Source organism: Pseudomonas sp. NPDC079367, assembly GCF_044542195.1.
Classification (GTDB): Bacteria; Pseudomonadota; Gammaproteobacteria; order Pseudomonadales; family Pseudomonadaceae; genus Aquipseudomonas.
Map to the genome: position 1 here is coordinate 1 of NZ_JBITTW010000030.1, position 56,647 is coordinate 56,647.

Genomic DNA, 56,647 nt, shown 5'->3' on the forward strand with positions numbered 1-56,647 from the left:
CGCCAGCTTGGTCATGCGCACTTCGGTGTATCGCATGGCCGCGGCGTTGTCGCCGTCGACCGAACCGAAGTTGCCCTGGCCGTCGACCAGCAGGTAGCGCAGGGAGAAAGGCTGGGCCATACGAACGATGGTGTCGTACACGGCAGTGTCACCGTGCGGGTGATACTTACCGATCACGTCGCCGACGACACGGGCAGATTTCTTGTACGGCTTGTTGTAGTCGTTGCCCAGCTCGCTCATCGCGAACAGTACGCGACGGTGCACGGGCTTGAGGCCATCGCGCGCATCCGGCAGTGCACGGCCGACGATCACGCTCATCGCGTAGTCGAGGTAGGACTGTTTCAGCTCGTCTTCGATATTGACCGGGAGGATTTCTTTGGCCAGTTCGCCCATGAGAAGCCTGATTCCTTTTTCTGGTGAAACTTCGTCATTTCCATGTGGGAGCAACGAAGCTCGTCGGGGCCGGCCGAGTGCCATGCGCCGACTTACGACAAATCAACATTGGATCGCGGATTTGCGCAGTGAAGACAGCTCCGTGGAGCCGCCTCGGAAAACGCCGGATGTTATCACAAAGGCCGCCACGCACCTATCCCCCAGATGCGCATGGAGCATAGTTAGTTGACTGATGACAGGCTTGAGGGGGACGAGAGAGGCTCAGAGCTTCGTTGAATGCAGATTTGTGGCTTGGATTAGCGATGTTTATTGACTTTTAGGGGGACGCACACCTGTAGGAGCTGCCGAAGGCTGCGATCTTTTGATCCTGACCTCTAAAAAGCAAGATCAAAAGATCGCAGCCTTCGGCAGCGCCTACATGAAATATGCCGGAGTCAATGCAGACGCTTGCGGCACATCAGCTGGGCCATTTTCGCGGTGTCCGGGCGTTCGACGATGCCTTTCTCGGTGACGATCGCATCGATGAGGTCAGCAGGCGTTACATCAAACACCGGGTTGAACGCCTCAACGTCCGCACCGACGCGCTTGCCGCCGACTTCCAGCAACTCGGCGCCATCACGCTCTTCGATCGGAATGTCATCGCCGCTGGCCAGGTTCATGTCGATGGTCGAGCTCGGTGCCACCACCATGAAGCGCACGCCGTGGTGCATGGCGTTCACTGCCAGTTGATAGGTGCCGATCTTGTTGGCGACGTCGCCATTGGCAGTAATGCGGTCAGCGCCGACGATCACCCAGGTCACGCCTTTGGTTTTCATGATGTGCGCGGCGGCGGAGTCGGCGTTCAGGGTCACCGGGATGCCTTCGTTGGCCAGCTCCCATGCGGTCAGGCGCGAGCCCTGCAGCCACGGCCGGGTTTCGTCGGCGTAAACGCGCTCGACCATGCCTTCTATATAAGCCGCGCGGATCACGCCCAGCGCGGTGCCGAAACCGCCGGTGGCCAGCGCGCCCGTGTTGCAGTGAGTGAGAATCGCCTGAGCGTTGCCCTGATGCTTGCGAATCAGGTCGACGCCGAGTTGCGCCATGGTCAGGTTGGCTTCGCGATCGCTTTCGTGAATGGCGACGGCTTCGGCTTCCAGCGCCGCCAGCGGATCGGCGTTGCTTTTCAGCCGATCCAGGCGGTCGTGCATGCGCCCCAGCGCCCAGAACAGATTCACCGCGGTCGGACGGGAATCGGCCAGCAAGGCGAAATCCTCTTCCAGCGCCGCGTACCAGTCGCCGCCCTCGGCAATCCGCGCTCGCGCCGCGAGGACGATGCCGTACGCTGCGCTGATGCCGATGGCCGGCGCGCCACGCACGACCATCGAGCGAATCGCCTCGGCCACGCCGGCGGCGCTGGTGTAGGCGATCCAGGTTTCCTCGAACGGCAAAATACGCTGATCCAGCAGGTGCAGCGCGCCATCACGCCAATCGATGGCCTTTACTTTCTCCGCAGCCAACAGTCGATCGCGCATCCCACACCCCGCACTCATGAACAAAAGCCGCCGATTATAGCGATCCCCCCGCGAAGACGCTCGGGTATACTTCGCCATCCTTTACAAAAGCACTGGAACCGACCCTCGATGCCGAAACCTGCCATTGCGCTCGACCTGTTATTGCTGCCGACCTGGCTGGTCCCCGTCGAACCTGCAGGCGTGGTACTCAAGGACCACGGTCTGGGCATCCGTGATGGTTGCATCGTGTTTATCGGCCCGCGCGCCGAAGCGCTGAAGTGTAACGCGACTGAAATCCGTGAATTGCCGGATGTGCTGCTCGCCCCCGGCCTGATCAACGCCCATGGCCACGCGGCGATGACGCTGTTCCGTGGCCTGGCCGATGACCTGCCGTTGATGACCTGGCTGGAAAATCATATCTGGCCGGCCGAGGGCAAATGGGTCGATGAAGCGTTCGTCCGTGACGGCACCGATCTGGCCATCGCCGAGCAGATCAAGGGCGGGATCACCTGTTTCTCGGACATGTACTTCTTCCCGAAAGTCGCCAGCGAGCGCGTGCACAACAGCGGCATCCGCGCGCAAATCGCCATTCCGATTCTCGATTTCCCGATCCCCGGCGCCAGCAGCGCCGACGAAGCCATTCGTCAGGGCGTCGAGCTGTTCGGCGATCTCAAGCACCACGAGCGCATCAAGATCACTTTCGGTCCTCATGCACCCTACACCGTCGGTGATGAGAACCTTGAGAAAATCAGGGTGATCGCCGAGGAGCTGGACGCCGCGATCCACATGCACGTGCACGAGACCGCTTTCGAAGTGCAGCAGGCCGTGGAGCAAACCGGCGAGCGGCCACTGGCGCGCCTCGCTCGTCTTGGCCTGCTCGGCCCGCGCTTCCAGGCCGTGCACATGACCCAGATCAGCGATGACGACCTGGCGCTGCTGGTAGAAAGCAACAGCAGCGTGATCCACTGCCCGGAATCCAATCTCAAACTGGCCAGCGGCTTCTGCCCGGTCGAGCGTTTGTGGCAGGCTGGGGTCAATGTGGCCGTCGGTACCGATGGCGCGGCGAGTAACAATGATCTTGATCTGCTCGGCGAAACCCGCACCGCCGCCCTGCTGGCCAAAGCTGTCGCCGGTTCCGCCACCGCGCTGGACGCCCATCGCGCCTTGCGCATGGCCACCCTCAATGGCGCGCGTGCGCTGGGGATCGAGGCGCAGGTCGGCTCGCTGGAGATCGGCAAAGCCGCGGACATCGTCGCCTTCGACCTGTCCGGCCTGGCGCAGCAACCGGTGTATGACCCGGTGTCGCAGCTGATCTACGCCACCGGTCGCGATTGCGTGAAACATTTGTGGGTCGCCGGCAAGCAACTGCTCGACGACCGACGCCTGACCCGCATGGACGAACAACAGCTGGGCGAGACCGCCCGCCACTGGGGCCAGCGCATCAGCGGCCACACCGAATCGTAAACACCGCGGCGCAATATTCGCGGCTACAGCCCTTTTCAGGTTTTTCGAGGAATTGAACATGAGCAACGTCGACCACGCCGAAATCGCCAAATTCGAGGCCCTGGCCCATCGCTGGTGGGACCGCGAAAGCGAATTCAAGCCGCTGCACGACATCAACCCGCTGCGCGTCAACTGGATTGACGAACGGGTCAATCTGGCCGGCAAGAAAGTCCTCGACGTCGGCTGCGGCGGCGGCATCCTCAGCGAGGCCATGGCTCAGCGCGGCGCCACGGTGATGGGTATCGACATGGGCGAAGCGCCGCTGGCGGTTGCACAACTGCATCAGCTGGAATCCGGGGTCAGCGTCGAATATCGCCAGATCACCGCCGAAGCCCTCGCCGAAGAAATGCCCGAGCAGTTCGACGTCGTAACCTGCCTGGAAATGCTCGAGCACGTGCCGGATCCATCCTCGGTGATCCGCGCCTGCTTCCGCATGGTCAAGCCGGGCGGCCAGGTGTTCTTCTCGACCATCAACCGCAACCCGAAGGCGTACCTGTTCGCAATCATCGGCGCCGAATACATCATGAAGCTGCTGCCGCGCGGCACTCACGATTTCAAGAAGTTCATCCGCCCGTCCGAGCTCGGCGCCTGGAGCCGCATGGCCGGCCTGACCGTCAAGGACATCATCGGCCTGACCTACAACCCGCTGACCAAACACTACAAGCTGGCCAACGATGTTGACGTCAACTACATGATCCAGACCCTGCGCGAGGAATAAGCCGATGGCCATCAGAGCGGTACTTTTCGACATGGACGGCACGCTGCTCGACACCGCGCCGGACTTCATCGCCATCTGCCAGGCGATGCGCGCCGATCGTGGTTTGCCGCCGATCAACGACAAGCATATCCGCGACGAGATTTCCGGCGGCGCCAAGGCGATGGTTGCAGTGACGTTCTCGATGGACCCGGAATCGCCAGGCTTCGAAGAGCTGCGCCTGGAGTTTCTAGAGCGTTATCTGGTCGGTTGCGCGGTGCACAGCAAATTGTTCGACGGCATGGGCGAACTGCTCGCCGATATCGAGAAAGCCAACCTGATCTGGGGCGTGGTCACCAACAAACCGGTGCGTTTCGCCGAGCCGATCATGCAACGCCTGGGGCTGGCCGAGCGTTCGGCGCTGCTGATCTGCCCCGATCACGTGAAGAACAGCAAGCCGGATCCGGAGCCATTGATCCTCGCGTGCAAGATGCTTGATCTGGATCCGTCGACGGTACTGTTTATCGGCGATGATCTGCGCGATATCGAGTCGGGTCGCGACGCCGGCACCAAGACCGCTGCGGTGACCTACGGCTACATTCACCCCGACGACAACCCACGGCATTGGGGCGCGGACGTGGTGGTGGATCATCCGCTGGAGTTGCGCAAGGTGCTCGACAGCGCGCTGTGCAGCTGCTGATCAAAATCAAAAGGACTATGAGGGTTTTATGTTTGATTACACCGCTCGCCCTGAACTGCTGAAGGATCGGGTCATTCTGGTTACCGGTGCCGGGCGCGGCATCGGCGCGGCTGCGGCGAAAACCTATGCTGCTCACGGCGCGACCGTGTTGCTGCTGGGCAAGACCGAAGCCAACCTGACCGAGGTCTACGACGAAATCGAGGCCGCCGGCCATCCACAACCGGCGGTGATACCGTTCAACCTCGAGACCGCCCTGCCCCATCAGTACGATGAGCTGGCAGCGATGATCGAAACCGAGTTCGGCCACCTCGATGGCCTGTTGCACAACGCTTCGATCATCGGTCCGCGCACGCCAATCGAACAGCTCTCCGGCGAAAACTTCATGCGCGTGATGCAGGTCAACGTCAACGCAATGTTCATGCTGACCAGCACCCTGCTGCCACTGCTCAAGCTCTCGCAGGACGCCTCGGTGGTATTCACTTCCAGCAGCGTCGGGCGCAAGGGTCGTGCGTACTGGGGCGCGTATGGTGTGTCGAAGTTTGCCACCGAAGGCCTGATGCAAACCCTTGCCGACGAAGTCGAAGGCGTGGCGCCGGTGCGTTCCAACAGCATCAACCCCGGCGGCACCCGCACCAGCATGCGCGCTCAGGCGTATCCGGGGGAAAACCCGCTGAACAACCCGACGCCGCAGGAGATCATGCCGGTCTATCTGTACCTGATGGGCCCCGACAGTGCGGGCGTTAACGGCCAGGCTTTCAACGCCCAATAACGCCATACGTCGCATTTGTTGCCGCGGCAGAATGCTGTCGCGGCAAGTCATTGTTGATCATTAGCTTCGCGCCGCCGCCAATTATCCAGCGCGGCAGTTCCGCAGCCGCCAGCAAGTCATTGATTCGAAAAGCTTTAAATAAAATCGAACCGAATGGCACGTGTTTCGCTCTAAATTCCCTCAAAACATGCCGTGTGATGGCCATGGGGCAACGCCGATTTCGATAGCTGACTGATCGTCTTGCGGCAGACTAAACTTACGCCAAACGTCCTACGGGACTGATGGATCAGTACGACGCGCAGCCCATAGCCGCTCTCACCCAGCCTGTAAGACAGACTTACTGCTTAGGGGCTCACGCCATATGAAATCGCCTTCCCAGACCCATGCAATTGACTTTGACAGTGCCAAATTGCAGCGCCTGGGCTTCGGTCAACTGCCGGCGCGGATCGAGCGCCCGACCAGCCTGGCGCAACTTCGTCAGCAAATGAGCCTGCAGCTGCAAACCAGCCTTGAGCCACAACGCATCCTTGGCCTGTTCTTTCGTGAAATCCAACGCCTGGTGCCGCTGGATGCCCTCAGCTATGTGCATCAGGCCAGTGACCTGCGTCTGGAGTTCGGCACGCGCGGCCATCATCCGGTCAGCTACACCCTGAGCCACGAAGGTGAGCACATGGGCGAGCTGGTGTTTCGCCGCAATCAGCGTTTTAACGACAAGGAACAGGGCGAACTCGAGTCACTGCTGTCCTGCTTGCTGTACCCGATGCGCAACGCCCTGCTCTATCGCGCCGCAACCCAAAGCGCTTTGCGCGATCCTCTGACCGGCGCCGGCAACCGCGTGGCCATGGAGCAGACCTTGCAGCGCGAGATCGACATGTCGCGCCGGCATGCGCAGCCGCTGTCAGTGCTGATGCTCGACATCGACCACTTCAAACGGGTCAATGACGAACACGGTCATGGCGCTGGTGATGATGTGCTCAAAGCTATTGCAGCATCGATCAAGGCGCAGCTGCGCAACGTCGACATGGTGTTTCGTTATGGTGGCGAGGAGTTTCTGATCCTGCTCTCCAACACCGGACGAGAAGCGGCGGCGATGGTCGGTGAGCGTTTGCGCCAGGCGACGCAGTCAGAGGAATATTTTGCCGATGGCCGATTGATCGAGATCACCGTAAGCCTGGGATGCTCGACGCTGTTGCCGGGCGAGTCGGCGGACAGTTTGCTGCGCCGGGCCGACAGTGCGCTCTATGTTGCAAAGCGCGAGGGGCGTAATCGGCTGGCAATGGCTGGCTGAAAATAATCGTGGGAGCGGGCTTGCTCGCGAATGCGGTCTGCCAGACAACGAATCCGTTGAATGACCTTACGCATCCGCGAGCAAGCCCGCTCCCACATTTGCTACATGTTTTTCCTGAGATCAGCTTTCGACGACGGTCCTGCGCTCGCGGTTGACCACCAGCCGCTCCGAGGCCTCAAGCTGCATGCACCGCTCCAGAAACAGGTACATATAGTCATAGCTCTTGCAGATCGCCTGCCGCAGCTCGGCCTGCAAAGCCTTGCTCGGATTCATGCCGGCCAGGGTGCAGATGATTTCCAGCGCTTCCCACGGATGGGCATCGTCGTACTGGGCATGCATCTTCAGCCATTTCATTGCGCGCTTGCGATCCTCTTCCGGGAACGCCGCCGCGTAGACGCCGGTCGAGCAGACCACCGCAGACCACTCCCCGGTCGCGCCCTCGATCGCATAGTTGGTCGCGGCAATCGCCACGATTAACGGATCCGCCGAGCTGGTGTGCCAGCACCAGTGACTCAGCGCGTGCAACTCGGGCGGCACTTGCTGGGCCTGGAGATCTTCGAGGCTGACGCCATGGGCGCGGCTCCAGTGCATCCAGTAATCGGCATGGTTGAGTTCGACGCGGATGTTGCGCATCAGCCAGCGCCGCGCCATGTCTTCGCCGGGATGGCGGGCGAAGCGGGTCTTGGTGAGGTTCTGCGCCATGTACAAGGCAAACTGCTCGACGACCGGCCAGCCCCCGATCAGGTACTGGCGCATGGTTTTCGCGCTGAGTTTGTTGTCCCGCATGCGCTGATAAAGTTCATGTTCGACAACCCGGCGCTTGCTCTCGCTGCAGTCCTGAATGAGCTGTTGTGCCCAGACAGGATAACTTGCAGCTTCCATGAGGGGTCCGGTTCGGTTGAATGTGTCGATCACTGTTCGGCTCCTTTTGATTTGTGATGGCAAGGATCGGCGAGAGACTTCAACGGAACGTGCCAGGCGCTTTGAACAACAACGGCTGCGGTCTGGCAGGGCGACTTTGCAAACTGTCACAGGTAAACAACTGCGGACGCTCGATAACATAACCCTGAGCGTAATCCACACCTATTTCAAGCAATGCCTGTTCGATCTGGTTAGTTTCAACAAACTCGGCAATTGTCTGCTTACCCATGACGTGGCCGATGTGATTGATCACCTCGACCATTGCCCGATTAATCGGGTCGTCCAGCATATCCTTTACGAAACTCCCGTCGATCTTCAGGAAGTCTACAGGCAAATGTTTCAAGTAAGCGAATGAAGACATTCCGGCACAAAAGTCATCTAAGGAAAAGTGACAACCTAAACCTTTGAGTTCATTGATAAAACGGATTGCGCTGCCTAGATTCGCGATTGCACTGGTTTCGGTAATTTCAAAACAAATCATTTCAGGCGGTATAGCGTAGTTAACGAACTGGTCCCTGAGGAAGTGCAAAAAGTCGTCATCTCCGATAGTAATGCCTGACAGATTAATCGCACACATGGCTAAAGGAAGTTCATGTTCCTGCTCAATACACTGAGCAATAACCTTGAAAACGTTCTGCACTACCCAGCGATCTAACTGAGTCATCAAACCGTACCGTTCCGCCGCCGGGATAAAGCTGTCAGGCAAAATCATCCGCCCGGACTCATCATGCAAACGCAGGAGGATCTCGATGTGTCCGGCCTCGCCGGGTTGCGGTTTTAGCGGCGCGATCTGCTGGGCATACAGGCAGAAGCGGTTTTCCTCCAGCGCCATGTGCAGGCGCTGCACCCAGGCCATTTCACCGAAGCGCATGGAAAGTTCGGAATCGTCGGCGTGGTAGACCTGGACGCGGTTGCGTCCCTTTTCCTTGGCCATGTAGCAAGCCATGTCCGCCGCACGCAACGAGGCCTCGAGGGTGGTTGGATTCTGCGCCACATGCACCAGACCGATACTGACCGTGGTCAGGAACGGCCGCCCTTTCCAGACAAAATGCAGGTTCTGCACCGTCTGACGCAGGCTCTCGGCAATCTTCTCCGCGACCTCCGGCGGGCAGTTCTCCAGCAGGATACCGAACTCATCGCCACCCAGCCGCGCCAAGGTGTCGCCCTCGCGCAGGCCCGATTGCAACAGCGTGCAGATATGCCGCAACAGCTCGTCGCCTGCCGCATGGCCGCAGGTGTCGTTGACCAGTTTGAACTGGTCGAGATCGAGGAACATCAGCGCATGCCGCCCGGGCTGGCGAGTGAGGTTGTGCAACGCCTGTTCGAGGCGGTATTCGAATTCGCGACGGTTGGCCAGCCCGGTCAGCGCATCGTGGGTCGCCTGCCAGGACAGATTGGCGATGTATTGCCGCTCCTGCGTCATGTCATGCAGCACCAGCACCGTGCCGCTGACATTGCCGGCGTTGCGGATCGGTGCACCGACCAGAGTCACCGACAGGGTGCTGCCATCCAGACGCTGGATCAGCTTGGAATGTTCGCTACCACCGCTGAGCTGGCCGCTGAGAATGTGCTCGATCAGCGTCAGCCCTTCGGTCTGGGCGTTTTCGTCAAGCAGGTTGAACAGCGCCGACAACGGCAGGCCCGCCGCCTGCTCGGCCTTCCAGTGAGTCATGGCTTCGGCGGCCGGGTTCATGTAGTCGATCGCGCCGTTGACGTCGGTAGTGATTACGCCATCACCGATCGACTGCAGGGTGATGTGTGCGCGATCCTTCTCAAGTTGCAGTGCCTGGGCAAATTCATGACGCTGCCTGAGCAGTTTGTGCGTGCGCCACAGCGCCAGCACGATCAGGCCCAGCGCAGTGGCCAGGTTGGTAAACAGCAACAGGCGCATGATCACCCGCGAGCCTTCGCCCAAGGCATCGCTGAAGGCTTTCGCCGCTGGGGTCACGGCATCGTTGATGGCAAATATCTGCACTTTCCAGCGCTGCACATCGCCGGGGCTGGCCTGGTTGCGGGCAATGTCTTGATGCATCTCCTGCGCGACTTCGTGCAGTCGGTCGAGGTAGGCATCGCCGATTGTCCAGCGATCAATCGCGGTTTCGAGATAACTGAAGTGGCGAAAATTCAGGTACAGCCAGATCAGGCTGGAGACGTCGTCGGGGTGATTGCCACCCTGCAGAATGCCTTCGCGCGCCGCTTGCAGATCCGGCGGCTGACGATCGAGCGCCAGACGCAATTGGTGACCGCCCTGAGGCACGGCAATTGCCGTCAGGTATTTGCGGTAGATCGCCTCGTCACGGCTGTCGGCGTAGAGATTGAGGTAATAGATGGCATCCTTCTGGCCCTTGGACCACAGGCTTTCGCCGGCCACGTAGCCACGCACGGCCGAGAGCACGTAAAGGCTCACGCCCCCCAGTAATGCCTGGAACACCACGACAGCAATAAAGGGCCAGACGATACCCAACAACCGTGGTGTTCCCAGAGTCTGCTTTTGCTTCATGAGATTCCTTGCATGAGCACTGCCCGCTCGCCTTCCGGGCGAATTCGCTATGACGAGACTAGGTGGGGTTCTCGTTCAAGGCAAGGCGCGGCGTTACACCGCACGCAGAACCTCTGACAGGTCGGCGAGGGTTTCGATCAGTGCTGTTGCAAGTTGCCGTAAAGCTTGGCGTAGAGACCGCCGTCGGCGATCAGTTGGCGATGATCGCCGTCCTCGGCGATCTGCCCGCCGTCGAACACCAGCACCCGGTCCGCCTGTTTCACCGCCGACAGGCGATGGGCGATGATCAGTGTGGTGCGGCCGTTGAGAAACTTCGCCATCGCTTGATGCAGGTTGTACTCGGTAGCGGCATCGAGGGCCGAAGTGGCTTCGTCGAGAATCACCACTTTCGGCTCGGCGAGAATCATCCGTGCGATCGCCAGACGTTGGCGCTGGCCGCCGGACAAACGCACGCCGGAACGCCCGACGATGCTGTCGAGGCCGTCGGGCAGCGCGCGGATGGTCGCGGCCATTTGCGCGATTTCCAACGCCTGCCAGCAGGCTTCGTCGCTGCGCATCCTGCCCATGGTCAGGTTGGCACGCACGCTGTCGTTGAACAGCGCCGGATGCTGCAAGACCACGGCGACATTCTCGCGCACCGTCTCCAGACCGATCTCCTGCTGGGTCGATCCGCCGAAGCGAATGCTCCCGGCCGCTGGCGTGTACAGCCCCAAGAGCAACTGCACCAAAGTACTTTTGCCACCGCCGCTGGCGCCGACGATCGCGACTTTTTCACCCGGCAGGATCGACAGGTTCATTTGATCCAGCACCAGTTCATCGCCATAACCGAAGCTCAGGCCTTGCACCTCGATGCCGACGGTGTCGCGCCCCTTGAATGGATCAACGCCACCGGGATACTGCGGCTCGTCGGCGCGCGCCAGCAGTTCGTTGATCCGCGTCAGCGCACCGCCCGCCGCGTAATAGGCGTATTGCAGATTGAGCAGCTGTTCGACCGGGCCGATCATGAACCACAGGTAACTGAACACCGCGAGCATCTGCCCGATCGACAGGTCGGAAAACAATACGGTGAGCATCGCTGCGGCACGAAAGATGTCGATGCCGAACTGGAACAACAAACCACTGGCGCGGTTCGAGGCGTCGGTTTTCCACTGCGAGTTGACGGCGTAATTGCGCACTTCCTGCGCGCGCAAACCGAGGCGCCCGAGGAAATAGCCCTGGCGATTGCCGGCGCGCACTTCCTGAATCGCATCGAGCGTTTCGCTCAGCGCCTGAGTAAAGCGTGAGGTGCTGTCGTTCTCGAGTTTCTTCAGGTGTTTGACCCGTTTGCCCAACTGCACCGTGGCGTAGATCACCAACGGGTTGAACAGCAGAATCAGCAGCGCCAGCTTCCAGTGCATCCACATCAAAATGCTCGCGGTGCCGACCAGCGTGAGCATGGCCACGAGGAAACGGCTGAGGGTTTCTCCGACGAATTTGTCGAGGGTATCCAGATCGGTGACCAGATGCGTGGTCACCGTGCCGCTGCCCAGGCTTTCGTATTCGCCAAGGGAAATGCGCTTGAGCCGTTCGATCAGACTCACGCGGATGCGGTAGACGATATCCTTGGCCAGCCGCGCAAACAGCCGCGACTGCAACACACCAAAACACAGAGCGCTGCAGCGCAAGGTGAGGGTCACCACCAGCATCAAGCCGATATAACCCGCCGCCTGCTGCCACATGCTCGGCAGGAAGTGGTTCATGACTTTCAGTGCGGCATCGCCGTGGCCAAGCAGGACTTCGTCCACCAGCAACGGCAGTAGCAATGGAATCGGCACACTGCACAGCGTCGCCAGCACGGCCACGCCATTGGCGATCCACAGGGATTTTTTGTGATGCAGTGCCAGACGCCGGACTTCAGCCCAGCTCAGCCGGTCGACACGCTCTACGGCTGGCGTGTCATCGGCAAGGTCAGACACAGGCCGCACGCTCCAGCCAGCGGCCGAGCAACGGCGACAGCTCGCTGAGCGGTTGATAGCCATTGGTCAGCAGCGCCAGTTGCCCGTTGCGCTCGGCCAGCAGGGTCGGGAAACCGGCGATGCCCAGATCCTGCACCCACGTGAAGTCGGCCTGGGTCGCCTTGTGCTGATCGGCATGATCGAACAACGCGGCGAACTCGATACGCGGCACCCCGGCCTGCTCCGCCAGTTCGACCAGCACGCTGGCCTGGGTGACATCGCGACCCTCTGCGTAAAACGCCTGCTGGATCAGCCCGACCAATGTCCAGGCGCAATCCGGCGCCAGACTGCGCGCGGTAACGATGGCGCGACAGGCAGGCTCGGTGTCGTAGACAAAACCGTCGGGCAGCGCACCGTCAAGTTTGAACGGCTGGCCGGTGGCCTCGGTGACGGCTTGCCAGTGCTCAAGAATGTAACGCCGGGTGGTCGGCTCCAGCGCCGAGCCGCTGCCGGTGCGCAGACCGCCAACCACCAGATGCAGCTCGACCCCGGCTGCCTGCGCCTGCTCGACCAGTGCCTTGGCCACCGGAGCAAAACCCCAGCACCATGAACACATCGGATCCATCACATAGAGCAGGCGCGCAGACATGGTTAAGCCTCGGTGGATGCTTGCTTATAGTTGTAGCCGATCGGGTGCGGCTGGTTGCGCGCCTTGGCCAGTTCGATCTGCTTTTGCCGATCAATGGCGCTGCGCCGGGTTTTCTCGCTGAGCTTGTCCCAGCAGTGCGGGCAACTGATGCCGGCGACGTAGTGCTCGGAGGCGCGATCTTCAACGCTGACCGGGGTGCGGCAGGCATGACATTGATCGTAGTCGCCTTCCGTCAGGTCGTGACGCACGGTCACGCGGTTGTCGAAGACGAAGCAGTCGCCGCGCCACTTGGTTTCTTCCTGCGGCACCTCTTCGAGGTACTTCAGGATGCCGCCCTTGAGGTGGTAAACCTCTTCGAAACCTTCGCCGAGCATGTAGCTCGAGGCTTTCTCGCAGCGGATGCCGCCGGTGCAGAACATCGCGACCTTCTTGTGCACGGCCGGGTCGAAGTGTTCTTTGATGTAGTCGGGAAACTCGCGAAAACTGGTGGTTTTCGGATCGATGGCGCCTTCGAAGGTGCCGATCGACACTTCGTAATCGTTGCGCGTGTCGATCAGCAGCACTTCCGGGTCGCTGATCAGCGCGTTCCAGTCCTGCGGCTCAACGTAGGTGCCGACCTTCTTGTTCGGGTCAACGCCTTCGACGCCAAGGGTGACGATCTCTTTCTTCAGCTTGACCTTGGTGCGGTAGAACGGCTGCTCATCGCAGTACGATTCCTTGTGATCGATGTCGATCATGCGCGGATCGTTTTTCAGCCAGGCGAGCAGGCCGTCGATGCCTTCGCGGGTGCCGGAAACGGTGCCGTTGATGCCTTCTTCAGCAATCAGCAGGGTGCCTTTGATGCCGTTGTCGACCATCGCTTGCAGCAGGGGCTCGCGCAGGTCAACGTAATCTTCGAGGGTGACGAACTTGTACAGTGCCGCCACGACAATCGGTTGTGTCATGGGTATTTCTCCAGGTGGCTACCCTCGCAAAGGGTGAACCGGATTCAAAAAAAACGCGCCGGCTAAGCGGCGCGTTGCGGATTCTAGCAAAAAACCGAAGCTTAATGCTTGCTGCCGCCAGCACAGGTCGGCGACGCCGGAGCGCCATCGATCTCTGCCCATTCCTGCGGGGTGTAGGTGTGCAGCGCCAACGCATGGAACTCGCCCATCAACTCGCCGAGCGTACCGTAGACCTTCTGGTGGCGCTTGACCCGGTTCAGGCCTTCGAACTGCGCGCTGACCACCACCGCCTTGTAGTGGGTCTGTAACCCGCGACTGTGCATGTGGCTTTCGTCCAGCACTTGCAGGTGCTCAGGCTGTAACAGGGCCAGCGTCGATTCGATGCGTTGTTGCATGGTCATCACGAACTCCGCTTACTTCTTCTTGGCCGGCGCAGCGGCGCCTTTCGGGTCCAGCTCTTTGGTCATGTCGTCGAGCAGCTTGTTGACCACCGGCACTGCGCTTTCCAGCTTGCCCTGGGTCATCTGCGCCGACTGCTGGGTCAGCTGCGGCATTTTTTCGAGGACTTTCTTGCCCAGTGGCGATTTGTAGAAAGCAACCAGATCTTTCAGCTCGGATTCGCTGAAGTTGCTGGTGTAGAGCTTGACCATGTCGGGCTTGAGCTTGTTCCAGCCGATGGCCTGGTCCAGCGCGGCGTTGGCCTTGGCCTGGTAGGTTTCGAGCACGGCTTTCTTCGACTCCGGGGCTTTGGTCTGTTCAAAGCGCTGGGCGAACATTTGCTGCACTTGCATGTACACCGGGGTGCCCAGCTTGTCAGCGTGAGCCAGCGTCAGGAAAGCTTCGGCACTGGCGTTGTGGCTGGCGGTATCGGCAAGCACCTGGCCGCTGGCGCAAACCAGTGCAACCGCGGTACAGATGGCGCGAAGACGAGTCATCGAGTTTCCTTTAAGCAAAGCGAGGTCGAACCCCAAGGGCGACCATTCTGCGCCTAACAATCGCTGTGGCTCAACCCCCGACCCTTGCCACGCTTGATTGGCGGGGTTTTGCGGTCAACAATCGAGCCGATGGAACCACCCGGGCCGACACCGGCCTAAATTGCGCCAACAGACCAACAGGAGTGTGCACGATGAGCCGTATCGAAACCGACAGCCTGGGCCAGATCGAAGTCCCGGACGACGCTTACTGGGGTGCTCAGACGCAACGCTCGCTGATCAACTTCGCCATTGGTCAGGAACGCATGCCGCTGCCGGTGCTGCATGCCCTGGCGCTGATCAAGAAAGCCGCCGCGCGGGTCAACGACCGCAACGGCGATCTGCCGGCCGACATTGCCCGCCTGATCGAACAGGCCGCCGATGAAGTCCTCGCCGGCGAACATGACGAGCAGTTCCCGCTGGTGGTCTGGCAGACCGGCAGCGGCACCCAGAGCAACATGAACGTCAACGAAGTGATCGCCGGTCGTGCCAACGAACTGGCCGGCAACCCGCGCGGCGGCAAATCCCCGGTGCACCCGAACGATCACGTCAACCGCTCGCAAAGCTCCAATGACTGCTTCCCCACCGCCATGAGCATTGCCACCGCCAAAGCGGTGCAGGAACAACTGCTGCCGGCGATTGCCGAGTTGTCCGGCGGCCTCGCTGAACTGGCGGCGCGGCACATGAAACTGGTCAAGACCGGACGCACGCACATGATGGACGCGACGCCGATCACCTTCGGTCAGGAGCTGTCCGGCTTCATCGCGCAACTGGATTACGCCGAGCGTGCGATTCGCGCCGCGCTGCCGGCGGTCTGCGAGCTGGCTCAGGGCGGCACCGCAGTCGGTACCGGGCTGAACTCGCCACACGGTTTCGGTGAGGCGATTGCCGCCGAGCTCGCTGCGCTGTCTGGCTTGCCGTTCGTCACCGCGCCGAACAAGTTCGCCGCGCTGGCCGGCCATGAGCCGCTGGTGACCCTGTCCGGTGCGCTGAAAACCCTCGCCGTGGCCTTGATGAAGATTGCCAACGACCTGCGTCTGTTGGGCTCAGGTCCCCGTGCCGGTTTCGCCGAAGTGAAGCTGCCGGCGAACGAGCCGGGCAGCTCGATCATGCCCGGCAAGGTCAACCCGACTCAGTGCGAAGCGTTGTCGATGCTCGCCTGTCAGGTGCTCGGCAACGACGTGGCGATCGGTTTTGCTGCCAGCCAGGGGCATTTGCAGTTGAACGTGTTCAAACCGGTGATCATTCATAATCTGCTGCAATCGATCCGTTTGCTGGGCGATGGCTGCAGCAACTTCCAGCAGCACTGCATTGCCGGGCTCGAGCCGGATGCCGAAGCGATGGCCCAACATTTGGAACGTGGGCTGATGCTGGTGACTGCGCTCAACCCGCACATCGGTTACGACAAGTCGGCAGAGATCGCCAAGAAGGCCTACAGCGAAGGGCTGACCTTGCGTGAGGCGGCGTTGCAGCTGGGTTATCTGACTGATGAAGAGTTCGATGCGTGGGTGCGGCCGGAGAACATGATCGAGGCGGGTGCCAAGGGCTGAAGCAAAAGATCGCAGCCTTCGGCAGCTCCTACAGGGAAACGCATTCCAATTGTAGGAGCTGCCGCAGGCTGCGATCTTTTGATCTTCAGGCCATACGCATCCGCCGCGCCCTGAGCCCGGCAATCAACGATGGCCCCAACGCGACCAGTGCCGAACCCAGCACCACCAGCACCGCCCCGCCATATCCCAGCGCATTGATCTGCTCGGCATGCACAAACTCGGGCCAGACCCGCGCCGCGATTGCCACAGCCACAAACGTCACCAGCGGCGTGATCGCCAGTGTTGCGCTGACCCGCGATGCTTCCCAATGTGCCAGTGCTTCGGCGAATGCGCCGTAGGCGATCAAGGTATTCATGCAGCACGCCAACAGCAGCCAACCCTGCAACGGGCTGAGGTTCAGCGCTTCGAGCGGATGCACCCACGGCGTCAGCAACAGCGCGCAGAACAGGTAGATCACCATCATTACCTGCAATGAATTCCACACCGTGAGCAATTGCTTCTGCCCCAGCGCATAAAAGGTCCAGACCGTCGATGCCAGCAAGACCAACAACACGCCGGCAGTGTAATCGGACAGCGAGGTCAACAGCTCGGCCAGGCGCTGGTTGAAGAACAGGCCAAAGCCGATCAGCAACACCAGCAAGCCGATGCCCTGGCCGATGCTGAAGCGTTCCTTGAACACGAACAGACTGGCGATCAACAACATGATCGGGCCCATCTGCACCACCAGTTGCGCGGTGCCGGGGCTGAGCAGGTTGAGGCCCATCAGGTACAGCACGTAATTGCCGACCAGCCCGAGCACCGCCATCAGCACCAGCCAGCCGCCCTTGGGGCCCAGCACTTTGCGACTCGGCAGGCGTTTGACCGAAGCCAGATAGATGAACAGGCAGCCACCGGACACCGTCAGGCGAAACCAGGTCACCGTCACCGGGTCCATCACCTGCAGCACCTGTTTGAGCTTGATCGGCAGGATGCCCCACAGAAACGCGGTCAGCAGCGCCAGGAACAGTCCGTATACCCAGCGCCCCGATGAAATGTGCATGCGAACCCCAAAAGCCTGCTGACAAGAACACTCATTCTAGGCGCCCGACCGCGTGCAACACAGGGACAGTTGCCGGCAGGCCGCGAATGAAACTGTGCAGGTCGCAGCCGTAAACCGACGCTTCGCCGTTGATCGGCCGGGCAGGCGCACCAAGTGCTTCAGGCATAAGCTGGTTGCAGACTTTCGAACGCATTGATCAGGGAGACCGACATGTACGCCATGCGCGCCGAGGACAGCGCCCCCGCCACTCGTTTTCGCAGCGACCGCGTGTGTAGGGTCAATGGCGAGCTGTATTTCAGCACCCGGGAAAATACTCTTGAGGGGCCGTTTGACAGTCAGGTTATAGAGAAGGAAATTCAGGCTTATATAGCGCGGATGCAGCGGCAGGACTCCAGGCGCTGAACCGAGGTGATTCCTTCGCGAGCAAGCCCGCTCCCACCGGGGAATGCGATCACCTGTGGGAGCGGGCTTGCTCGCGAAGAGGTCTGTTCAGGCAACCGATCCTTTATCGAACCGCCTCAAACAACCCACTCGCCCCCATCCCGCCGCCCACACACATGGTGACGATGCCGTAGCGCAAATGGCGTCGCTGCAATTCCCGGATCAAATGCCCGACCTGGCGCGAGCCGGTCATGCCGAACGGGTGGCCGATGGAAATCGAACCGCCGTTGACGTTGTACTTTTCGTTATCGATCTCCAGTCGATCGCGGCTGTACAGGCACTGCGAAGCGAACGCCTCGTTCAACTCCCACAGATCGATATCCGCCACCTGCAAACCTTTGGCCTTGAGCAGTTTCGGCACCGAGAACACCGGGCCGATACCCATTTCGTCCGGCTCGCAACCGGCCACAGTGAAGCCCCGGAAAAATGCTTTCGGCTTGAGCCCCAATTCCAGGGCTTTATCCAGGCTCATCACCAGTGTCATCGAGGCGCCGTCGGACAGCTGCGATGAATTGCCTGCCGTCACCGAGCCATCTTCGGCGAAGACCGGTTTCAATCCGGCCAGGCTTTCGTAGGTGGTGTCCGGACGGTTGCAGTCGTCGCGCTCGACCACGTCATCGAGAATCTGCACTTCGCCGCTGTTCTTGTCCTCGACGCGGTATTTCACCGCCATCGGCACGATTTCATCATCGAACAGACCGGCCGCCTGAGCGTGAGCCGTGCGAATCTGGCTTTGCAGTGCATAGCGATCCTGCGCCTCGCGGCTGACCCCGTAACGTCGTGCCACCACTTCGGCGGTCTGGCCCATGGTGAAGTAGATGCCGGGGGTCTGTTGCTGGAGCAATGGGTTGATCAGGTGATCGGTGTTGACGCTTTTCAGGGTCAGGCTGATCGACTCGACGCCGCCGGCGACGATGATGTCGCTGCAACCGGAGGCGATCTGATTAGCGGCAATCGCAATCGCCTGCAAACCCGACGAGCAGAAACGGTTGAGGGTCATGCCGGCGGTGCCGGTGCCCAGACGCGAGAGCACCGCGACGTTGCGGCCGATGTTGTAACCCTGCGCGCCTTCGTTGGAGCCGGCGCCGACGATGCAGTCCTCGACGCTCGCCGGGTCGATATCGTTGCGTGTCAGCAGCGCATTGACGCAGTGGGCCGCCATGTCATCGGGGCGGGTCTGGTTGAACTTGCCGCGAAAGGATTTGGCCAGGCCGGTCCGCACGCTGTCGACGATCACCACTTCACGCATGGCATACCTCATTGTTGTTGTCGGTTGAAAGTGGGCCTGAGCATAAGTCCACCTTCTTGCCGACCGCGAGGATCATTCACCCGGCGTATGCGCGGCCATCGCTTCAGTCCTTGTGCTTCCTGGCCTTTTTGTCGGATTTCTCGAATGCGTCTTCCAGCGCACGGTTGATCGTGCGCAGCACTTTTACCCGTGCCCAGCGCTTGTCGTTGGCCTCGACCAGCGTCCACGGCGCGATTTCGGTGCTGGTGCGGTCGACCATGTCGCCCACCGCTCTACGATAGTCGTCCCACTTTTCCCGATTGCGCCAGTCGTCCTCGGTGATCTTGAAGCGCTTGAAGGAGATCTCTTCGCGCTCCTGAAAGCGCTCCATCTGGGTGTCTTTATCGATGGCCAGCCAGAACTTCACGACAATCACGCCGGCGTCGGCCAGTTGCTCTTCAAAGTCATTGATCTCGCCGTAAGCGCGCAGCCAGTCCGCCGGTTTGCAAAAACCCTCGATCCGCTCGACCAGTACGCGGCCGTACCAAGAGCGATCGAACACGGTGAACTTGCCGCGCGCCGGCAGGTGCCGCCAGAACCGCCACAGATACGGGTGCGCGCGTTCTTCTTCGGTCGGCGCAGCGATCGGGACGATGCTGTATTGACGCGGGTCGAGCGCCGCTGCAACGCGCCGGATCGCGCCGCCCTTGCCCGCCGCGTCATTGCCTTCGAACACCGCGATCAGCGCATGGCGGCGCATGCGTTTATCGCGCATCAATCCGGACAGGCGCGCTTGCTCGGTGATCAGTTGTTCTTCGTAATCCTTCTTGTCCAGACGCTGGCTGAGGTCGAGGCTGTCGAGCAGGTTCAACTGATCGACCGGCGTACCCAGCGGCGCGGCACTGACCTGGCGCGGATTGACCTCGGCCCGTTCGAGCGCACTTTGCAGCCCTTCAAGGAGAATCTTGCCCACCGCCAGGCTGCGGTAGTTGGCGTCGGCGCCTTCGATGATGTGCCACGGCGCGTAATCGCGGCTGGTGCGGCGCAATACGCGTTCGCCGTATTTGACGAACTTGTCGTAGGTCTGCGATTGCTGCCAGTCCAGCGGACTGATGCGCCAGCTGTGCAGCGGGTCGTCAGCCAACGACTTGAGCCGTGCTTTCATCTGCTTCTTGGACAGGTGAAACCAGAACTTGAAAATCAGCGCGCCTTCATCGCAGAGCATTTTTTCCAGACGCTCGGCACCGGCGATGGCCTGATCCAGACGCGGATCCTTGAACAGCCCATGGACCCTGCCCTGCAACATCTGGCTGTACCAGTTGCCGAAGAAAATCCCCATGCGCCCCTTGGCCGGCAGCATGCGCCAGTAGCGCCACGCCGGTGGCCGCGCGAGTTCTTCATCGGTTTGCTGGTCGAAGGTGCGTACTTCGATCAGGCGCGGATCCATCCATTCATTGAGCAGTTTGACCGTCTCGCCCTTGCCCGCACCTTCGATGCCGTTGATCAGGATGATCACCGGAAAGCGCTTCTGCTGCTGCAACTCGAACTGCGCTTCCAGCAAGGCTTCACGCAGCGCAGGAACCGCCGCCTCATAGGTGTCTTTGTCGATGGCGTGACCGATTTCAGCGGATTCAAACATGGGACGGCTCCTTCCAGGGTTCAGCAAGACTAGCGGATTGGGCACGGACGCGGCGCATAAATTCCCTGCGTGCAACTATTGTTCCCGAGCGGTCGACGCTGGACCTTGCGCTGGATCAGGCAGCCCCCGCGCGATCGGCTAGAATGGCCGCCTTGTGTTCGCCGAGCCTGCCATGAAAGCCGAAATCCCCCACGCCCAACTTGACTGGGATGACCACGGACGCCCACGTTCGCGGGTGTTCGATGACGTGTATTTTTCCGACCAGTCGGGGCTGGAGGAAACTCGCTATGTGTTCCTCGAACAGAACCGTCTGGCCGAGCGTTTCGCTGCGCTGCCGGCGGATGGGCGTCTGGTCATTGGCGAAACCGGTTTTGGCACCGGGTTGAATTTTCTTTGCGCCTGGCAGTTGTTCGAGCAACACGCGGTGGCGGGCGCACGTCTGCATTTTGTCAGCGTCGAGAAATACCCGCTGGCGCCTGCGGACCTGCACCGGGCCTTGGCCCTGTGGCCGCAACTCAAATCCCTGGCCGATCAACTACTCAAGCACTATGTGGCGATTCATCAAGGCTTTCAGCGCATCACGCTGGCCGGCGGTCGCGTGACGCTGACCCTGCTGATTGGCGATGCACTGGCGCAACTGCCACAACTCGACGCGCAGATCGACGCGTGGTTTCTCGACGGTTTCGCCCCGGCGAAAAACCCCGACATGTGGACCGCTGAGCTGTTCGTCGAGCTGGCGCGTCTGGCCGCACCGGGGTCGACTATCAGCACGTTCACCAGCACCGGTTGGGTCCGGCGTTTGCTCAACGCGGCCGGATTCAAGATGAAGCGCACGCCGGGCATCGGCCATAAATGGGAAATCCTGCGTGGCGAATTTCTCGGCTGGCCCGCCGAGGTGGCTGCGCCAGAGCCGGCCAAACCCTGGTTCGCCCGCCCTGCGCCGCTAAGCGGTGAACGCCGGGCGCTGGTGATCGGCGCCGGCCTGGCCGGTTGCGCAACGGCGTCGAGTCTGGCGGCGCGCGGCTGGCAGGTGAGCCTGCTGGAACGTCACGCGGCCGTCGCGCAAGAAGCTTCAGGCAATCCGCAAGGCGTGCTTTATCTCAAGCTTTCCGCCCATGGCACCGCGTTGTCGCAGTTGATCGTCAGCGGTTTCGGTTACACCCGGCGCCTGCTGGAAACCCTGCAACGCGGCAGCGACTGGGACGACTGTGGCGTGCTGCAACTGGCGTTCAATGCCAAGGAAGCCGAACGTCACGCGCAACTGGCGGCAGCGTTCCCCGAAGATCTTTTGCAGTGGCTGGAACAGCCAGAAGCGCAGGCCCGCGCCGGTGTTGGCGTGGCCCATGGCGGTTTGTTCTATCCCGAGGGCGGCTGGGTGCATCCGCCGGCGCTGTGTCAGGCCCAGGCGATGCACACCCATATCGAACTGCTCAGCCATCACGACGCCCTGCAGCTGCGCAAAGTCGCAGACCAGTGGCAAGCCTTCGACGGCGAACGTTTACTCGCCAGCGCACCGGTTGTAGTGCTGGCCGGGGCTGCCGAAATCAAACGTTTTGCCCAGAGCGCCGAATTGCCGCTCAAGCGCATTCGCGGGCAAATCACGCGTCTGGTTGAAACCGCAGAAAGCCAAGCCTTGGCCACGGTGGTGTGCGCCGAAGGCTACGTCGCTCCGGCGCGCTTGGGCGAGCACACGCTGGGCGCGAGTTTCGACTTCAACAGCGACGATCTGACGCCCACGACTGCCGAGCATCAAGGCAACCTGGCCATGCTGGAAGAGATCTCCGGCGATCTCGCCGCCCGTTTGCACATTGATCAACAGTCGGTCGACGGCCTTGAGGGGCGCGCCGCGTTTCGCTGTACCAGCCCTGATTACCTGCCGATTGTCGGCCCGCTCGCTGATCTGCAAAGCTTCAATCAAACCTACGCGGCATTAAGCAAGGATGCCCGGCAGGTGCCGGACAGCCCTTGCCCATGGCTTGACGGCTTGTATGTCAACAGCGGCCACGGCTCGCGCGGACTGATCACCGCGCCGCTGTCCGGTGAACTGCTCGCCGCGTGGCTGGACAACGAGCCGCTGCCGCTGCCGCGCAGCGTGGCCGAAGCCTGCCACCCCAACCGATTTGCCTTGCGCAAACTGATTCGCGGCAAGTGAATATCAGATGTCCGGCATCACACAGAAGCCGAGATCCATCAGGCGGATCGACTCTTCGGTCAGGCGCTTGATCACTGCCTCTTGCGCCTGCTCCTTTTCCAGCTGGAGGGCATTCGCCTGACTCACATAGTCGGCACTGAGCAGCGTGTCCGCCTGCTCATCGAGGGCACTCATGCGCGGCGCGAACGATTCGTCGATCATCGAAAATTTGCGCGTAAACGTACGCTTCAGATAATCACGCCAGAACGTTCGCTCCTGCATGAACTTCAGCCACTGGGGCGAGAGTTCGGCCTTGGTGATCCGGTGTCTCGCCGTGTCCAGGTCAGCTGCGGTGACGCCACTCTGCTTGTTGAACAGCATGCCTTGCGGCTGACCCGGCAGTTCCAGCACTTTGGCCAGCCCGACGCGATAAGCAAGGTTCACCTCCAGCGGGTCAGACTTCGCAGCCTTGACCGCATGTTCTTGGGCAATCGCGTTCAACTGATCCAGCCGGAACAGACCACGTCCCAGATTAAGCAGCGGCTTGGCAGTGACTCGTCCGCCAGCCCCTTGGGTCACCCGATCAACTTCAACAGCGACTTCCAGATGACTGAAATTGACCGCCGCGCTGTCAGTGCAATTGTTCGGATTGGCGGCTATGTCCAGCAGTTGGTCGCAGAGGGTCTCGTCGGTTTCCGCCGCTTTGAGTACTGCCCAGACGCGCCGCTGCATGTCCGCGCTGCCCTTCGTCGCGTCGGCGGTATCGCCCAGTTGCGCGAGCAAATGAAACAAGCCCTCGGCGCGCGTATCGTCGCGAAATGCCGCCCAGGTTCGCGACTGCTCGGCCCAGTCTTCACCGTCGACTTTGGTAAACCATAACGATCGCGCGGTCTGCTCGTTGAGGCGGGGAATGTCATCGGCGGTATAACCCATTCCGATACCGAAATTCTTGCGGTAGTTATCCAGATACGTCTTGGTGGTTTCGTTGAATGGATTGAGTCCGAGATTGAGCGCCTCCGTGAATCGTCGCGTTTTCTGAAATAACCAGTCAGGCAATTCCTTGATCTCGTTCTCGCGCAGGTCTATCCATTCAATATGCGCACAATTGTTCAGGCCTTCTGGCAGTTCGGTGAGTCCCGTATCGCGTAGCAACAACCGACGCAGATTGCTCATCAGACTGACATCAGGCGTTGCACCCAAAGGGTTGTTGCTCAGATTCAGGTACCACAGCGTGCGCAGCCGATTGAGCTTTGCCAGTGTCTGCTCGGTCAGTTTCAATTGATTGCCCGCCAGACTCAAACGCTTGAGCCTGGGCATGTTCGACAGTACTTCGGGCAGACGCGTGACTGTGTTGCTGTCGAGTTCGAGCGATTCGAGCTGTTTGAAGGATTTGAGGAAGTGCGCGACATCGTCATCCTGCGCCATGTTCTTCATCGACAATTGCTGAACATGGTCAAAGTTCAAGCCAGGCGGCAACGCCGGCAACTTGCCGATGCGCATGCCGTCAAGATTGAGCGCGCATACCGATTTGCCTTGGTCATCAGTCAGCCAGTGAAATCGCCGAAAACCTTCTTCGATCAGTTCGGCCGCCATTTTCCGACTGTGCCGCGCTTCTGCCAGGTCGCCGCCCATTGCTTTCAAGGCAGCGCCATCCTCAGCCCAGGTAAACAAGACATCGCGCAGGGTTTTCAGCTCCTCGCGCAAGGCTTTGACCCGGGTCGCCCGGCTCAGAGCATCGTCGCCCAGCTCATCAAGCAATTGGCTGGCCTGTGCCTCATCCAGGCGCGGAAACAGTTTGCGCACCTTGCGCAGCAACTGGCGCGGATGAGAGGTCACGGGCGCCTGATCGCCTTGCACACAGGGCGGCTCGACGATCACCGGTTCAGCATTGCCGTCGAGCAATGTCCGCGCAGTAACTTCGCGGTCGTCAAGTGCGACGTCCAGCAATTTATTGCGTAACTGTTGCGCGCTGGCCTGCTCGGCATCAGCAAACCCGGCCGCCGTCCGTTGACGTGACGGTAGCGCCTTGAGGATGGCCAGATATAACGCGTTGGGGCCCGATTCCACTTTGCCCAGCGATTTGCGGTCGCCGCCAAATGCCTCATAACCGTCACGGGCCTTCACCAGATAACCCGTATTTTCCGTGGTCGTCGAGGCAGCACCGAGCGCCTCGAGCAACGGTCCGGTCAACGTCTTGTCGCGTACCTCCAGGCGTAATTTTGCATCCCAGCCAGGGAGGCGCGGCAGCGACGCGATAGCCAGCTTGTCGGTGTCGGCAGTGGCCAGTCGCGGCCAGTGCAAGCCTGCCAGCGCGCGGTCAATGCGTACTTTTGCGGTGCTGGCCCGGACACGTTGCCCGAGTCTCAAGGGCACGCGTGCGGTGGAGCGCAGGTGCAAGCGCTCGACACTCGGAGCGCGGTCAATCAGCCTTTGACCATGGCGCGCCGGAATGTCGGCGAAGACCTGGCGCAATTTGCCGAGGTCCTGCGCGTCACTCTGGTCAAAGCGCTTGTACATCCGCGCGAACGCGGTGCGGTAATCCGCCGTGAGCGCGGCAGCCAGTTTTTTTGCCAATGCCGCTGCTTGCGCAGGTTTTGCGACTTTGCCGCCGAGCAAGGCATCGACTTCATGCTCGTAAAGACCGTCAATGACGGTCTGCAGCAAGCGTCCGAGTGCCAGCTGGCCCTGCGTGACCGGCACACCCAGGGTGTCGTCGATAGCAGTGTCCGGCGGATAGGTGGTTTCGAGGTCGCCCTCATGCCCGGTGACCTCAATGTATCTGTCAGTCGGCCAGCCCGGCAGTGTCGTCAAGGCATGCATTTGTTCCTCGACAGGTTGTCCGGAGTGGATCTCGCCGCCCGCCAGCTCTGTGGTCAGCTCCCGCAACTGGCGCCCGATGCGTGCGCGCTCGACGGTATCGCGCAGGCGCACAGGCAGTTTCAGATTGTCATTGAACGTGTCGAGCAGGGTCTGCTGGGAGGTGCCGCTCAGCCGGCGGATCATGTCCAGATCGCTGTCGGCGAATTCGCTCAACTGCGGGTCGATGCGCTTGAGCGCGTACGCAGAACTGCCCCACTCTTCAGGCTCTTCAGCAGGGATCCGCCAGCCACCTTCGACGTGGCGGATCAGTTCAGGGGCATAGGCCTGTGCACGTTCGGCGTGCTCCAGACGCCAATGCTGGGTGACGGGATCAAAGTCGCCGGCCAACAGGCGGTGGTCAACGCGAGCGATGGTCTTGCGGCCAATCTGATAGAACTCCCTGGAGCCGGCATCGATAGTGAAACCGGCGGGCAGAGAATGCTCGTAATGGCTGAGATCAGCCTTCCACAGGCGCGACTTGCCGGCCCGATTGACAATGGCGGTAAATGGCGCGAAGAACTCCGGGTGCGTGCGCAGCAATTTGCTGCCCAGTGTCCCCAGCACTTTCTGGCCACCGGCAAAGGCCCCCATCAACGCTATGTTTTCGACCACACTGAGCAGATGTGACAGCGCCTGTTGATGATCACCGCGCCGCCAGTCCTCGACACCTTCATACACTTCACCGAGCAATTGCCCGACTGCGACACCCATCATCAATTGCCCGAGAACCGGCACGAAAAGCCCGGCCACCGACGCCACCGTGACGCCCCGCTGAAGAAAATCCAACAGGCGTTTGTTTCGTGCGTCTTCATCGATATCAGCGGTGGGCACTGCCAGTTTGCGTGCGTCGATCTGCAACTTGCCGACATGGCTCTGCACCATGAAATCGAAGAGCGGGACATCGATGGCCCATTGCTTGACGTCCCCCAGATCGCTTTTCTCGGCGAAACTCTCGAAGAAATCGGCCTTGTCGTCTTCATCGAGGCTGTGGGCGAACCAGTCCTGATACTCGGGAGTTTTCAGTTGTTGCGCGAGGTAGCGCTTGAACGCATTGAAACTCGGGTATTCGTACACTGCCCGGGCAGGCTCACCGGGCATGTACACCATGCATCCGTCCTCAGGATGCTGTTGCACGGAGCGTTTGGAGAATACGACAACGCCCCACACGCAGCAGTCGAGGATCTTGACACCCTGCATGATCAGCGAATCCTTGCCGTAGCGCAGGGTCTGCGCCGACACCACGCCCCCGGCCACCATCAGATCCTGCAACATGCGCAATCCTGCCGCGGTGATGTCCCCCTTGAGCGCGGCCAGATGCGCGTCGAGTTCCAAAAGCGACTGTTTCAATGTGGCGATATCGCGGGTCATCGCGCTGGTCGCCACGACTTTTGCGCTGTCATCACGCAGACCGAACACTTGCTGCAGATGCTCCTGGTATTTTTTGCCCAGATCCAGCTGTCGACAAAACGCGGCGAATGCCGCCGGGGTCAGGCCGCTCACACCCTGCGGCGCGCTCGTGATGCGTACCTGGCTGCCTTCGGGAAATGCGTCAGCCTGCTCTTCGTCTTCGGTGAAGTTCTGCATGGCTGCCTGCAAGAGGGTTTGCGAAGCATGTTTGACCTTGTCGATCCCGGCCTGATCGGTCGCGGTGGCTTCGCAGCCACAATCAACACCCGGCAGACTGACCTGATCAGTGCATACGTCATAAAGCGCTGGCCATTGCTTGCTCAGCGCCGCCTCGAGCTCGCTGATGCAAAAGCTCTGCAACGGTTTGAGCCGGCCCAGATTCTTATCGACCTTCTGCTGCACGGCGTGCAGCTCACGGTTGATTTCATCCAGCCTGGCCAGGTTGGTGGTCGAAGCCTTGAGCAAATGCGTCGGCAGGTTTTTTTCCAGGGCTTGAGCGGTGTCGAGGTCGCCGGTCGCGTCGAACAAGGTGCTCAGGGTCGAGGGCTTGATCGCGGTTTTTTTCTTGTCGAGGGTGAGCATGGCAATAGTCCTTTATTGCGGTTTGTACCCTCGAGACTATCGGTACCAGGCAGCCGTTAACAGTTCAAATTCCTGGGCAAAACCGAGGCAGATCAAGCACTTTTTGTCATGAATAAAATAGCCCTGCACCACCCGCGTCAAACGTCTGCGCCGGAGCGGGCTTATTCAAAAAAAGCGTAACGGCATAGCGTGCAAATCCAGCCCGACTTCGGCGCTGATAGCGTTAGGGCACAACGCCGCTTAGCCGCCTTATAACTTATCGATCTAAAACTCCCCCTACCGAGACAGGTCAGTTTCTGAGTACCCGCACTTTTCGCGCGGTACGGCTTGACCTTCCCCAACGGAAAAACCGGTAAGGACTTTATGTGCGGATTAGCTGGCGAGTTACGTTTTGATCAACAACCTGCAGACCTTGCAGCGATCGAAAGAATCACCCATCACCTGGCCCCTCGCGGCCCTGACGCGTGGGGCTTCCATGCCCAAGGGCCGATTGCCCTGGGCCATCGACGCCTGAAAATCATGGACCTGTCGGACGGCTCGGCGCAGCCGATGATCGACAGCCAGCTGGGCCTGTCCCTGGCGTTCAACGGCGCGATCTACAACTTCCCCGAACTGCGCGAAGAGCTCGAAGCCCTGGGTTATGCCTTCTATTCCGGTGGCGACACCGAAGTGCTGCTTAAGGGTTATCACGCCTGGGGCGAGGCGCTGCTGCCGAAACTCAATGGCATGTTCGCTTTTGCCATCTGGGAGCGCGATGCCAAGCGCCTGTTCATCGCCCGTGACCGTCTCGGCGTCAAGCCGTTGTACCTGTCGCGCACCGGTCAGCGCTTGCGTTTTGCTTCGGCACTGCCTGCGTTGCTCAAGGGCGGCGATATCAACCCGATCCTCGATCCGGTGGCGCTCAATCACTATTTGAATTTCCATGCGGTCGTACCTGCGCCGCGAACCTTGCTGGCTGGCATCGAGAAACTGCCGCCGGCCACTTGGATGCGCGTTGAAGCCGATGGCCGCACCGAGCAGAAAACCTGGTGGACCCTGCCCTACGGCCCACGTGAGGACGAAAAAAACCTCAATCTTGAAGACTGGGTCGATCGCGTCCTCGACAGCACCCGCGAAGCGGTGGCGATTCGTCAGCGTGCGGCGGTTGATGTGGGTGTGTTGCTCTCGGGTGGCGTCGATTCGAGCATGCTCGTCGGCCTGTTGCGCGAAGTCGGCGTAGAGAACCTGTCGACCTTCTCCATCGGTTTCCAGGATGCCGGCGGCGAGCGCGGCGACGAGTTCCAGTATTCGGACCTGATCGCCAAACATTACGGCACCCGACATCACCAGTTGCGCATCGACGAGAAGGAAATCATCGAGCAACTGCCCGCCGCGTTCCGGGCGATGAGCGAGCCGATGGTCAGCCATGACTGCATCGCGTTCTATCTGTTGTCCCGCGAAGTGGCCAAGCACTGCAAAGTCGTGCAGAGCGGCCAAGGCGCGGACGAACTGTTTGCCGGTTACCACTGGTATCCGCAGGTCGACGGCGCGGCGGATCCGTACGCCGCTTACCGCGATGCGTTCTTCGATCGCAGCTACGACGACTACGCGGCGACCGTTCAGCCGAAATGGCTGGTCGACCACGATGCGGCGGGCGACTTCGTCAAACAGCACTTTGCCCAGCCCGGCGCCGAGGCTGCCGTGGACAAGGCGCTGCGCCTGGACAGCACGGTGATGCTGGTCGATGACCCGGTCAAACGCGTCGACAACATGACCATGGCCTGGGGCCTGGAAGCGCGCACGCCGTTTCTCGACTATCGACTGGTCGAGCTGTCGGCCCGTGTGCCGGGCAAATTCAAGCTGCCCGATGGCGGCAAGCAAGTGCTGAAAGAAGCTGCGCGCCGGGTCATTCCAAGCGAAGTGATCGACCGCAAGAAAGGCTACTTCCCGGTGCCGGGTCTCAAGCACTTGCAGGGCGACACACTCAATTGGGTGCGCGAGCTGCTGCTGGATCCGAGCCAGGATCGCGGCCTGTTCAACCCGAGCATGCTCGACAAGCTTTTGACTGATCCGCAAGGCCAGCTGACCCCGTTGCGCGGCTCGAAACTGTGGCAACTGGCAGCCCTGAACCTGTGGCTCAGTGAACAAGGAATCTGATTGATGAAACCCCATGCCACGTCCATCAACCAACGCCTGTTGCGTGGTCAGGCCCCCTCGTATGAACGTTTGCAGGCGCGCCTGGCCGAAGACGGCAGCGAGCCTGCCAGCGCCCCGATTGCCGTGCATTGCGGTTGGGGCCGGCTGCTGATCGGTCACACCTTTCCCGACCCGGCGTCACTGGCGCAGGAGCTGCTCAACGAGCAACCCGGCGAGCGCGATATCGCCCTGTATGTTGCCGCACCGCAGCAGATTCTCGGCCTCGAGCCGACGCAGCTGTTTCTCGATCCATCCGACACCCTGCGTTTGTGGTTCAGCGATTACCGGCAGGCAACGCGGGTGTTTCGCGGCTTCCGCATTCGTCGTGCGCAGAGCGAAACCGACTGGCAGGGCATCAACCGTTTGTACCAGGCGCGCGGCATGTTGCCGATCGATCCGGAGCTGCTCACGCCACATCATCAGGGCGGCCCGGTGTACTGGCTGGCGGAAGACGAAGACAGCGGCGCGGTGATCGGCAGTGTCATGGGCCTCAATCATGAAAAAGCCTTCAACGATCCGGAACATGGCAGCAGCCTCTGGTGCCTGGCGGTCGACCCGCATTGCTCGCGCCCCGGCGTCGGCGAAGTGCTGGTGCGACATCTGGTCGAGCACTTCATGAGTCGCGGCCTGGCTTATCTGGATCTGTCGGTGCTGCACGACAATCGTCAGGCGAAAAACCTTTACGCCAAACTGGGTTTCCGCAACCTGCCGACCTTCGCCATCAAGCGCAAGAACGGCATCAACCAGCCGCTGTTTCTCGGCCCGGGCCCGGAGGCGAATTTCAATCCTTACGCGCGGATCATCGTCGAAGAAGCGCATCGACGCGGTATCGACGTGCAAGTCGATGACGCCGACGCCGGGCTGTTCACCCTCAGCCATGGCGGCCGTCGCGTGCGTTGCCGCGAGTCGCTGAGCGATCTGACCAGTGCGATCAGCATGACCCTGTGCCAGGACAAAAGCCTGACCCACAAGGTGCTCAAGGCCGCAGGCCTGAAACTGCCGGCGCAGCAACTGGCGGGCAATGCCGACGATAATCTGGCCTTCCTCGATGAGCACCAACGGGTGGTGGTCAAGCCTCTCGATGGCGAACAGGGCCACGGCGTCGCGGTGGATCTGCGCACCATCGAAGAGGTGCAGAAGGCCATCGAATACGCCAAGCAGTTCGACAGTCGCGTGCTGCTGGAAAGTTTCCACGAAGGCCTTGATCTGCGCATCGTGGTGATCGGCTTTGAAGTGGTGGCGGCGGCGATTCGCCGTCCGGCGGAAGTGATTGGCGATGGTCAGCATTCGATCGGTGCGCTGATCGAAGCGCAAAGCCGCCGCCGGCAAGCCGCCACCAGTGGCGAAAGCAAGATTCCGCTGGACCACGAAACCCAACGCACGCTGCATGCGGCCGGTTACGACTACAGCAGCATCCTGCCGGCCGGCGAGCATCTGTTCGTGCGGCGCACGGCCAACCTGCACACCGGCGGGACGCTGGAAGACGTGACCGACATTCTTCATCCAACGCTGGTCGACGCGGCCGTGCGCGCCGCGCGGGCGCTGGATATTCCGATGGTCGGGCTCGATCTGATGGTGCCGGCAGCGGATCAGCCCGAGTACGTGTTCATCGAAGCCAATGAGCGCGCCGGCCTCGCCAACCATGAACCGCAGCCGACGGCGGAGCGCTTTGTCGATCTGCTGTTTCCGCATAGTCAGCCGGCTGTCTGAACCCTTCCTGATCGTTCCCACGCTCTGCGTGGGAACGCCTCATCGCACGCTCCACGTCCATTTGAGGGACGCAAAGCGTCCCGGGCTGCATTCCCACGCAGAACGTGGGAACGATCAGTGCTCAACCCTTCAGGAGTTTCCATGACCATGACCACACAAATCCCTGAACCGGATCTGGCTTACCTGCAAAAAGTCCTGCTGGAAATGCTCGCCATTCCCAGCCCTACCGGTTTCACCGATACCATCGTGCGCTACGTCGCCGAGCGTCTCGAAGAGCTGGGCATTCCGTTCGAAATGACCCGGCGCGGCACCATTCGCGCGACGTTGAAGGGCAAAAAGAGCAGCCCTGACCGCGCCGTGTCTGCCCATTTGGACACCATCGGTGCCGCCGTGCGTGCGGTGAAAGACAACGGGCGCCTGACCCTCGCCCCGGTCGGCTGCTGGTCGAGCCGCTTTGCCGAGGGCAGCCGGGTCAGCCTGTTTACCGACACCGGCGTTATTCGCGGCAGCGTATTGCCGCTGATGGCCTCCGGGCATGCGTTCAACACGCAGGTCGATGAAATGCCGATCAGTTGGGATCACATCGAGTTGCGTCTGGATGCTTACTGCACAACCAAGGCCGATTGTGAGTCGCTGGGCATCAGCGTAGGTGACGTGGTGGCGTTCGATCCACTGCCGGAGTTCACCGAAAGCGGCCATATCAGCGCACGCCACCTTGATGACAAGGCAGGCGTCGCAGCGCTGCTCGCCGCACTGAAGGCGATTGTCGACAGTGGCCAGGAACTGAACATCGATTGTCATCCGCTGTTCACCATCACCGAGGAAACCGGCAGCGGCGCGGCGGCGGCATTGCCGTGGGACGTCAGCGAGTTTGTCGGCATCGACATCGCACCGGTCGCACCGGGCCAGCACTCCAGCGAACATGCAGTGAGCGTGGCGATGCAGGATTCCGGCGGGCCTTATGACTATCACCTGTCGCGGCATCTGTTGCGTCTGGCCGGCGAACACGAATTGCCGGTCCGCCGCGACATGTTCCGCTACTACTTCAGCGATGCGCACTCGGCGGTCACCGCCGGCCACGACATCCGCACTGCCCTGCTCGCTTTTGGCTGCGATGCCACGCATGGCTACGAACGCACGCACATCGACAGCCTGGCAGCGCTCAGCCGCTTGCTCGGCGCATACATCCTGAGCCCGCCGGTATTCGCCAGCGACGCAGCGCCAGCCAATGCTTCACTGGATCGCTTCAGCCATCAGATCGAGCATGACACGCAGATGGAAAGCGAAACCCGCGTACCGCCGGTGGACAGTCTGGTGGGGCAGCGTTCCGACAGTTGAGCCTTCGGTGAACAGATAACCGCCTTCGCGAGCAGGCTCGCTCCCACCTTTGAAATGCGATTCCTGTGGGAGCGAGCCTGCTCGCGAATGGGCCGGCACTATCGATACATAACTGGCAGACGAAACCCAATCCCCGTAGCATCCCGACATTGATTTGACCGAGGTGCCCATGCTCATTCCCCACGACGCGCTTGAAGTCGACACCCTCACCCGCCTGATCGAGGACTTCGTCACCCGCGACGGTACCGATAACGGCGATGACACCCCACTGGAAACCCGCGTGCTGCGCGTGCGCCAGGCATTGACCAAAGGCCAGGCCTTGATCGTGTTCGATCCGGAAAGCGAACAGTGCCAGTTGATGCTCAAGCACGACGTACCCAAGCACCTGTTCGACTGAAAACTTCAGCCAGCCTTCGCAGCGGCCTCCTTGCGCTTGATCCGGTCGTAGACCTCGGCGCGGTGCACATGGACTTGCTTCGGCGCCTCGACGCCGAAGCGAACGCTGGAACCATTGACCGACAGAACACGCAACGTGATGTCGTCACCGATTGAAATCAACTCACCGACCACACGGCTGAGTACGAGCATGGGATTCATCCTTCAGGACTGGCAAACCCTGAAGATGCGCGGCTTACAGCGGCTTAACAATGCGTGACGGGCAAATCAGTCTTGCCCTACAGTCACCCACGCCTCTAGCTGTCAGACGCTTCGCACAAAGACATCAACCGGTGGAAAAGCGCGGCCCGAACAGAATCACACTGGCACCGACCACGCACAGCGCCATGCCGATCCAGTCCGAGCCCAGTGGGCGCACCCGTTCAATCAGCGCCAGCCAGCCAATCGAAGCAACGATGTAGATTCCGCCGTACGCCGCGTAGGCGCGCCCGGCGTAGGCCGCTTCGACACGGGTCAGCAGCAGCGCGAACACGGTCAGGCTGAGCAACGCGGGAATCACCCACAACGCACTCTTGCCCTGGCGCAGCCACAGGTAGAAAGCAAAACAGCCGGCGATTTCAAACAGCGCCGCCAGAAAGAACCACAGGTAATTGAGCATGAACGCGTCTCGACAGGGTGACCATGGCGGCCACCCTAACGACGCGGCAGGCAGCGAACAAGATCAAGCGTTGTTTTGTTTGGCCTTGGCGCGCATTTTCTCGGCCATTGAAGTCATCTCGTTATAGAGCAATTGCGGATTCTTCTGTTTGAGCGCCCAGGCCATACGCCCTTGTTCGTGCGGCAGAATCATGAACTCGCCAGCAGCGACCTGCTGATAGATGTAGTCAGCGATGTCGGCTGCACTGATCGGCGAACTTTCCAGCAACTTGCCGACCTGGGCTTTCATTGCCGGCGTCGGGCCACGAAAAGAATCGAGCAAGTTGGTCTGGAAGAACGATGGGCAAACCACATGCACCGCCACTTCCTGCTGCGCCAGTTCAATCAGCAGACTTTCCGACAACGCCACCACGCCGGCCTTGGCCACGTTGTAGTTGCTCATCGCCGGGCCTTGCATCAGCGCGGCCATGGAAGCGATGTTGATGATCTTGCCTTTGCTCTGTTCCAGCAGCGGCAGGAACGCCTTGCAACCTTTGACCACGCCCATCAGGTTGATCGCGATCTGCCAGTCCCAGTCTTCCAGGGAGAGTTCGCTGAAGAACCCGCCCGAGGCGACGCCGGCATTGTTGACGATGATGTCGATGCCGCCGAGCTTCTCTTCGCAGGCTTGGGCGAAGGCGGTGAGCTGGCTGTAATCGCGCACGTCGCAGCGCTGGATGAAACCGTCACCGCCCGCCTCGCGCACCAGTTTCAGGGTTTCCTGCAGGCCAGGCTCACTGACATCGGACAAGGCCAGCCGCCAGCCTTCACGAGCCCAGCGCAGCGCGATTTCGCGACCCAGGCCGGAGCCTGCACCAGTGATCATCATGCGATTTTGCATAGCGGACAGCCTTGTTGTTCCGGGAAAGATGCGCCGAGTGTAGCGAAGGTTCCACCGCCACCCACGCTCCATCCAGTTGCTGAATGGAGGATCAAAAGATTGCTGCCCCCGGAAACTTCGCAACCCGATCCTGTAGGAGCTGACGAGTGCAACGAGGCTGCGATCTGTTGCTTTAAAGGAAATAACAGAGCAATCCAAATACATTAAAAAAACATTGAATTTTTTTTCATCGGCACAAGTCGGAACATGTAAGCCGGCTGGAATTTAGTTGCTCTCCAGCTGCCCACTGAGCATCAAGACTCTTCCAGACTCTGAACAAGGAAATCACCCATGGGCACAATTCTAATCATCATCCTGATCCTGTTGCTGATCGGTGGTCTGCCGGTCTTCCCGCACTCCAGAAGTTGGGGTTATGGCCCGTCGGGCATTATCGGCGTGGTGTTGGTCGTGCTGCTGGTGCTGTTGTTACTCGGCAAGATATGACGATTTGAAGCTGTAAAAAAAGAGGCCCTTTTTCAAGGGCCTCTTTTTTATTGCACGGACTTTAACCAGTCATCAGTCCGGTTTGCCGTGAACGACACCGGCGGTGTTATCCAGCAGGCTCTTGGTCGCGGTTTGCAAAAACGCCTCGAGCTTGAGTTTAAGTTCGGCAGTACGCGGCGCGTTTGGCACCACTTCGGCGTGCGGATTGGCACCCAGTTGGTATTGCCAGATTTTCGGGCCCATGTCCTTGTCACGTGGCAGTACCAGAATCTGGTCGGCGGTGACGATGGCAGTGGTCTGCTCGCTGCCCGATGGCTTGATCACACCGAAACCGGTATCGCCCTGCGGCAGGTTGAGCAGGTCGCGGCCCCAGCACTGATGACGCACTTCCCCACCGAGACGGCCCATGATGGTCGGCACGATGTCGATCTGCGTACCCACGGTGTGGTCGCGGGTACCGAACTTCTGCTGAATGCCCGGGGCGATCATCAGCATCGGCACGTTGAAGCGACCCAGGTCCATTTCGGTGATCTGGCGCTCGTTACCGAAGCCATGGTCGCCAACGATGACGAACAGGGTTTCGTTGAAGTACTTCTCTTTGCGCGCCTTCTCGAAGAACTGGCCCAGCGCCCAGTCGGAGTAGCGCATCGCGGTCAGGTGTTCATTGAGGCTGCCACGATCAGTCACTCGCTCGACCGGCAACGGCGTCGGCAAGGCGTACGGCGTGTGGTTGGACAGGGTCTGCAGCAGCGCGTAGAACGGCTTGCCGTTTTCTCGTGCCTTGAGCTCCTGCAAGCCACGATCGAACATGTCCTGGTCGGAAACGCCCCAGGTCGGATCGGAGAACACCGGATTGACGAAATCGTTGCGGCCAACGAAGTTGGTCATGCCCTGGTTGCTGAAGAAGCCGGACTGGTTGTCCCAGGCAAAATCGCCGTTATAGACGTAGACGTCGTCATAGTCGCGGGCGCTGAGCAACTGCGGCAGGCCGGACAGTTTGTGGCTGCCTTCCGGGGTCTGCATCAGGTATTCAAAACCTGGCAGATTGGGGAAACAGGCCATGGTCGCGAACATGCCCTGATGCGTGTGGGTGCCGTTGGAGAAGAAGCGGTCGAACAGCAGACCTTCCTTCGACAGCTTGTCCAGGTACGGGGTGATGTTGCCCGGCGCACCCAGCGCACCGACCGAGTGCCCGGCCATGCTTTCCATCAGGATCACGACGACGTTCTTGATAGGCAGTGTCTTGTCGGCAGGCGGCATGTAATCACGGCGTACGGCAGCGATGTCGGCATCGACCAGTTTGTCGTCCGGCATCAGCAGCATGTCGCGCACCATCTGCTGGGCCTGCTCTTGCGGCAAAGTGGCTTTCCAGATGTTGTCGCGGTCCTCCCCCATGCGCGCCTTGGCGGCAGCGATCAGCGACAGCGTGCCGTTGAGGCCGAGCTGGTTGGCGAAGTTGGAATCGGTGGTGTAGACGTCGCCCCAACGCATCGGCGGACCCTGGCGCAAGGTGCCACGAGCGGCGACCACGCAGATCAGCAGGCAGACCACGAATACCGCCAGACGCGTGTACCACGGCGCAACCTGGCGGGAGCTGACGCTGCCGCCGCTGAACGGCCCACGCGGGCGGGTCGCGCGGTCGGCGCCTTTGAACGCCAGGGTCAGAATGACTGTGCCGATGACCCACGCCAGCAGGTAGCGAACCACCGGAAAACCGTACCAGAGCATGCTCATCACGGTTTTCGGGTCTTCCTTCACGTACTGGAACACCAGACCATTGAGGCGCTGGTGAAACTCGCGGTAGAAGTCCATTTCCATCAGGCCGAGGAACAGCGCGATGCTCGACGCGACGGTCAGCCACAGGCGGAAGAAGCCGCGCGCAGCCATGGCCCGGGCGCTGAACAGTGCCAGCACCAGCGGAATGCACAGGTACACCACCAGGCGCAGGTCGAAACGCAGACCGTTAATGAACGCCTCAAGAAAGGTCGCGGCCGGGGTATCGAGGATCATCTCGCGGTTGTAGACCAGCAGCGCGAGGCGCAGCGCGGAAAACATGACCATCATGACCAGTGCGCACAGCAGCGTGTAGGCCAGATGCGATTTGACGGTTGGTTGCAGCAGGCGAGCAGATGATCGCTGCTGATTCAGGGCGTCCGGGTTTGCCATGTCGTTTTAGGACCCATTGGAAGTTGAAGTTGCAAAAATACAGCGGCGCCAGGCCCTCTATTGGTCATTCCAGACCCCGGGGCGTGCGCGGTGCGCAAATGTTGCACGATCGTTCACACCATTGCCATTGATTACTCACCTGCTCTTCGAGACTTTCGTTAACAGGCTGGCAGCGCTGTGGCAGGCAACAAGTGCGGGCGAATTGTCTTGGAGACTTTGTGAAAATTTCGTGCAACGCATATCTGGAAATACAATTTAGAGACAAAACAAAACGCCCCGAACCGGTCGGGGCGTTTTGCTTACAGCGCGGAGATTATTTCTCGGCGCGCTCTTTGAGTGCTTTCAGGGTATTGAATGGCGCATCGACCACGAACTTGTTGGCAACCATGGCTGGCACGCTGCCGCCAGGCTCGGTGTGCACTTGGTACGTCACTTCAACCTGATCGCCTTTAGGCACGAACTTCCAGAAGCCTTTGACCTGCTGAACCCGTACGAAGCCTTTCTCTTCCGGCAGATAGGTCGGCACGCCTTCAAGGTTACGGGTCAGGCTGCCATCGGCGCCTTCAACGGTGGTGATCTTCAACACCGAATCACGCGGGGTCACCGGCCATGGCGTGTTGAATTGCGAATAGGTCCAGCTCAGATCGCCTTCGTGCTTGAGCAGTTTCTGGCTCTTGCACTCGTGGATCCACGCGCAGGCGCCGGAGACGTCTTCCTGCAAGGCGCGCAATTTGGCGATGGTGGTCTTCATCAGCGCGACGCCCTGGTAGGACTTGTAGTCCGAACCCGGCACTTCGGCCAGCGAGACCTTGATGCCATCCTGTTCCTTGGCGACTTTCCAGCCCTCAGCGTGAGCGATGGACGTGGCCAGCACAGCGGTCAAACCACACAACACAGCGATACGGTGCAGCGAACCCATAGTTTTATTCCTTATTGTTGAAGTTCCGTTCGTGAACACATCACGCCGCCGTCATCTGCTCCCACCAGCCGATCAATCTGATCGCTTCTTGCGAACTGCTGCCGCAAACCTCGACATCCGCAGCGAACCCCGAGCAAACAGGCGGACGCTCCGGGCGGCCGAAAATGCTGCACAGGTTATCGACTGACAGCTGCACGCAACGTTCGCCGGCGGGTTTGCCATCGGGCATGCCAGGGATCGGCGAACTGATGGAGGGGGCAATGCAGCAAGCGCCACAGCCTTCACGGCATTTCATGACGTACAGATCCTCGCAACGGGCGATGTGTAAAGAGACGGGAACAGAGTAACCGCTAAAACGACTGTTTCAAATTGCTGCAAGCGGGTTTTCAACGATAAGTAAAAATGACCGGGCAGTCTCCGACGAAGCGTCTGGTCTGCACATTGCAGATGGCCGGAGCCTACTGTTTGAATTCAAAATCCAGTGCCGCGCCTTCCACATCGCGTCGCGCTTCATTGCGCAGTTGCAACTGCATTTCGTTGCTGAGCAAACGGCCGTTGAGCTGGAAACCGCTGTCTTTCTCGCCAAACATCTGCGGCAGGATTGCCTCGCGTTTGGGCAGCTCCACGGTACCCTTGGGCTTCAACTCTTCAACCATGTCCTTGGGCAGGCTGAGATCGAGTTTTGCAGGCGGCAATTTGGTCCTCGCCACTTCGCTGGCTGATTTCGATTTCGAGGCAACCGGGCGGCGCTTCTTCACCGTGGCGTTTTTTTTGGCCTGAGTTTTTTTTGCTGGAGCCGCAGTTTTCACTGTTTGCTTCGTTGTACTCGTCGCTGCCGGTTTTTCCTGGGCCGCGGCCGCCATGACACCCGGCGCCTGACCGGTCATCAGCAAACCCAGCAATACCCACGCGGCAGGAACAATCGCTTTCATGGACCCAACGAACTGACGGCAGAGGGCCACATGCTCGCCTGTTGTGCGCCACATGACAAGCCTCACCTGCCCACTCGTTCAGAATCCGCCAGCGGTTTCCTGACACAATTGGGTCGCCAACAGACCCAGCGTCATCAGTGCCCTCTCCGCCTCGCGGTTCCACGGAATGCCGCAATTGAGGCGGATACAGTGGTTGAACTGCTCGGTGTTACTGAAGATCAGCCCCGGCGCGATACTGATGCCTTGTTGCAGCGCGCGAACATGCAATTCCTGGGTGTTGACCCGCCCCGGCAAGCTCACCCAAAGGATGAAACCGCCCGTGGGCCGGGACATTTGCGTGCCTTCGGGGAAATGCTGCTGCACCGCCAGCTGGAACGCGCTGAGGTTTTTTCGGTATTCCTGACGGATGTAGCGTAAATGCCGGTCATAACCGCCGTTTTCCAGATAGGCGGCGATCGCCATCTGCGTGACGCTGCATGCCGAATGGGTACTGAAAGTCTGCAGGCGCTGGATTTCCTGCTGGTACTTGCCAGCGATCATCCAGCCGATGCGCACACCTGGCGACAAGGTTTTGGAGAAGCTCGAGCAGTAGATCACCCGATCCAGTCGATCGTAAGCTTTCAGCGCCTTGGTGCGGCCCTGTTCGAACATCAGTTCGCCGTAGATATCGTCTTCGACGATCTGAATATCGAAATCCGAGGCCAGGCGCAGCAACTGTTTCTGTCGCTCTTCCGGCATGGTTCCGCCGAGGGGATTGCTCAGGCGCGTGGTCAGCACCAGCGCCTTGATCGACCATTGGTTGGCGGCCAGTTGCAAGGCCTCCAGGCTCATGCCGGTGGCGGGGTCGCTGGGAATTTCGATGACTTTCAGCCCGAGCAGATCGGCCAGTTGCAGCAGCCCGTAATAGGTCGGTGATTCGGCCGCGATCAGATCCCCCGGCCGGGTCAGCACGCGCAATGACATCTGCAAGGCATCGACACAGCCGTGGGTGATGACCACTTCCGATGGATCGACCACCACGCCGGCGTCACGCATGCGGATCGCGACTTGCCGACGCAGCGGTTCGAAACCGGGGCTGAACATGTAGCTGAACGCCCGAGGGCTGTGAAACCGGGTGACCTTGGCCAATTGCTGATGCAGCGCGCGCACCGGCAAATAATCGACACTCGGCACCGCAGCGCCCAGGGGAAACACGCCCTCGCGGCGGGACTCGACCAGTACCTGTTGAATGATGCTGCTGCGCGTGACCAGCCCCGGCCGCTCGACCCGGGCGATGTCCGGGGTCGGCGCGGTGAGCGCGGGGGTCTGGTGCACGTAATAACCCGATTGCGGACGGGCGCGGATCAGGCCCTGGTCTTCGAGATTGGCATAAGCCTGTAACACCGTCGCATGGCTGACGTTGAGCTGCGAACTCATCTTGCGCACCGAAGGCACGCGCTCCCCCGGTTGATAGACACCACGGCGGATGTCTTCGGCCAGTTGCTGAGCAATACGTTGGTAGAGCAAGAGATTGGTCATGACGCAGCACTCGATTTCACGGGCGTTTTATTCTTGTGTGGAACAATACCGGAACAGTTTAGAAGTGTACTGGGACAGTTGCCAGATTACTCGACAGTACAGTGGGGTGTCTGCCTCATCTGTATGGTTTTGCGCAGCAATCGACAGTCGTAAAAAAGCCCGGCACTGCATGACAGGCCGGGCTCTCCAGAGACGCAGCCCTCAGCGGGCAGCGCCGAGCTGGCCTTTTTCGTCGGAGAAAACAATTTCCACGCGGCGGTTCTGCGCCCTGCCGCGCTCGGAGGCGTTGGCGTCGACCGGGAACTGATCACCGTAACCTTCGACCTCAATACGCTTCTCATCGATACCCAGGTCGACCAGCACATCGGCCACCGACTGCGCACGATCGCGGGACAGCTTGAGGTTTTCCTGCTTGCCGCCCGTGCTGTCCGTATAGCCCTCGATGCGCACAACGCGCTTGGGGTTCAGCTGCAGGAACTGAACAATCTTCAGCACGACCCGGTTAGCCGAGTTTTTCAGTTCAGCCTGGCCGGTGTCGAACAACACATCGCCGAGGGTCATGACCAGACCACGATCAGTCTGCGTGGTAGCCAGCGCCACGATCTGTTCCTCCAGCCACTTGCCTTGCTGCTGCACGCTGAGCAGCTTGGACTCGCGCAGGGCCAGTTGCAGCCGTTGGCGCTCAAGTTCGAGCTTGGCCGCTTGCTCCTCGTTGAGTACCTGGTTGGTGTGCTCGCGGGCAATTTCGCTGTAGCGCTGGCTCAGGTAGGCGTAGTGCACCACATCGGCACCGCTGCCCCAATAGGTCGACAGCCGATCGGCACGGGCGAGGGATTCGCCGGCACGGATCACGTCTTTCGGCGCGATGCGCAGCACATTGGAGTCTTCCTTGACCTTCTGGAAATCAGCGCCGGCCTGTTGCAGCGCCGCCTCGCTGTGCTGGCCGGCGCAGCCGTACAGGCTGGCGCAACCGGCAAGAAGCAGAATGCCGAGCGCGTTGGACTTGAGGCTCATTGCGCGTCCCCCAGTTGCAGCTGCTTGCGCAGGCGGACAATGCGGGTATTGAGCACATTCAGTTGCTCTTCGCTTTTTTTCGTCAGCACCTTGGCTTCGGCCAGACGTGCATCCAGTTCGGCCTGCTCGGCACGCATGCGCGCGTTGCGATAGGACTCGTCCGCCATATTGCCTTTGGCACGGTTGTACTTGGTTTCGGCCAGCTGCATTTCCGGCACTTCGTCAGCGGTGGCGCCGACTGCCCTGGCCTGCATGATGGCTTGTTCGGTCAAACGCATTTGTTCACTGGGTGCCGGATCGCTCGCGCACCCGGCCAGGGCCAGAACGGCCACGGCCGCGAAAAGAGGTCGAATACTCACTAAGAATCCCTACTGTTTTGGGGCACTGACGGGTTGTGGCGGCTGTTGCTGTTGCGCCTTCCAGCGCTCGATGTTGCGTTGCAGCGCGGCTTCCGTCAGTCCGGACGCGGGCAATTCTGTCATCTTTTTGGCGAGCTGTCCGCGCAACCACGGATCGTTGCAGGCCGAGTTATGGGAAACCGCGAGGAACAGACCCGGGCGGTCGATGGGTTGCTCGAACGCCAACAGATCGCTGGTCATGCCCAATGCCTGCGCGGCGGCCAGCCCTGAGTAACGCCCGGCGAGGACATATTCCACCTCGCCCAGCAGCAATTTCTGTAGCGCCTGGGTAAGGTTGGCTGTCCGCGTCAAGGTCAAGTTCTGTTCGGCGAAAGTGCCGAATGCCTGTGTCATCCGAGACTTTTCCGACACCGCGCCGGTGTGGGTTTTGAGGTCGCTGGCTTCGCCGTAGGTCAGCGTCGCGCCTTTGCGCGTCCATACCAGATAGTCGTTCTCCAGCAGTGGCGGATGGATGTAATCGAGGTGTTCAAGCTCATTCACGGTCAGTGGCGCGTCGGCCAGCATGTCCATGCGCCCGCTGCGCACTTCATCGAGCGCCTGTGAGCGTTTGCCGGCATACAGCAGGTCGACTTTAATGCCCAGGTCCTTGGCCACTTGCTGCAACAGATCGGCACTGGCGCCGATCAGGCGCTTTGGGTTTTGCGGGTCCTGCCACAGGTATGGCGGCGCATCCGGGCTGCCGGTGACGATCAGGCGCTCGCATTTGCCAGCCGCCATGACCACACCTGGCAACAGGGCCAATCCCAACAACCATCCGCAGCGCAGATCCATGGCAAAACGCTCCCCACTCAAATCCGAGACAAAAAAAGCCCGACCAACAGGCCGGGCTCTTTATAAGTGAAGCCGCCGGATTAGACCAGCTTCTCCAGCTCAGGTATTGCTTCGAACAGATCCGCCACGAGGCCGTAATCGGCCACCTGGAAGATCGGCGCTTCTTCATCCTTGTTGATCGCAACGATCACCTTGGAGTCTTTCATACCGGCCAGATGCTGAATCGCGCCGGAGATACCGACGGCGATGTACAGCTGTGGTGCAACGATCTTGCCGGTCTGACCGACCTGCATGTCGTTGGGTACGAAACCTGCGTCGACCGCAGCGCGCGAGGCACCGACGGCTGCGCCGAGCTTGTCGGCCAGGGCGTACAGATGTTTGAAGTTGTCACCGTTCTGCATGCCGCGACCGCCGGAAACGACGATCTTGGCAGCGGTCAGCTCAGGACGATCGGACTTGGCCAGCTCTTCGCTGACGAAGCTCGAAGTACCGGCATCGTGCGCAGCACCAACAGCTTCAACGGCAGCCGAACCACCTTCAGCGGCAACCGGATCGAAACCGGTGGCACGCACGGTGATCACTTTGATCGCAGCAGTCGACTGCACGGTAGCGATGGCGTTACCGGCGTAGATCGGACGCTTGAAAGTGTCAGCGCTTTCGACCGAGATGATCTCGGAGATCTGGTCGACGTCCAGCGCAGCAGCAACGCGCGGCAGGATGTTTTTGCCGTTGGAAGTGGCGGCAGCGAGGATGTGGCTGTAGCCAGCACCCAACTCGGCAACCAGCGGTGCAACGTTTTCCGGCAACTGATGCGCGTAGGCGGCGTTGTCAGCGTTGAGGACTTTGCTCACGCCAGCGATTTTCGCCGCGGCTTCGGCTACCGGGCCAGCGCCCTGACCTGCTACCAGAACGTGAATGTCGCCGCCGATTTTGGCAGCAGCGGCCACGGTGTTCAGTGTGGCCGGGGCCAGCACTTTGTTGTCGTGTTCAGCAATAACCAAGATAGTCATTTAGATTACCTTCGCTTCGTTCTTGAGTTTTTCAACCAGTTCAGCCACCGACTTGACCTTGATACCCGCGCTGCGTGCAGCCGGCGCTTCGACTTTCAGGGTCTTGTTGGTGGAGGCGGTGGAAACGCCCAAAGCGTCCGGAGTCAGCACTTCGAGAGGCTTCTTCTTGGCTTTCATGATGTTCGGCAGGGACGCATAGCGCGGCTCGTTCAAACGCAGGTCGGTGGTGACGATGGCTGGCAGTTTCAGCGAAACGGTCTGTGCGCCGCCGTCGATTTCGCGGGTCACGGCAACGCTGTCGCCCGAGACTTCGACTTTCGAAGCGAAGGTGCCCTGACCGTAGCCGCTTAATGCAGCGAGCATCTGGCCGGTCTGGTTGTTGTCGCTGTCGATCGCCTGTTTGCCAAGGATCACCAGCTGAGGCTGTTCCTTGTCGACAACGGCCTTGAGCAGCTTGGCCACGGCCAGGGAGGTCAGGTCTTCAGCGGATTCGACGAGGATGGCGCGGTCGGCGCCCAGAGCCAGTGCGGTACGCAACTGCTCCTGAGCGGTGGTCGGGCCGATGGAGACGACGACGATTTCAGTCGCAACGCCCTTCTCTTTCAGGCGTACGGCTTCTTCCACGGCGATTTCGCAGAATGGGTTCATCGACATCTTGACGTTGGCGAGGTCGACGCCGGAATTGTCCGCCTTGACGCGGACCTTGACGTTGTAATCCACAACGCGTTTGACAGCTACAAGAACCTTCATGGATTCCTCGTTACTCTCCGGTGAAAAGAAAGTCGCCTAGGCGAACCTGGCGGATGATGCTCATCGGGCGACAAGGGCACCTCTAAAAACGCCGGCTTGAATGTGAGGTGATTCACTTCGCGATGGGAGTGACCGTTCGTCAGCGGTGACTGTCGGGTCATTCATTCTCACGCTGTGTAAACTGCGCGCCGGACTTGCGCTGCGCATCACCGTCTACTGCCTGTGCCCTGTCTTTAGAGGTGCTCTTGAAACCGCCAGTCTGCCTACGGCGAGCGCAAAACCGCCCGTATCTTGACCGGAACGCCCATTCTGGTCAATACGCCAAAATGCCCCGTCATAAGCCGCGCTTCTTTGATTTATCAGGGCTGGAGGCAATTCAAACAAACGTTTGTATTGGACGCTCGGAGTGGTGTAGATATAATGCGCCGCCTAGAGAGAAAGGTGGATTCGCTAATATTCCCTTTGACGTTAACGTAAAGGCAATACGGATGCGACACCAAACCTCCAAATCAGAAAAAAAACTGTTGAGCCTTGAGTAGGAGATAGCCTGTGGAACGCGAATACATGGAATTCGACGTCGTCATCGTCGGTGCCGGCCCCGCTGGTCTGTCAGCCGCCTGCCGCTTGAAGCAGAAGGCCGCTGACGCCGGTAAGGAAATCAGCGTCTGCGTGGTCGAAAAAGGCTCCGAAGTCGGCGCACACATCCTTTCCGGTGCGGTGTTTGAACCGCGCGCACTGAACGAACTGTTCCCGGACTGGAAAGAACTCGGCGCGCCGCTGAACACGCCAGTCACGCGCGATGACATCTTCGTGCTGAAAAACGCCGACAGCGCGCAGAAGATTCCTGATTTCTTTGTGCCCAAGACCATGCACAACGAAGGCAACTACATTATTTCCCTCGGCAACCTGTGCCGCTGGCTGGCTCAGCAGGCCGAAAACCTCGGCGTGGAAATCTACCCCGGCTTCGCCGCTCAGGAAGCGCTGATCGATGAAAACGGCGTGGTGCGCGGGATCATCACCGGTGATCTGGGCGTCGACCGCGAAGGCAACCCGAAAGAAGGCCTGTACACCCCGGGCATGGAATTGCGTGGCAAATACACGCTGTTCGCCGAAGGCTGCCGTGGTCACATCGGCAAGCAACTGATCAAGCGCTACAACCTCGACAGCGATGCCGACGTTCAGCATTACGGCATCGGTCTGAAAGAAATCTGGGAAATCGACCCGGCCAAGCATCAGCCAGGCCTGGTGGTGCACACCGCCGGCTGGCCGCTGGACATCATGGGCACCGAGAACACCGGCGGCTCGTTCCTCTATCACCTGGAAAACAATCAGGTGGTGGTCGGCCTCATCGTCGACCTGTCCTACAGCAATACTTACCTGTCGCCCTTCGATGAATTCCAGCGCCTCAAGCATCACCCCGTGCTCAAGCAATACCTGGAAGGCGGCAAGCGCGTCAGCTACGGCGCCCGCGCCATCGCCAAGGGCGGCCTGAACTCGCTGCCGAAAATGGTCTTCAAGGGCGGCGCGCTGATCGGTTGCGACCTCGGCACCCTGAACTTCGCCAAGATCAAAGGCAGCCACACGGCGATGAAGTCCGGCATGCTCGCGGCAGAATCGGTGGCAGACGCGCTGTTCGCCGAGCAGGACTGCACGGCCGAACTGACGACTTATGTCGACGCATTCAAAAACAGCTGGCTGCACGAAGAACTGTTCGCCAGCCGTAATTTCGGCGCGGCGATTCACAAGTACGGCGCGATCATCGGCGGTGGGTTCAACTGGCTGGACCAGAACATCTTCGGCGGCAAACTGCCGTTCACCCTGCGCGACACCAAACCGGATTACGCCTGCCTGAAGCTCGCGGCCGATTGCAAAAAGATCGACTATCCGAAACCCGACGGCAAACTGAGTTTCGACAAACTCAGCTCGGTGTTCATCTCCGGTACCAACCACGAAGAAGAGCAGCCGTGCCACTTGAAGCTGACCGACCCGAGCATCCCGATCAGCAAAAACCTGCCGCTGTACGACGAACCGGCGCAGCGCTACTGCCCGGCCGGCGTGTACGAGGTCATCACCAAGGAAGACGGCGAGAAGCGCTTCCAGATCAACGCCCAGAACTGCGTGCACTGCAAGACCTGTGACATCAAGGACCCTGCGCAGAACATCACCTGGGTGGCGCCGGAGGGCGCCGGCGGCCCGACTTATCCGAATATGTAAGTCGTAGCGCTGAACAACAAGGCTCCCGCAATGGGGGCCTTTTTGTTGCCCGCGTCTCCCCCTGCAGGAGCTGTCGAGTGAAACGAGGCTGCGCCTACAGGAATGAGTGATAACTCAAGCAGCGCGCTCATCCCCCGGGCTGCGTTCGAAGTAACGCTTGTACTCGCGACTGAACTGCGACGTGCTCTGATACCCCACGCGATGCGCCACTTGCGCCACGCCCAGCCCTTCAGCCACCAGCAACGTCTGCGCCTTCAACAAGCGTAAACGTTTGAGATACTGCACCGGCGACAGCAAAGTGCTGCGTTTGAAATGCTCGTGAAAGGTCGACACGCTCATGTTCGCGCACCCGGCCAGTGTCTCGACATTCAAAGGCTCGGTGTAATGCGCATGCAGATGGCTGATCGACGCCGCCACCCGGGCGAACTGCCCTTGCTGTTCGACCAAGGCGCGCAACACATCCGCCTGCGGCCCGCGCAGCGCGACGAACAATAATTCACGCACCCGCGCCGGGCCGAGAATCTGGCATTCCAGCGGATCGTGCAGACAGCTGAGTAGCCGTTCGACGCAACCGCGCATGCCATCGTCGAGCACCACCGAGGTCATCGATTCCGGCGTCTGCGCCGGAATATGCCGCCCCGGCGCCAGCCCCATGGCCAACACCAGTTCGCCGAGCAGAACGCGATCAATCGCCACCGACACACCAAGCAACGGCGCATTTGGCAAGGCGAAGGTTTCACACTCGAAAGGTACCGGCAGCGCCTGAATCAAATAATGCCCGGCGCCATATTCCATGGTCCGAGGGCCGAGAAATGCCAGTTTGCTGCCCTGAGCAATGATCATCAGGCTCGGCTCGTAAATATGCGGGCCACGGGCGACGTCGCAACTGGCGCGCAATATCTGCACACCGGGCAGACCGGTCTGGCTATAGCCATCGCGTAGCGCCAGCGGTTCGATCAGCGAAACCAGCCGGGCATTGGCATCAAGATGACGGGTCAACTGCATCGAATAGGTCTTCGTAAAAATCAGGGAAAAAGGGAGGAAAACATCATCGCAGATCCGCTGGCCAAAGCGACTGCCACAACCCGCATGCCGGAGGATTAGGCATGAGACCCGGAGAATTCGTCATGGCCGCACCCGCGCTTGGCGCCCAGAATTCACCGCCTCACTTGTCACTGCTTTTGCGAGGTCACCCATGTACACCGCCATCGGCTATGCCGCCCAATCGGCCACCACTCCCCTCGCCCCGATGAAATTCGAACGTCGCAGCCTGCGCGCCGACGACGTGTCGATCGAAATTCTTTACTGCGGCGTCTGCCACTCCGACATCCACCAGGCACGCAACGAATGGGGCATTGCCGTTTATCCGCTGATGCCCGGCCATGAGATCGTCGGAAAAGTCACCGCTGTCGGTGCGAATGTCACCCGTCACAAGGTAGGCGATCTGGTCGGCGTCGGCTGCATGGTCGACTCCTGCCGCAGCTGCGAAGCCTGTCAGGCGAACCTCGAGCAATATTGCCTCGAAGGCCCGACCATGACTTACGCCACCCCGGATCGGGTCGACGGCAGCAATACCATGGGCGGTTATTCCGACAGCATCGTGGTCAGCGAACATTTTGTTGTGCGGATCCCGGAACGTCTGGCGTTGGCCAGTGCCGCACCGATTCTCTGCGCCGGCATCACCACCTACTCGCCGCTCAAGCACTACGGCGTGAAAGCCGGTGACAAGGTCGGGATTCTCGGCATGGGCGGCCTCGGCCACATGGGCATCAAGTTCGCCAAGGCCATGGGCGCTGAAGTGACGCTGTTCACCCGCTCGGCGAGCAAGGCCGAAGAAGGTCGGCGTCAGGGCGCCGATCATGTGATCGTGTCGACCGACGCCGAGCAAATGAAAGCCGCAGCCGGTTACTTCGATTTCCTGCTCGACACCATTCCGGTGCAGCACGATCTGAACCCGTACCTCGACACCCTGCGCTTTGACGGCGTGCACATTCTGGTCGGCCTGATCGAACCGATTGATCCGCCGGTGCATGCGGCCAAACTGGTTCTGGGGCGTCGCGTGTTGGCCGGCTCGTTGATCGGTGGCGTCGCGGAAACCCAGGAAGTGCTGGATTTCTGCGCCGAACACAACATCACCTGCGACATTGAAATGCTCGACATCCGCCAGATCAACGAGGCTTACGCGCGGATGATTGCCGGCGACGTGAAGTACCGTTTCGTCATCGACATGGCCACGCTCAAGGCTTAAACCTCAGAGGCTTATACCTTCAAGCCAAGCTCCGCCGACAGCCGGGCTGTGACCCCTTTGATCAGGGGAATCAGCTCGGCCATTTTTTCCAGCGGCATGTAGGGCACGGTGCTGGCGATGCTGATCGCCGCAACAATACCCTTGCTCGCATCACGAATCGGCGCCGCCACGCAGCGGATCGACGGTTCGTTGTCTTCCAGGTCGAAGGCGTAGCCACCGGCGACGTATTCGCCCATGCGCTGCTCAAGCTGTTCCCACGACTGCTGGGGATGCTGCGGCCAGAACTGACTTTTCCCACCTGCCGGCAGACTGATGTCGTACAGCCGCCGCCAATCCTGCGGCGAATCATCGAGCATCAAGGCCTTGCCGATCCCGGTGCGCACCAGCGGCATGCGATGGCCGACCCGCGAGCGCATTTCCGGGCCGTTGCGGCCAGGATTCTTTAGCAGATACAACACCTCGTCGCCTTCGCGAATGCCCAGGTGCACCGTGTCGCCAGTCAGCGCCGACAACTCATCCAGATACGGCCCGGCCAGGGTCACCAGCGGCAATTCTTCGCGAGCCTGAAAACCCAGTTCGATCAGCTTCGGCCCGAGCAGATAACCGATTTGCGGCACCACGCGCAGGTAGCGCTCGTCGACCAGGCAACTGGCCAGACGATGGGTGGTGCTGCGTGTGGTGCCGATCAGTCGGGCAATCTCTTTGAGATCACGCGCGCCACTGGCCACCGCTTGCACCACACCGAGGCCGCGCAACAGCGTCTGGGTGCCAGTGGGCGCGGCGTCCTTGGTTTTTTCCGGGGCGTCTTCCTGCATATCCAGCCTTTTACCGTTGAGCGAGGGAACGGGCGGCATTATGGTCGCCCGACGCAGAGCACTACAACTCGATACGCTCGACCTTGCCCACCAGCAGCACGTAGGACAAGGCACCGACCAGCGCGAGCACGGCGATGTAGGTGATCGCTGGGGCGAACGAATCACCGGAGGCAAGAAAGCCGATAACGATCGGTGTGGCGATCGCCGACAAATTGCCGATGAAATTGAACACCCCACCGGTCAGACCGAGCAAACGCGCCGGTGCCAGCGTCGATACCAGTGACCAGGTGATCGACGCCAGGCCGTTGCCGAAAAATGCCAATGCGAGAAAGGCAATCACCAACGGCGTCGACTCAACGAAGTTGGCACCGATGATCGAGGTCGAAATCAACAGCCCGCCAATAATCGGCAACTTGCGCGCAAAGCCCACGGTGTAGCCGCGACGGATCAGGAAGTCGGAGAAGAATCCCGAGCACAACACACCGACAAAGGCTGCGAGAAATGGCAGCGACGCGAGCAGGCCGGACTTGATGAAGTCCATGCCGCGATATTTCACCAGGTAGGTCGGAAACCAGGTGAGGAAGAACCACAGCGTCGAGTTCAGGCAGAACTGGCCGAGGTAGATACCCCACAATTTGCGCTTGCTCAGGACAATGCCCAGATCGGTCCAACTGAATTTGGCCTTGACCTTCGCCGTTTCCGCCTGGATATCGACCAGGCCGCCACCCTCGCGGATCAGATCGATTTCCGCTTGGTTGGTGCCTTTGAATTCACGCGGCTCGCGATACACCGCGTACCAGATCACTGCCCAGAGAATGCCCACCGCACCGGTGGCGACGAAAACCATGTGCCAGCCGAATGCATGTTGCAGCCACGCCAGCACCGGGGTCAGGAAGGCCAGACCGACAAACTGCCCGGAGGTGTAGAAACCGATCGCCGTGGCGCGTTCGCGCTCGGGAAACCAGGTGGTGACCACGCGGCTGTTGATCGGATACGCCGGGGCTTCCAGCGCACCAACGGCCATGCGCAGCACAAACAGCGCGATGAAGCTGCTGACGAAACCGAGCATCACCGTGGCCACCGACCACAGCAACAGCGCCACGCTGTAGAGGATGCGTGGCGGCACGCGATCGACCAGCCAGCCGCCGGGGATCTGCATCGCGGCGTACGTCCAGCCGAAGGCAGAGAAAATCAGACCGACGTGAACCGGATCGATGCCCAGCTCGCTGGTCAGCGCCGGCGCGGCAATCGACAGGTTGCTGCGGTCGAGGTAGTTGATGACCACGGTGATGAACAGCAACACCATGATGAAAAACCGCTTGCGGCTGGGCGTGACTAAAGACGCCTGCCCGGAGAGGGTGTGCGTTTGCATGAGAGGTGCCTCTTTTTATGTTTGTTTGAGGACATGACGCAGATCTCCTCTCCCTCGGAGAACTGATCGTTCCCACGCTCCGCGTGGGAATGCAGCCCGGGACGCTCCGCGTCCCAGCAGCGGACGCAGAGCGTCCATTGAGGCATTCCCACGCAGAGCGTGGGAACGATCTGATGCTAGCGAGTCACAGACTCACCACTCGGCAAAGCTGCCATCGGCATGGCGCCAGATCGGATTACGCCAGCGGTGGCCGACTGCCGCGCGTTCGATCACGTATTCCTCGTTGATCTCGATGCCGAGTCCCGGGCCATTCGGAATCTTGACGAAGCCCTGGTCGTAGTCGAACACGCGCGGATCCTTCACATAGTCGAGCAAATCGTTGCTCTCGTTGTAATGGATGCCCAGGCTCTGTTCCTGGATAAACGCGTTGTAGCAAGCCGCGTCGAGTTGCAAACACGCCGCCAGCGCAATCGGTCCCAGCGGGCAATGCAGCGCCAGCGCGACGTCGTAGGCTTCGGCCATGTTGGCGATCTTGCGGGTTTCGGTGATGCCGCCGGCGTGGGAGGCGTCCGGTTGGATGATGTCGACGTAGCCTTCGCTCAACACGCGTTTAAAGTCCCAGCGCGAAAACAGCCGCTCGCCGAGGGCGATCGGCGTGCTGGTCAGCGGCGCCAGTTCTTTCAGCGCTTCGTAGTTTTCGCTGAGCACGGGTTCTTCGATGAACATCAGTTTGTAAGGGTCAAGTTCCTTCATCAGCACCTTGGCCATGGGCTTGTGCACGCGGCCATGGAAGTCGACGCCGATGCCGACGTTCGGTCCGACCGCGTCACGCACGGCGGCGACATTGGCCAAGGCGAGATCGACTTTCTCGAAGGTGTCGAGGAACTGCAGCTCTTCGGTGCCGTTCATTTTCACCGCCGTGAAACCACGACTCACCGCCTCTTTCGCCGCACGCGCCGTGTCGGCCGGGCGGTCGCCACCAATCCACGAATACACACGAATCTTGTCACGCACCTGGCCACCGAGCAGATCGCTGACCGAGACACCGAGCGCCTTGCCCTTGATATCCCACAATGCCTGATCGATACCGGCCAGCGCGCTCATGTGGATCGCGCCGCCACGGTAGAAGCCGCCGCGGTAGAGCACGGTCCAGATGTCTTCGATATTGCGTGGGTCTTTGCCGATCAGGTAGTCGGATAATTCTTCAACGGCAGCGGCGACCGTGTGCGCGCGCCCTTCGACCACGGGTTCGCCCCATCCGGTCACGCCTTCGTCGGTTTCGACTTTGAGGAAGCACCAGCGCGGCGGGACGATGAAGGTCGTGAGTTTGGTGATTTTCATCTCTGCTCTCTTTTGTAAATGCAGCTTTTATTAGATGCAGCGCACACAGCGCCAAAAAGTCTTAACGCAGGGCTTTCCAGGCAGCCACGTAGGCCTTGGCGTTGACCGCCACCTGCTCAGGCGTCATGCCCGGTTTGAACAGGCCCGAGCCGAGGCCGAAACCTTTCACCCCAGCGTCTATAAAGGCCTGCATGTTGTCCGGCGTAATCCCCCCCACCGGCGCCAGCACCGTGCCGGTTGGCAACACCGCGAGCCAGGCTTTGACGACCGCCGGGCTCATTTGCTCGGCCGGGAACAGCTTGAGAATGTCCGCACCTTCGGCCAGTGCCGCAAAGGCCTCGGTCGGCGTAGCGACGCCCGGCGACAGGTACAGCCCCGCCGCTTTCGCCGCGCGCAGGACCTTGGCGTCGCTGTGCGGCATGACGATCACTTGTCCGCCAGCCGCTTTGACCTGCTCGACCTGCTCGGGGCTGAGTACCGTGCCGGCACCGATCAGGCAATCGGCGGGCAGCGCATCACGCAGGATGCGGATACTTTCGTACGGCGATGGGGAATTGAGCGGTACTTCGATGACGCGAAATCCGGCGCAATACAGGACTTCTCCGACAGCCGCGGCTTCCTGCGGTTGCAGGCCACGCAGAATCGCGATCAGACCGTTTTGTGCCAGTGCTTGCTTGAGCATGTCAGGCCTCCAGTCAGGGTTAACGGGATGAGGAATCGATCAGTCCGGCGGCGCGCGCCAGTTGCCACAGGCCACGCTCGGTAGCTTGCTCGGCCAGCGTCACCTGGGCGAAGCCGCAAGCGTCCAGGGCTCGGCGATAACGCGTGCACAGCTGCGCATTGCCGATGAGCACGATCGCTGGAAGATTCGGTTGGTGGCGCCGGCGACGTTGCACATTGGCGAGTGCGGCCAGCTCATGGCCGATCATCAGACCCGAGAGATAATCCGCCTGAGCGCTCGGGCTCAGTTCGCCAGTGAGGCCGAGGGTGCGGGCGCTGAACAGGGTCGACAGCACGCCGAGTTCAGCATCCACCGACAGCGCGATTTGCACGCCACGATCGAACGCTTGCGCATCGAAGGTCGCGCTCGGTTGTTGGGTACGACCGAGGATGCTGTGCTCGCTGAGCACAGCGAAAACTTCGCCGGTCATGAACGTGTCGAAATGGGTGATGCGACCATCGACCACTTCCACCCATTTCGAGTGGCTGCCCGGCAGGCCGATCAACAGGTCATTACCCGCCGCGTCCGGCAGACTTTGCAACACACCGAGGACTTGGGTTTCTTCGCCACGCATGACATTGGGCAGACGTGAGCGCTGAATCACGCCCGGGACAATATGCACCGGCGTGCCGCGCAAGCTGACAACGATTTGTAGGGAATTTCCGAGATGGGCGACGTCGGCTGGCGTCTCGCAGTAAGCCGATTCGCGCCAGCCCTGCGCACTGCCGACCATGCCGCAAGCGATCACCGGCAGACCTGGCTGCGCGTCGAGCCAGTCACCACAGGCCTCGTCGAAGGCCAGTTCAAAACCATCGGCGCATTCACGACCGTGGATGATTCGCGGGGTCTTGGGCAACTGCATGATTCCGGACGACAGCGCACGCTGCTCCAGCACCACACCGTCGGCCGCGAGTTTGTAAGCACGTAATGAGGTTGTCCCCCAATCGAGCGCGATCAATTGCGCCTGCATCGCTTCACCTGTTTTGTTTTTGGCAGTGAGTGCGACGGACTATAAACCCGGGGGACAGGAAATCTCAATATATAAATATGAGTCCCATATTATGGGACGAAATCCGTCCATTTCGTCCAGCGCTCGACAACGTTCATCTGAGCGTTGATCAAGACCTTCACCACTTCGTGCTCACTGGCGCCCACCTCGTGGGTACGGCCTTTTTCGTCGGCGATTCCAGGCTCTTGGCGTCCGTCACCACGAAGTATGGTGTAAGCCGCGAACGGTTCCGGGGCCTGCTCGGAACCAGAGACAATTTTCAGCTTCGTCGTATACGGCGCAAACGATGCCAGCATGCCGGCGTAGGGCACATCACTACAGGATCCCAATCTGTCGATGTGGTCATATCCGCCTGCCGGGTCATAACGCCAGCGCACAATGCAAACGGACGCAAAAGGCAGCAGCGACCTTGGTTGCTGTGACAACTCAAGGGATATACGCGCAGGGGCCAGCCAAGGATTTTCGATGGCATGGATGAATCGGGATGCGGGCACGTACATGACTTTCGAGTAGTACGCCACGAACGGGAACGCGGTGATGACCACCTTGCACGGGACGTACTGCTGTGGCTTGAGAATTTGTACCAACTCACTGGGCCTGATGTAGTTGCGGCCGTCATCAAGGGCATGATTTTCGACACTGATGGCCGCGAGCATCTCATAGCGGCGATCGCCCTCGATCAAACGCATGCTGCTGACGATTCCCGAGGCTTCCAGGACAATGGTGTGTTCGATGGAAAAGTCTGGGTCACCATTCAGCGAGCAATGAATCCAGGTGCCGATCTGACCTTCGCGTCCATGCGCCTTATACAGGTCGACAAGATTTCTATCGGATGTAAATCGCAAGTCGTAATAAGAAGAGTTCACGCGGTCGATGGAAACAAATTCCAGTCTTGCGGGCGGAACGTTGAGGTGCATGCATGACGAACACAATAAAAAACCGCACAGCATCACTTGCTTGAAGTGTCGAAAACTCAAGATTCAATCCTTTGAAATACAGCTGAAAAGACAACGGCAGGCGACTGCCTGACAAAACGGGCGCAAGGCTATTTCAGCTTGCGGATCGACAGACAGACGTCCGAGCGGCAGTGACTCAGCCTTGCGCAAATTCGCGCAACACCTTGCCATCCATGCGATACCGCACCCACTCTTCCTGCGGCTGGGCACCGAGGGATTTGTAGAATTCGATGGCCGGGGTGTTCCATTCCAGCACGCTCCATTCGAAGCGGCCGCAGTCGTTGGCGCAGGCGATTTTTGCCAGGTGGCGCAGCAGGGTTTTGCCGGCGCCGCCGCCGCGTTGTTCGGGGGTGATGTAGAGGTCTTCGAGGTACAGGCAGTTGCTGCCCAGCCAGGTCGAATAACTGAAGAAGAACACCGCGAAGCCGATCGGCAAGCCGTCGCGCAGGCAGATCAGGCCGTGGGCGGTGGCGCCTTCGCCGAAAAGGCTGCGTTCGATGTCGGCGACGCTGGCGATGACTTCGTGGCGGGCCTTTTCGAAATCGGCGAGTTCGGTGATAAAGGTGAGGATTTGTGGCGCATCGCTGGGGGTCGCCGGGCGGATTTCGATCGTCATGGACGGGCCTTGTGTGCAAATTAAAGCGCCATACTAAGACGCGCAGCGGCGCTCGTCACATGGCAAAACGGGATTAATGTACAGTCATTACCAACACCGCCCCCACAGGTACCAAGCCAACCTGAAAGGAATCTGATGAGCCTTAATGCATTCGTGCCGATGACGACCCTTGCGGCGCAGTTGCTGCCCCACGCACTTGAACCCTCAGACGACGGCGCCCACGACCTTGCCCACCTGCAGCGCGTTTGGCACAACGCACGTACTCTGCAGGCAGCCGAAGGCGGCGATCTCGAAGTTTTGCTGGCCGCCGTGCTGCTGCACGATTGCGTAGCGGTCGAGAAAAACTCCCCGCTACGCTCGCAGGCTTCGCGTCTGGCAGCAGAAAAAGCGGCTTGCGTGCTGAAGGGAATGAAGTGGCCCAGCGAGAAAATCACTAACGTCGCCCACACCATCGAAGCCCACAGTTTTTCCGCCAACATCACTGCGCTGACCCTCGAGGCGAAAATCGTCCAGGACGCCGATCGCCTCGACTCGCTGGGCATGCTCGGCGTCGCCCGAACCTTCTACGTGGCCGGACGCATGGGC

Annotated in this window: 52 protein-coding genes (1 of these 52 cut by a window edge); 16 read left to right on the top strand and 36 right to left on the bottom strand. The window is 60.3% G+C overall.

Going from position 1 to position 56,647, the window contains the following annotated elements; translation table 11 throughout:
- Positions 1–393, bottom strand: a 393-nt coding sequence (locus tag ACIGDJ_RS20285; RefSeq protein ID WP_397504601.1) for a DNA gyrase subunit A, incomplete at its 3' end; no start/stop codon positions are given.
- Between the two features lie 434 nt (positions 394–827).
- Positions 828–1,904: an S-methyl-5-thioribose-1-phosphate isomerase gene (gene mtnA / locus ACIGDJ_RS20290; protein WP_039760044.1), complete on the bottom strand. Its 1,077-nt coding sequence runs from the start codon at positions 1,902–1,904 to the stop codon at positions 828–830.
- Positions 1,905–2,012: 108 nt separating this feature from the next.
- On the opposite strand from mtnA, the gene ACIGDJ_RS20295 reads away from it, so the two are divergent.
- From ACIGDJ_RS20295 to ACIGDJ_RS20310, 4 genes are read left to right on the top strand one after another with little or no spacing between them, the layout of a single operon-like run.
- Positions 2,013–3,347 (top strand): TRZ/ATZ family hydrolase, encoded by a 1,335-nt coding sequence (locus ACIGDJ_RS20295; RefSeq protein ID WP_101155388.1) that lies wholly within the window; start codon positions 2,013–2,015, stop codon positions 3,345–3,347.
- Positions 3,348–3,405: 58 nt separating this feature from the next.
- Positions 3,406–4,104, top strand: coding sequence for a bifunctional 2-polyprenyl-6-hydroxyphenol methylase/3-demethylubiquinol 3-O-methyltransferase UbiG (ubiG, locus tag ACIGDJ_RS20300; protein WP_007908399.1), 699 nt, complete (start codon positions 3,406–3,408; stop codon positions 4,102–4,104).
- Positions 4,105–4,108: 4 nt separating this feature from the next.
- Positions 4,109–4,780 carry an N-acetylmuramic acid 6-phosphate phosphatase MupP gene (gene mupP / locus ACIGDJ_RS20305; protein ID WP_016770929.1) on the top strand — a complete coding sequence of 224 codons (672 nt, stop codon included), beginning with the start codon at positions 4,109–4,111 and terminating at the stop codon, positions 4,778–4,780.
- Positions 4,781–4,808: 28 nt separating this feature from the next.
- Positions 4,809–5,549 carry a YciK family oxidoreductase gene (locus ACIGDJ_RS20310; protein ID WP_101155386.1) on the top strand — a complete coding sequence of 247 codons (741 nt, stop codon included), beginning with the start codon at positions 4,809–4,811 and terminating at the stop codon, positions 5,547–5,549.
- On the opposite strand, the gene ACIGDJ_RS20315 is transcribed toward ACIGDJ_RS20310, so the two are convergent.
- Positions 5,536–5,754, bottom strand: coding sequence for a hypothetical protein (locus tag ACIGDJ_RS20315; protein ID WP_157830849.1), 219 nt, complete (start codon positions 5,752–5,754; stop codon positions 5,536–5,538). The genes ACIGDJ_RS20310 and ACIGDJ_RS20315 overlap by 14 nt on opposite strands.
- A 156-nt stretch (positions 5,755–5,910) precedes the next feature.
- Here ACIGDJ_RS20315 and ACIGDJ_RS20320 point away from each other — a divergent pair, with 156 nt between their 5' ends.
- Positions 5,911–6,837 carry a GGDEF domain-containing protein gene (locus ACIGDJ_RS20320; RefSeq protein ID WP_101155384.1) on the top strand — a complete coding sequence of 309 codons (927 nt, stop codon included), beginning with the start codon at positions 5,911–5,913 and terminating at the stop codon, positions 6,835–6,837.
- A 120-nt stretch (positions 6,838–6,957) separates the two neighbouring features.
- Here the strand turns inward: ACIGDJ_RS20320 and ACIGDJ_RS20325 are convergent, their stop codons facing one another.
- The 7 genes from ACIGDJ_RS20325 to ACIGDJ_RS20355 all read right to left on the bottom strand — a co-directional run bounded on the left by ACIGDJ_RS20325 (position 6,958) and on the right by ACIGDJ_RS20355 (position 14,720).
- A complete protein-coding gene (locus ACIGDJ_RS20325; protein WP_371918361.1) occupies positions 6,958–7,719 on the bottom strand; it encodes a TenA family transcriptional regulator in 762 nt (253 codons plus the stop codon).
- Positions 7,720–7,798: 79 nt separating this feature from the next.
- Complete coding sequence (locus ACIGDJ_RS20330; protein WP_312999876.1) at positions 7,799–10,258, bottom strand: EAL domain-containing protein; 2,460 nt, start codon at positions 10,256–10,258, stop codon at positions 7,799–7,801.
- Positions 10,259–10,395: 137 nt separating this feature from the next.
- A complete protein-coding gene (locus ACIGDJ_RS20335; protein WP_397479495.1) occupies positions 10,396–12,213 on the bottom strand; it encodes an ABC transporter ATP-binding protein in 1,818 nt (605 codons plus the stop codon).
- Positions 12,206–12,808 (bottom strand): DsbA family protein, encoded by a 603-nt coding sequence (locus tag ACIGDJ_RS20340; RefSeq protein ID WP_178081144.1) that lies wholly within the window; start codon positions 12,806–12,808, stop codon positions 12,206–12,208. The genes ACIGDJ_RS20335 and ACIGDJ_RS20340 overlap by 8 nt, the downstream gene beginning before the upstream one ends.
- A 35-nt stretch (positions 12,809–12,843) precedes the next feature.
- Positions 12,844–13,785 (bottom strand): rhodanese-related sulfurtransferase, encoded by a 942-nt coding sequence (locus tag ACIGDJ_RS20345; RefSeq protein ID WP_101156384.1) that lies wholly within the window; start codon positions 13,783–13,785, stop codon positions 12,844–12,846.
- 101 nt (positions 13,786–13,886) lie between these two features.
- Positions 13,887–14,186 (bottom strand): BolA family transcriptional regulator, encoded by a 300-nt coding sequence (locus ACIGDJ_RS20350; RefSeq protein WP_101156381.1) that lies wholly within the window; start codon positions 14,184–14,186, stop codon positions 13,887–13,889.
- 12 nt (positions 14,187–14,198) lie between these two features.
- Positions 14,199–14,720 carry a DUF2059 domain-containing protein gene (locus ACIGDJ_RS20355; RefSeq protein ID WP_101156378.1) on the bottom strand — a complete coding sequence of 174 codons (522 nt, stop codon included), beginning with the start codon at positions 14,718–14,720 and terminating at the stop codon, positions 14,199–14,201.
- A gap of 191 nt (positions 14,721–14,911) precedes the next feature.
- Here ACIGDJ_RS20355 and ACIGDJ_RS20360 point away from each other — a divergent pair, with 191 nt between their 5' ends.
- On the top strand, positions 14,912–16,306 hold the full coding sequence (locus tag ACIGDJ_RS20360) for a class II fumarate hydratase (RefSeq protein ID WP_101156376.1): 1,395 nt from the start codon (positions 14,912–14,914) through the stop codon (positions 16,304–16,306).
- Positions 16,307–16,391: 85 nt separating this feature from the next.
- Here ACIGDJ_RS20360 and ACIGDJ_RS20365 read toward each other — a convergent pair whose 3' ends face one another.
- Together ACIGDJ_RS20365 and ACIGDJ_RS20370 are read right to left on the bottom strand one after the other, a co-directional pair.
- Positions 16,392–17,345: a DMT family transporter gene (locus ACIGDJ_RS20365; RefSeq protein ID WP_101156374.1), complete on the bottom strand. Its 954-nt coding sequence runs from the start codon at positions 17,343–17,345 to the stop codon at positions 16,392–16,394.
- Between the two features lie 31 nt (positions 17,346–17,376).
- The gene (locus ACIGDJ_RS20370) at positions 17,377–17,511 is read right to left on the bottom strand and encodes a hypothetical protein (protein ID WP_256589679.1); all 135 of its coding nucleotides are present in this window, start codon (positions 17,509–17,511) and stop codon (positions 17,377–17,379) included.
- A gap of 44 nt (positions 17,512–17,555) precedes the next feature.
- On the opposite strand from ACIGDJ_RS20370, the gene ACIGDJ_RS20375 reads away from it, so the two are divergent.
- A complete protein-coding gene (locus tag ACIGDJ_RS20375; RefSeq protein WP_101156371.1) occupies positions 17,556–17,747 on the top strand; it encodes a DUF6316 family protein in 192 nt (63 codons plus the stop codon).
- 103 nt (positions 17,748–17,850) lie between these two features.
- On the opposite strand, the gene ACIGDJ_RS20380 is transcribed toward ACIGDJ_RS20375, so the two are convergent.
- Both ACIGDJ_RS20380 and pap read right to left on the bottom strand, forming a co-directional pair.
- Positions 17,851–19,035, bottom strand: a complete 1,185-nt coding sequence (locus ACIGDJ_RS20380) for a thiolase family protein (protein WP_312999873.1) — start codon at positions 19,033–19,035, stop codon at positions 17,851–17,853.
- A 103-nt stretch (positions 19,036–19,138) separates the two neighbouring features.
- On the bottom strand, positions 19,139–20,653 hold the full coding sequence (gene pap, locus ACIGDJ_RS20385; RefSeq protein ID WP_101156366.1) for a polyphosphate:AMP phosphotransferase: 1,515 nt from the start codon (positions 20,651–20,653) through the stop codon (positions 19,139–19,141).
- A 172-nt stretch (positions 20,654–20,825) separates the two neighbouring features.
- Between pap and mnmC the strand changes: the two genes are divergently transcribed.
- A complete protein-coding gene (mnmC, locus tag ACIGDJ_RS20390; RefSeq protein ID WP_397479494.1) occupies positions 20,826–22,805 on the top strand; it encodes a bifunctional tRNA (5-methylaminomethyl-2-thiouridine)(34)-methyltransferase MnmD/FAD-dependent 5-carboxymethylaminomethyl-2-thiouridine(34) oxidoreductase MnmC in 1,980 nt (659 codons plus the stop codon).
- 3 nt (positions 22,806–22,808) lie between these two features.
- On the opposite strand, the gene ACIGDJ_RS20395 is transcribed toward mnmC, so the two are convergent.
- Positions 22,809–27,632, bottom strand: coding sequence for an NEL-type E3 ubiquitin ligase domain-containing protein (locus ACIGDJ_RS20395; protein WP_397479493.1), 4,824 nt, complete (start codon positions 27,630–27,632; stop codon positions 22,809–22,811).
- Positions 27,633–27,995: 363 nt separating this feature from the next.
- On the opposite strand from ACIGDJ_RS20395, the gene ACIGDJ_RS20400 reads away from it, so the two are divergent.
- The 4 genes from ACIGDJ_RS20400 (at position 27,996) to ACIGDJ_RS20415 (ending at position 33,252) form a co-directional block, all read left to right on the top strand.
- Positions 27,996–29,768, top strand: a complete 1,773-nt coding sequence (locus ACIGDJ_RS20400) for an N-acetylglutaminylglutamine amidotransferase (protein ID WP_397479492.1) — start codon at positions 27,996–27,998, stop codon at positions 29,766–29,768.
- 3 nt (positions 29,769–29,771) lie between these two features.
- Positions 29,772–31,517 (top strand): N-acetylglutaminylglutamine synthetase, encoded by a 1,746-nt coding sequence (gene ngg / locus ACIGDJ_RS20405; protein WP_397479491.1) that lies wholly within the window; start codon positions 29,772–29,774, stop codon positions 31,515–31,517.
- 147 nt (positions 31,518–31,664) lie between these two features.
- Positions 31,665–32,855, top strand: coding sequence for an osmoprotectant NAGGN system M42 family peptidase (locus tag ACIGDJ_RS20410; protein WP_101156428.1), 1,191 nt, complete (start codon positions 31,665–31,667; stop codon positions 32,853–32,855).
- Between the two features lie 169 nt (positions 32,856–33,024).
- Positions 33,025–33,252 (top strand): YheU family protein, encoded by a 228-nt coding sequence (locus ACIGDJ_RS20415; RefSeq protein WP_003172962.1) that lies wholly within the window; start codon positions 33,025–33,027, stop codon positions 33,250–33,252.
- 5 nt (positions 33,253–33,257) lie between these two features.
- Here the strand turns inward: ACIGDJ_RS20415 and csrA are convergent, their stop codons facing one another.
- From csrA to ACIGDJ_RS20430, 3 genes are all read right to left on the bottom strand, one after another.
- Complete coding sequence (csrA, locus tag ACIGDJ_RS20420; protein ID WP_101156350.1) at positions 33,258–33,443, bottom strand: carbon storage regulator CsrA; 186 nt, start codon at positions 33,441–33,443, stop codon at positions 33,258–33,260.
- 133 nt (positions 33,444–33,576) lie between these two features.
- A complete protein-coding gene (locus ACIGDJ_RS20425; RefSeq protein WP_101156347.1) occupies positions 33,577–33,909 on the bottom strand; it encodes a YnfA family protein in 333 nt (110 codons plus the stop codon).
- 63 nt (positions 33,910–33,972) lie between these two features.
- Positions 33,973–34,788 carry an SDR family oxidoreductase gene (locus ACIGDJ_RS20430; protein ID WP_101156344.1) on the bottom strand — a complete coding sequence of 272 codons (816 nt, stop codon included), beginning with the start codon at positions 34,786–34,788 and terminating at the stop codon, positions 33,973–33,975.
- A gap of 330 nt (positions 34,789–35,118) precedes the next feature.
- Here ACIGDJ_RS20430 and ACIGDJ_RS20435 point away from each other — a divergent pair, with 330 nt between their 5' ends.
- Positions 35,119–35,271, top strand: coding sequence for a DUF3309 family protein (locus tag ACIGDJ_RS20435; RefSeq protein ID WP_003183939.1), 153 nt, complete (start codon positions 35,119–35,121; stop codon positions 35,269–35,271).
- A gap of 72 nt (positions 35,272–35,343) precedes the next feature.
- On the opposite strand, the gene ACIGDJ_RS20440 is transcribed toward ACIGDJ_RS20435, so the two are convergent.
- The 10 genes from ACIGDJ_RS20440 to ACIGDJ_RS20485 all read right to left on the bottom strand — a co-directional run bounded on the left by ACIGDJ_RS20440 (position 35,344) and on the right by ACIGDJ_RS20485 (position 44,770).
- A complete protein-coding gene (locus tag ACIGDJ_RS20440) occupies positions 35,344–37,437 on the bottom strand; it encodes an LTA synthase family protein (protein ID WP_397479490.1) in 2,094 nt (697 codons plus the stop codon).
- Positions 37,438–37,750: 313 nt separating this feature from the next.
- Entirely contained in the window at positions 37,751–38,356 is a 606-nt protein-coding gene (locus ACIGDJ_RS20445; protein ID WP_101156324.1) for an START domain-containing protein, read from the bottom strand.
- 40 nt (positions 38,357–38,396) lie between these two features.
- Positions 38,397–38,651: a YkgJ family cysteine cluster protein gene (locus ACIGDJ_RS20450; RefSeq protein ID WP_101156321.1), complete on the bottom strand. Its 255-nt coding sequence runs from the start codon at positions 38,649–38,651 to the stop codon at positions 38,397–38,399.
- 163 nt (positions 38,652–38,814) lie between these two features.
- A complete protein-coding gene (locus ACIGDJ_RS20455; protein WP_397479497.1) occupies positions 38,815–39,288 on the bottom strand; it encodes a translation initiation factor 2 in 474 nt (157 codons plus the stop codon).
- Positions 39,289–39,366: 78 nt separating this feature from the next.
- The gene (locus ACIGDJ_RS20460; protein ID WP_024013893.1) at positions 39,367–40,806 is read right to left on the bottom strand and encodes a PLP-dependent aminotransferase family protein; all 1,440 of its coding nucleotides are present in this window, start codon (positions 40,804–40,806) and stop codon (positions 39,367–39,369) included.
- A gap of 201 nt (positions 40,807–41,007) precedes the next feature.
- Positions 41,008–41,820, bottom strand: a complete 813-nt coding sequence (locus tag ACIGDJ_RS20465) for an OmpA family protein (protein WP_312999866.1) — start codon at positions 41,818–41,820, stop codon at positions 41,008–41,010.
- Positions 41,817–42,179 carry a DUF4398 domain-containing protein gene (locus tag ACIGDJ_RS20470; RefSeq protein WP_312999865.1) on the bottom strand — a complete coding sequence of 121 codons (363 nt, stop codon included), beginning with the start codon at positions 42,177–42,179 and terminating at the stop codon, positions 41,817–41,819. Before ACIGDJ_RS20470 ends, ACIGDJ_RS20465 begins: the two co-directional genes overlap by 4 nt.
- 9 nt (positions 42,180–42,188) lie before the next feature.
- Positions 42,189–43,010 (bottom strand): substrate-binding periplasmic protein, encoded by an 822-nt coding sequence (locus tag ACIGDJ_RS20475; RefSeq protein ID WP_397479489.1) that lies wholly within the window; start codon positions 43,008–43,010, stop codon positions 42,189–42,191.
- A gap of 80 nt (positions 43,011–43,090) precedes the next feature.
- Positions 43,091–44,020: an electron transfer flavoprotein subunit alpha/FixB family protein gene (locus tag ACIGDJ_RS20480; protein WP_186633199.1), complete on the bottom strand. Its 930-nt coding sequence runs from the start codon at positions 44,018–44,020 to the stop codon at positions 43,091–43,093.
- Positions 44,021–44,770 (bottom strand): electron transfer flavoprotein subunit beta/FixA family protein, encoded by a 750-nt coding sequence (locus ACIGDJ_RS20485; protein ID WP_007908338.1) that lies wholly within the window; start codon positions 44,768–44,770, stop codon positions 44,021–44,023.
- Positions 44,771–45,319: 549 nt separating this feature from the next.
- Between ACIGDJ_RS20485 and ACIGDJ_RS20490 the strand changes: the two genes are divergently transcribed.
- Complete coding sequence (locus ACIGDJ_RS20490) at positions 45,320–46,984, top strand: electron transfer flavoprotein-ubiquinone oxidoreductase (protein WP_312999863.1); 1,665 nt, start codon at positions 45,320–45,322, stop codon at positions 46,982–46,984.
- Between the two features lie 114 nt (positions 46,985–47,098).
- On the opposite strand, the gene ACIGDJ_RS20495 is transcribed toward ACIGDJ_RS20490, so the two are convergent.
- Positions 47,099–47,989, bottom strand: a complete 891-nt coding sequence (locus ACIGDJ_RS20495) for an AraC family transcriptional regulator (RefSeq protein WP_101156308.1) — start codon at positions 47,987–47,989, stop codon at positions 47,099–47,101.
- Between the two features lie 190 nt (positions 47,990–48,179).
- Between ACIGDJ_RS20495 and ACIGDJ_RS20500 the strand changes: the two genes are divergently transcribed.
- Positions 48,180–49,232 (top strand): NAD(P)-dependent alcohol dehydrogenase, encoded by a 1,053-nt coding sequence (locus tag ACIGDJ_RS20500; RefSeq protein ID WP_101156305.1) that lies wholly within the window; start codon positions 48,180–48,182, stop codon positions 49,230–49,232.
- Between the two features lie 11 nt (positions 49,233–49,243).
- Here ACIGDJ_RS20500 and ACIGDJ_RS20505 read toward each other — a convergent pair whose 3' ends face one another.
- From ACIGDJ_RS20505 to ACIGDJ_RS20535, 7 genes are all read right to left on the bottom strand, one after another.
- Positions 49,244–50,047: an IclR family transcriptional regulator gene (locus ACIGDJ_RS20505; protein WP_101156303.1), complete on the bottom strand. Its 804-nt coding sequence runs from the start codon at positions 50,045–50,047 to the stop codon at positions 49,244–49,246.
- Positions 50,048–50,108: 61 nt separating this feature from the next.
- Positions 50,109–51,419 carry an MFS transporter gene (locus ACIGDJ_RS20510; protein WP_312999862.1) on the bottom strand — a complete coding sequence of 437 codons (1,311 nt, stop codon included), beginning with the start codon at positions 51,417–51,419 and terminating at the stop codon, positions 50,109–50,111.
- Positions 51,420–51,611: 192 nt separating this feature from the next.
- Positions 51,612–52,760, bottom strand: a complete 1,149-nt coding sequence (dgoD, locus tag ACIGDJ_RS20515) for a galactonate dehydratase (protein WP_016770960.1) — start codon at positions 52,758–52,760, stop codon at positions 51,612–51,614.
- A gap of 61 nt (positions 52,761–52,821) precedes the next feature.
- The gene (locus tag ACIGDJ_RS20520) at positions 52,822–53,442 is read right to left on the bottom strand and encodes a 2-dehydro-3-deoxy-6-phosphogalactonate aldolase (RefSeq protein ID WP_312999861.1); all 621 of its coding nucleotides are present in this window, start codon (positions 53,440–53,442) and stop codon (positions 52,822–52,824) included.
- A 19-nt stretch (positions 53,443–53,461) separates the two neighbouring features.
- A complete protein-coding gene (locus ACIGDJ_RS20525) occupies positions 53,462–54,451 on the bottom strand; it encodes a 2-dehydro-3-deoxygalactonokinase (protein WP_397479488.1) in 990 nt (329 codons plus the stop codon).
- Between the two features lie 89 nt (positions 54,452–54,540).
- Positions 54,541–55,467 (bottom strand): hypothetical protein, encoded by a 927-nt coding sequence (locus tag ACIGDJ_RS20530; RefSeq protein WP_397479487.1) that lies wholly within the window; start codon positions 55,465–55,467, stop codon positions 54,541–54,543.
- Between the two features lie 115 nt (positions 55,468–55,582).
- Entirely contained in the window at positions 55,583–56,062 is a 480-nt protein-coding gene (locus tag ACIGDJ_RS20535; protein WP_101156289.1) for a GNAT family N-acetyltransferase, read from the bottom strand.
- 135 nt (positions 56,063–56,197) lie between these two features.
- Here ACIGDJ_RS20535 and ACIGDJ_RS20540 point away from each other — a divergent pair, with 135 nt between their 5' ends.
- On the top strand, positions 56,198–56,647 hold the 5' portion of the coding sequence (locus ACIGDJ_RS20540; protein WP_397479486.1) for an HD domain-containing protein. The gene runs 234 nt beyond the window's last position; the window shows 450 of its 684 coding nt (coding positions 1–450); the start codon lies at positions 56,198–56,200; its stop codon lies off the right edge, out of view.

What these genes read in the sequence shown, in the direction of transcription:
- ACIGDJ_RS20380 (WP_312999873.1), bottom strand. Translation starts at nt 19,035, where the DNA reads ATGCGTGAAGTGGTGATCGTCGACAGCGTGCGGACCGGCCTGGCCAAA.
- ACIGDJ_RS20330 (WP_312999876.1), bottom strand. Translation starts at nt 10,258, where the DNA reads ATGAAGCAAAAGCAGACTCTGGGAACACCACGGTTGTTGGGTATCGTC.
- pap (WP_101156366.1), bottom strand. Translation starts at nt 20,653, where the DNA reads ATGTTTGAATCCGCTGAAATCGGTCACGCCATCGACAAAGACACCTAT.
- ACIGDJ_RS20350 (WP_101156381.1), bottom strand. Translation starts at nt 14,186, where the DNA reads ATGACCATGCAACAACGCATCGAATCGACGCTGGCCCTGTTACAGCCT.
- ACIGDJ_RS20325 (WP_371918361.1), bottom strand. Translation starts at nt 7,719, where the DNA reads ATGGAAGCTGCAAGTTATCCTGTCTGGGCACAACAGCTCATTCAGGAC.
- dgoD (WP_016770960.1), bottom strand. Translation starts at nt 52,760, where the DNA reads ATGAAAATCACCAAACTCACGACCTTCATCGTCCCGCCGCGCTGGTGC.
- ACIGDJ_RS20315 (WP_157830849.1), bottom strand. Translation starts at nt 5,754, where the DNA reads ATGGCCATCACACGGCATGTTTTGAGGGAATTTAGAGCGAAACACGTG.
- ACIGDJ_RS20400 (WP_397479492.1), top strand. Translation starts at nt 27,996, where the DNA reads ATGTGCGGATTAGCTGGCGAGTTACGTTTTGATCAACAACCTGCAGAC.
- ACIGDJ_RS20475 (WP_397479489.1), bottom strand. Translation starts at nt 43,010, where the DNA reads ATGGATCTGCGCTGCGGATGGTTGTTGGGATTGGCCCTGTTGCCAGGT.
- ACIGDJ_RS20450 (WP_101156321.1), bottom strand. Translation starts at nt 38,651, where the DNA reads ATGAAATGCCGTGAAGGCTGTGGCGCTTGCTGCATTGCCCCCTCCATC.
- ACIGDJ_RS20505 (WP_101156303.1), bottom strand. Translation starts at nt 50,047, where the DNA reads ATGCAGGAAGACGCCCCGGAAAAAACCAAGGACGCCGCGCCCACTGGC.
- ACIGDJ_RS20480 (WP_186633199.1), bottom strand. Translation starts at nt 44,020, where the DNA reads ATGACTATCTTGGTTATTGCTGAACACGACAACAAAGTGCTGGCCCCG.
- ACIGDJ_RS20310 (WP_101155386.1), top strand. Translation starts at nt 4,809, where the DNA reads ATGTTTGATTACACCGCTCGCCCTGAACTGCTGAAGGATCGGGTCATT.
- ACIGDJ_RS20415 (WP_003172962.1), top strand. Translation starts at nt 33,025, where the DNA reads ATGCTCATTCCCCACGACGCGCTTGAAGTCGACACCCTCACCCGCCTG.
- mupP (WP_016770929.1), top strand. Translation starts at nt 4,109, where the DNA reads ATGGCCATCAGAGCGGTACTTTTCGACATGGACGGCACGCTGCTCGAC.
- ACIGDJ_RS20525 (WP_397479488.1), bottom strand. Translation starts at nt 54,451, where the DNA reads ATGCAGGCGCAATTGATCGCGCTCGATTGGGGGACAACCTCATTACGT.
- ACIGDJ_RS20430 (WP_101156344.1), bottom strand. Translation starts at nt 34,788, where the DNA reads ATGCAAAATCGCATGATGATCACTGGTGCAGGCTCCGGCCTGGGTCGC.
- ACIGDJ_RS20445 (WP_101156324.1), bottom strand. Translation starts at nt 38,356, where the DNA reads ATGGGTTCGCTGCACCGTATCGCTGTGTTGTGTGGTTTGACCGCTGTG.
- ACIGDJ_RS20340 (WP_178081144.1), bottom strand. Translation starts at nt 12,808, where the DNA reads ATGTGTTCATGGTGCTGGGGTTTTGCTCCGGTGGCCAAGGCACTGGTC.
- ACIGDJ_RS20375 (WP_101156371.1), top strand. Translation starts at nt 17,556, where the DNA reads ATGTACGCCATGCGCGCCGAGGACAGCGCCCCCGCCACTCGTTTTCGC.
- ACIGDJ_RS20355 (WP_101156378.1), bottom strand. Translation starts at nt 14,720, where the DNA reads ATGACTCGTCTTCGCGCCATCTGTACCGCGGTTGCACTGGTTTGCGCC.
- ACIGDJ_RS20455 (WP_397479497.1), bottom strand. Translation starts at nt 39,288, where the DNA reads ATGAAAGCGATTGTTCCTGCCGCGTGGGTATTGCTGGGTTTGCTGATG.
- mtnA (WP_039760044.1), bottom strand. Translation starts at nt 1,904, where the DNA reads ATGCGCGATCGACTGTTGGCTGCGGAGAAAGTAAAGGCCATCGATTGG.
- mnmC (WP_397479494.1), top strand. Translation starts at nt 20,826, where the DNA reads ATGAAAGCCGAAATCCCCCACGCCCAACTTGACTGGGATGACCACGGA.
- ACIGDJ_RS20500 (WP_101156305.1), top strand. Translation starts at nt 48,180, where the DNA reads ATGTACACCGCCATCGGCTATGCCGCCCAATCGGCCACCACTCCCCTC.
- csrA (WP_101156350.1), bottom strand. Translation starts at nt 33,443, where the DNA reads ATGCTCGTACTCAGCCGTGTGGTCGGTGAGTTGATTTCAATCGGTGAC.
- ACIGDJ_RS20365 (WP_101156374.1), bottom strand. Translation starts at nt 17,345, where the DNA reads ATGCACATTTCATCGGGGCGCTGGGTATACGGACTGTTCCTGGCGCTG.
- ACIGDJ_RS20345 (WP_101156384.1), bottom strand. Translation starts at nt 13,785, where the DNA reads ATGACACAACCGATTGTCGTGGCGGCACTGTACAAGTTCGTCACCCTC.
- ubiG (WP_007908399.1), top strand. Translation starts at nt 3,406, where the DNA reads ATGAGCAACGTCGACCACGCCGAAATCGCCAAATTCGAGGCCCTGGCC.
- ACIGDJ_RS20320 (WP_101155384.1), top strand. Translation starts at nt 5,911, where the DNA reads ATGAAATCGCCTTCCCAGACCCATGCAATTGACTTTGACAGTGCCAAA.
- ACIGDJ_RS20425 (WP_101156347.1), bottom strand. Translation starts at nt 33,909, where the DNA reads ATGCTCAATTACCTGTGGTTCTTTCTGGCGGCGCTGTTTGAAATCGCC.
- ACIGDJ_RS20460 (WP_024013893.1), bottom strand. Translation starts at nt 40,806, where the DNA reads ATGACCAATCTCTTGCTCTACCAACGTATTGCTCAGCAACTGGCCGAA.
- ACIGDJ_RS20510 (WP_312999862.1), bottom strand. Translation starts at nt 51,419, where the DNA reads ATGCAAACGCACACCCTCTCCGGGCAGGCGTCTTTAGTCACGCCCAGC.
- ngg (WP_397479491.1), top strand. Translation starts at nt 29,772, where the DNA reads ATGAAACCCCATGCCACGTCCATCAACCAACGCCTGTTGCGTGGTCAG.
- ACIGDJ_RS20440 (WP_397479490.1), bottom strand. Translation starts at nt 37,437, where the DNA reads ATGGCAAACCCGGACGCCCTGAATCAGCAGCGATCATCTGCTCGCCTG.
- ACIGDJ_RS20370 (WP_256589679.1), bottom strand. Translation starts at nt 17,511, where the DNA reads ATGCCTGAAGCACTTGGTGCGCCTGCCCGGCCGATCAACGGCGAAGCG.
- ACIGDJ_RS20535 (WP_101156289.1), bottom strand. Translation starts at nt 56,062, where the DNA reads ATGACGATCGAAATCCGCCCGGCGACCCCCAGCGATGCGCCACAAATC.
- ACIGDJ_RS20395 (WP_397479493.1), bottom strand. Translation starts at nt 27,632, where the DNA reads ATGCTCACCCTCGACAAGAAAAAAACCGCGATCAAGCCCTCGACCCTG.
- ACIGDJ_RS20295 (WP_101155388.1), top strand. Translation starts at nt 2,013, where the DNA reads ATGCCGAAACCTGCCATTGCGCTCGACCTGTTATTGCTGCCGACCTGG.
- ACIGDJ_RS20465 (WP_312999866.1), bottom strand. Translation starts at nt 41,820, where the DNA reads ATGAGCCTCAAGTCCAACGCGCTCGGCATTCTGCTTCTTGCCGGTTGC.
- ACIGDJ_RS20360 (WP_101156376.1), top strand. Translation starts at nt 14,912, where the DNA reads ATGAGCCGTATCGAAACCGACAGCCTGGGCCAGATCGAAGTCCCGGAC.
- ACIGDJ_RS20520 (WP_312999861.1), bottom strand. Translation starts at nt 53,442, where the DNA reads ATGCTCAAGCAAGCACTGGCACAAAACGGTCTGATCGCGATTCTGCGT.
- ACIGDJ_RS20410 (WP_101156428.1), top strand. Translation starts at nt 31,665, where the DNA reads ATGACCACACAAATCCCTGAACCGGATCTGGCTTACCTGCAAAAAGTC.
- ACIGDJ_RS20435 (WP_003183939.1), top strand. Translation starts at nt 35,119, where the DNA reads ATGGGCACAATTCTAATCATCATCCTGATCCTGTTGCTGATCGGTGGT.
- ACIGDJ_RS20485 (WP_007908338.1), bottom strand. Translation starts at nt 44,770, where the DNA reads ATGAAGGTTCTTGTAGCTGTCAAACGCGTTGTGGATTACAACGTCAAG.
- ACIGDJ_RS20495 (WP_101156308.1), bottom strand. Translation starts at nt 47,989, where the DNA reads ATGCAGTTGACCCGTCATCTTGATGCCAATGCCCGGCTGGTTTCGCTG.